The sequence below is a fragment of the Actinoplanes sp. NPDC051861 genome, assembly GCF_040681145.1.
Taxonomy (GTDB): Bacteria; Actinomycetota; Actinomycetes; order Mycobacteriales; family Micromonosporaceae; genus Actinoplanes.
The window spans coordinates 340,686-398,356 of record NZ_JBFAYE010000005.1 but is presented as its reverse complement, the minus strand read 5'-3'; the positions used below and the strand labels follow the sequence as shown (position 1 = coordinate 398,356).

Genomic DNA, 57,671 nt, shown 5'->3' with positions numbered 1-57,671 from the left:
CCCCTCGGTGAGCCGTCGTGGTTGCATCGAGGCCCACCGTTGAGGAGAAGCCCGTGAGATTCCTTCGGTTCTGTGTGGCCGTCACCCTTCTCGTCCTGGTCGTGCCGGGCCAGGCGCATGCCGTCCCGTCACCGTGGCCGGCCGTGTCCGTCTGCACGGAGGTCTCCAGACTCGGCGGCAGCGTTCAGCAGAGTTCTGTGAGGGACAACTACACCGTCCACGGCTATGTCCGTGCCTGTCCGGGCGCCGACGATCCGCTGGCCCGCTGGGGCGTCGCGCGGTACGAGACCGGCGGACGAGGCTGGGTCACCAGGCCTCACTCCTACGCCACGTCCCCATTCCTCTACCGGCGGGGGTGGGCCGTCGCCGGCACCTGGGCCGTGTGCGTGGTCAACAACGTGCAGCCGACCGAGGCCGACCCGCTCCTGCACACCGCGAACCGGGTCGCCTGTGTCGGCCCCGACCCCACCGGCGGTAACCCGCCGCCCGGGCCTGTGCTGAGCACACCCCTCACTGCGCTCCCGGTCGACGATCCCCGCTTCGAGGGCGCCTTGCTGAACTGGGAGTCGGCGCAGGCGCACCCCGCTTGTGGCAGTTGCGTCTGACAGGCCATAGCGTGGTGTCAACATCGATGAAGGTGGGTCCCCTGCCATGAGCGATGCAGACGCCGCCGACGAATGGCTCGACTCGTGGGCGGCCCGGGCGAACGCACAGGCCGCCCGGGCCGCCGACCTGTCCCGCCGGGTCTCCACCCTGACCTCCTCAGCGGAGTCTCTGGACGGCGCGATCCGCGTGACCGTCGGTTCCGCCGGCCAGATCCAGACCCTGGACCTCGACGACCGCATCCACGACCTGGCCGCCCCCGACCTGGCCCAGGAGATCCTCGCCGCGATGCGCGAGGCTCAGGCCGGGTTGGCCGCCAAGGTCGCCACGGAGGTACGCGACACCGTAGGCACCGACTCCGAGACCGGCCGCGCCGTGATCGCGTCCTTCACGACCCGCTTCCCCTCCGAGGACGAGTCGCCGATGTGACCGTCGCGGAGGACGTGGCCAGGATCAGCAGCGGCATCCACGACAACAGCTGGGTGGACGCCACGCTCAGCGGTGTCGGCGGCAGCCTCGACGCCCTGGCTGTGGTTGTCGACCCGCTGGGCTCTCTGTCGGCGTGGGGGACGGGTTGGCTGATCGAACATGTCCAGCCTTTGAGGGATGCTCTGGACTGGCTGGCGGGCGATCCGGCCGAGATCACCACCCACGCGGCGACGTGGCAGAACGTGTCGGCGTCCATCGTGGACAGCCACCGGCGGTTGGCTGCGGCCGTCCGTTCCCAGACCGCCGCCTGGGAAGGTGCCGCCGCTTCCGCGTACCGAAACCACGCGGCGGCCCAGCTGTCCGCCCTGGAAGCGGTCGGGACGGCTACCCGGGCCGTCTCCTACGCCGTGGAGGGCGCGGGTCTGCTGGTGTCCCTGTCCGCGAGTTGGTTCGCGACCTGATCGCACAGTTCGTGGCCACGCTTGCCGTCCGGCTGCCGCAGTGGCTGGCCGCGGAGGGTTTGACGCTTGGCCTGGCCACCCCGGTCGTGGCGAGCCAGGTAGCCACCCTGGTGACGAGGTGGGTCGCGCGAATTCAGCATTTCCTCCGGGGACTGCTGACCAGCCTCCGCAACCTGAACACCAGGGTCACCGACCTGACCCACCTGCTCGACGAGCTGAAACTCTTGCTGACCCGTTCAACCAGGACCAACCCGGCTGCCACACTCTTCTCCAGGTCAGGGGCGCTGTCGAATCGTGAGGTCCTCGATCAGGGCATCGGCCTTCCACGCACAGCGGAGACCGTGCGGCACTACGCGGATTTGGCCGGTGTCGACTTCCGTGGCTCTCCGGTCGAGGTCGTCGAGGCCGCAGACGACATCGCCTATCTAGACTTTCAAGGCGCGGTGGCCCGAACGGACTCGTTCGGTGTCCAGTTGGGCCCGGCCGCCTTCCAGGACGAGGAGACGCTGGTGCGGACGCTCGGGCACGAGAGCGTTCACGTTCGCCAGCATGAGGATGGACGGGTCACGACCATGACCGGACCGCTGGAGGACGAGGCATACGCGGCCGAGGACAGCTTCGTCGCGACGTGGAGGAGGAACCGCGCATGACCAGACTCACCGTCGAGCGGGTGCACCGGCTGTCCAGCCGACCTTGGATCCTCGTCACCGGCACGCTGGAGGGCGACGCGCTGAGCATCGGCGACGAACTGACCGTGGCGCACGGGATCCGCGCCGTCGTCCGGTCCATCGAGCTGCACACGGCCTCCGCGAAAACCACCGTCGCCGTCGACGCCGACCTGGCCGACGCGGTCCGCGAAGGAGCGGTGCTGACGAGGATCTGACGTCGAAGGCCGACGAATAGCCAACGATCAAATGGTTCTTGCCCGCCGATCACCCGAACCGTAATCTTCAGATTACATCGAGCTACTTCGAAGCGAGTGGCGTCGATTGGTGGTTCTGAGTACGGGGGATTTTATGCTTTGGCGCGCCCGGCGGGTGCCGATTTCGGCTGCCCTGATCACGTCCTGTCTCTTCTCGTCGTTGCTGGTGGGGATCGCGCCGGAGGCGCAGGCCTCGCCGCCGGATGCCGTTCTCGAGTTGACGGCGGAGCAGAAGGCCTCCAAGCAGGCCCGGGAGACCGGCAAGGCGGTGCCGGTGCCGTCGCTGCTGACGGAGAACACCGAGGTGGTGGCGAACCCGGACGGTAGCTTCACCGCCGAGGTTCACTCGGGCCCCGCTCGGTTCCGGGACGAGGGCGGTGACTGGGCCGAGGTCGACCTGAACCTGGAGCGGCGGCCGGACGGGAGCGTGGCGCCCAAGGCTCATCCGCGGGGGCTGGTCATGTCGGGGCGGGCCGGTGACGGTGAGCATGATCTGGCGCGGGTGTCGTCCGGGGCGGAGGGGATGACGCTCGGCTGGAGCGGGAAGTTGCCGGAGCCTGAGTTGCACGAGACGACCGCGACGTACCGGGAGGTGCGGCCGGGGATCGACCTGGTGGTCGACGCGACGCGGACCGGGTTCGAGCAGTTTCTGATCGTCAAGAACCGTGGCGCGGCGGCACAGGTGAAGAGCATCGCGTTGCCGTGGCGGACCGAGGGGATCACGCCGGTTCCGGCCGTGGGTGGTGGGCTGCGGCTGCGGGGCAAGGACGGCCGTTACGTGGGAAGTGTGCCCGCGCCGGTGATGTGGGACGCGACGGTGGGGGAGAAGTCCGGGGAGCATCTGCGCCGGGCGCCCGTGCCGATGGCGGTGCCGGCCGGGGCGCGCACGCTCAAGCTGCAGCCGGAGCTCGACTTCTTCAACGATCCGGCCACCAGGTATCCGGTGACGATCGATCCGGGGGCGACGCTCAAGCCGGGTTTCGACACGTTCGTGCAGAACAACATCTCCTCCGACCAGTCCGCGTCGAAGGAGCTGAAGATCGGCTCGGTGGTCGAGGGCGGTTCGTTCCGGGCCCGGTCGTTCCTGCGGTGGCCGGTCGCGGTGGTCGCCGGCAAGCGGGTCACCGCCGCGACGATGTCGCTCTGGAACAAGCACTCCTGGAACTGCGACGCGCGGGAGTGGCAGGTGTGGATCACCGGTCCGGTCGGCACGTCGACGAACTGGGCGAACCAGCCGGCCTGGCGTGATGAGTATCCGGTGGTCAAGTCGACGATGACCAAGGGATATGCGGGCTGTACCGAAGGGTATGTGGCCGCGAACGTTCAGCCGATCATGGCCAAGTCGGCGGAGGTGGGTTTCCACACGCTGACCCTCGGCCTTCGGACTCCTTCGGCGGAGGAGGCCAATCCGAACTCGAACAACTGGAAGAAGTTCCACTCCACCGAGGCGGCCAAGGACCCGTTCATCTCGATCACCTACAACAACAAGCCGCTGGCGCCGACGGACCTGGCGATCGGCGGCAAGAAGTGCGGCAGCGGCGATCCGGCCGCGTACGTCTCCACATCGTCGGGTTATCCGACGGCGCAGGCCAAGGCCACCGACCCGGACGGTACCGAACGCACTCTGACGATGCAGTTCTTCATCGCGAAGGCGGGTGCGGCGATCCCCTCGGCCTACACCATGGCGGCGACCGCGAAGTCAGGAGCTTACGCGTCGAAGGTCGTGCAGAACATCACGCTGGTCGAGAACCAGAAGTACACGATGTATGTGCGCGCGTCGGACGGGCTCGACAACTCGCCCATGTCGGTTGCCTGCAGCTTCACGATCGACAGCACCATTCCGGCCAAGCCGCCTACGGTGACGTCGACCGACTATCCGCTGTGCGTGGCGGTCCTCTGTGATGCCACCGGTGGCGTGGGGGTGTCGGGCCGGTTCACCTTCGGCGCGAACGGCATTGCTGACATCCGCGGTTACGAGTACTGGCTGGACGGCGGCGCTCGCATGAGCGTGACGAACAGCGTGCTCGGCGGGTCGGTCACGGTCGACGTCACGCCGTCGTGGCCACAGCACCTCGCCCAGTTGTCCGGTTACAAGATCGGCGGAAAGCGGGTGCTGCACGTCGTCAGCGTCGACCAGGCCGGCCGGAGGAGCGACGATTTCAGGGCCGGGACGGGCAACGACGCCTCGGGTGGGTACGAGTTCACCGTCGCCTCCGCGCCCGACCCGGTGTCCCGGTGGAAGCTCGACGAGCCGACCGGCAGCACGGTGGCGGCCGACGCGGTCGGCAACCGCAACCCGCTCACCCTGTCCGGCGCGGTGAGCTCGACAGACGGAAACGGTGACGGAGGCACGGGTCTTGCCTTCGCGAGCCCCGGATCGGCGTCGGGCCAACTGGCGGTGCCGCTGACCGGTAACCGAACCACCGTGGCGACCGCACGGCTGTCCTCGTCCAGCACGGCCGAGTCCACGATCGTCCTGCACGGCAACTACTCCAGTCCGACCAGAGTGGACGAGCTCTACTTCGACGGGGCAACGCAGAAGGTCTGTTACCGGGTCCTGACCGGTACGACGTCCATGACGCAGCGGAAGGCGTGCTCGGCGCAGACCGTCCGGCCCGGTGTCTGGATCCGGGTGGGCGGTTCGTTCGACACGATGCTGCAGACGGCAACCGTCTACGTCAACGGGGTAGGCACCTCCACCAGCACGGCCACTGCTTTCCCGGACGCGCCGATCGGTCTCGGCAATCTCACCGTCGTCGGTGAGAACCTCCTCTCGGTCGACGACGTGAGCGTCTGGAACCGTGTGCTGGCACCCGAGGAGGTCGCGGCACAGTCGGTGACCGAAGCCGGAAACTGGGACTTCGATTTCGGTGACACCACGGACGGCACGACCCACCCGAACCGCCATGACCTGACCGTGTACGCGCCGGACGAGCCCGAGGGGCTGTGGAGCGACTTCGGGCACAACGACGGCGACTTCGGTTCGGTCGACCTCGACGGCTTCACAGCGCTGTCGACCGACGGCCCGGTCCTGCGGACCGCCGAGTCGTTCTCGGTGTCGGCCTGGGTCAACGTCAGCAAGGTGCCTGACTGGAACTGGGCCGCGGTCTCCCAGGACGGTGTGTACCAGTCGAACTTCTCGCTCGGCGTGAACTTCACCGGCGGCGCGCCGCATTGGGGGATGTTCCTCCAGATGGCGGACAGCAACACCAACGACGCCATCCATCCCGCCTACCTGAGCACGCCGATCGTCGAGGACGAGGTGGGCGCCTGGACCCATCTGGTCGCGGTATACGACACGGCCAAGCAGCGGATGACGCTGTACGTCAACGGGGTGGAGGGCGCCTCACAGCCCTTCACCGGCAGGTGGAACTCGACAGGTCCGTTCAACATCGGCCGTGCCCGGTACGCCCCGCCCGGCGGCGCCTCGCACACCACCGACTTCTTCTCCGGCAACGTCGACGAGGTCCGGGCCTACGCCGGTGCCCTCACCCCCGAACTGGTCAAGCGGCTCTACCAGACTCAGGACGGCAACCTGTGACGAACTCTGTCAGGCGGCGTCTCGCGGCCGCTTTCACCGGACTTCTCGCCGCCGGCTTCCTGCAGGCCACGCCGGCCGCCGCCGATCCGGCCGAGGAAAAGCGCCTCAAGCCCCACGCCGGAGTGTCGATCGGCGGCCGGGCGGTGAAGGACAAGCCGGTCAGGATTCCGGCGATGCCGACCTCGACGCCTGAGGCACCGCAGTGGCCGGCCCCGGGTGCCGCCGCCGCGAGTGCGGCCTCGGTGCGCGCCACCGACGGCAAGGCACGCCGTCTGCCGGTCGAGGTATTGGACCGGGCCGCCGCGGCGAGGGCGCACCGGGACGTGGTGGTTCGGGTGCGGCCGGAGGCGGCTGGATCTGTCGATGTCCGGGTCGATTACAGCGGCTTCGCTGACGCGTACGGTGCGGATTGGTCGGATCGCCTTCGTCTGGTGTCCCTTCCCGATTGCGCTCTGACCACGCCCGACGCTGCGGCTTGCGCGGCTACCCCGCTCGTGTCCAGCAATGACGGCACGGCGGTGTCGGCGGCGGTTCCCGTGACCGCTCAGGGCGCCGTGGTGGCGTTGGAGGCGGGTTCGTCGGGTGGTTCGGGTGATTTCGGTGCGACCGCGTTGTCGCCGTCGGGTACCTGGAACGGCGGCGGTAACAGTGGTGCGTTCACGTGGGCGTACCCGATGTCGGTGCCGCCGTCGCTGGGCGGGCCGGCGCCGAGTCTGTCGCTGAACTATTCGTCGCAGGCGGTGGACGGTCGGACGGCGGCGACGAACAATCAGCCGTCGTGGGTGGGTGAGGGCTTCTCCTACGAGCCGGGGTTCATCGAGCGGCGGTATGCGTCGTGTGCTGATGACAACGACGATGATGACCGGCCGGGGAACAACAGTGTCGATTCGGGTGATCAGTGCTGGGCGACGGACAACGCGACGTTGTCGCTGAACGGGATCGCGGCCGGTGAGCTGATCTACAACGCCACGGAGAAGCGGTGGCACGTCCGCAGTGACGACGGTGTGCGTATCGAGCGGCTCTACGGTGCGACCAACGGTGACAAGGGTCCGTCGGGTGAGAACGCGGGTGCTTCCGGTGAGCACTGGGTGGTCACGGCGACCAACGGGACGAAGTACTACTTCGGGCTGAACCGGTTGCCGGGGTGGACGGCGAACGCGGCGGAGACGAAGTCGGTGTTCACGGTGCCGGTGGCCGGCAACCAGAGCGGTGAGCCGTGCAGGCAGTCCGGGTTCAAGGATTCGTTCTGCGACCAGGGGTGGCGCTGGAATCTGGACTGGGTGGTCGACACCAACGGCAACGCGATGTCGTACTGGTACTCGCCGGAGAAGAACAAGTACGCGAAGTACGGTGCCAACTCCGACGTTCTGGAGTATGTGCGGGCCGGCAACGTCACTGAGATCAAGTACGGTCAGCGCTCGTCGAGTGCGTATACGACAGCGCCGATGGGTGTGGCCTTCGGCACGGCCGAACGGTGTCTGAGTTCCTGCGGGGTCAACGGGAACTGGAAGGACACGCCGTTGGATCAGGAGTGCACCGGTTCGACGTGTACGCAGTACGGACCGACGTTCTGGAGCAAGCGGCGGCTGGCCACGATCACGACGCAGATCGCGAACGGCACCACGCCGCGCAACGTCGACCAGTGGACGCTGACGCACTCGTGGCCGGACCCGACCGATGGCACCCGCGCGGGTATGTGGCTGTCCTCGATCGGCCACAAGGGCTGGGACGCGGCCGGTGCGGAGACCTCGGTCCCGAATGTGCGTCTCATCGGCAAGGCGATGGACAACCGGGTCGACACGACGCTGAGCAACGGCCTGCAGCCGATGCGCTGGTTCCGGTTGAAGACGATCTACACAGAGACCGGCGGGATGATCGACGTCGAGTACAAGGCGCCCGATTGCACGGCTGGTTCGACGCCGTCGCCGTGGAACAACACGAAACGGTGTTTCCCGGTGCGGTGGGCGCCGCCGGACCTCGGTCAGGCGCCGGGGACGGAGATCACCGACTGGTTCCACAAGTATGTGGTCGAGAGTGTGACCGAGAGCGACATGACCAGCCCGGCCGAGGGTCATCCGCTGCATACCCGGACGACCTACTCCTATGACAAGCCGGCGTGGCGGTTCGCTGACGACGACGGCATCACCAAGGACAAGTACCGGACGTGGTCGCAGTGGCGCGGTTACGAGGTGGTCAGTGTCGTCAAGGGTGACGACGGTGACCGGACCAGGGTCGACACCCGTTACTTCCGGGGCATGAACCTCGACAAGTCCAGCCCGCAGGACACCGTCGGGTCACGCCGGGTCACGGTGACGGACTCGCAGAACAGGGCGACGATCGACGACGCCGACGAGTTGAGCGGCTTCGTGCGGGAGACCGTCGTCTACAACGGGCCCGGTGGCGCGGCGGTCAGCGGCACGATCTCCGACCCGTACATCTCAAGCCCGACCGCCTCGCGCAAGCTGCCCTCCGACATCTGGACCGTCGCAGCCCGGCATGTCGACACGTCGGGTGTGTGGAATTGGACGGCACTCGACAACGGCCGGGGTCAGACGTGGACGCACAGCACCACCGAGTTCGACAAGTACGGGATGCCCACCGCCGTCACGGATCACGGCAACACGGCCAAGACCGGTGACGAGAAGTGTGTGCTGACCGATTACACCCGCAACGAGGGCGCGGCGTGGCTGATCTCGTTCCCGTCGCAGGTGCGCACGTTCGCGCTGACCTGTGCGGAGGCGCGTAAGAGCGGCCGGGTGATCTCCGCGGCCGAGGTGATCGGCGCGACGCGGACCAGTTTCGACGGGCAGGCCTATGGCGCGGCGCCGACGAAGGGTGCGACGACCCGGACCGAGTCGCTGGAGAAATGGGAGAACAACGCGCCGGTCTTTTACACGACGGCCATCAATGAGTTCGACGACTACGGCCGGCCGCATTTTTCCTGGAACGCGCTGAATCACAAGACCGAGACGACCTACACCCATAATGCGTACGGGCAGATCGTGCGCGTCGACGTGAAGAACCCGCTGAATTGGGGGTCGTACACCACGCTCGACCCGGCGACCGGCGCCAACACCCTGTCCAGTGATCAGAACGGCCGTAGGACCGAATCCCTCTACGACGGGCTCGGTCGTCTGATCAGCGTCTGGAAGCCGGGCCGGACCAGGGCCGCGAACGACGTTCCGCACCTGCACTACGAGTACTCGCTGAACACGAACAGGGCGAGCGTGGTCAAGGCCGAGGTCCTCAACGCCGCCGGCAAGCTCTCCACCAGCTACACCTTCTACGACTCGCTGCTGCGCCCGGTGCAGACGCAGAACCAGTCGTCGACTGTCGGGATGCTGGTCACCGACAGCTACTACGACACCGCCGGGCGGCCGAAGCACACCTACGGCCCGTACTGGGAGTCCGGCACGGGTGTGTCCGCCACGCGCTGGCAGCCGCCCATGCCCGCCGGCCGCGACAACGTCGAGTCCTGGACCAGGGTCCTCTACGACGGGACCGGCCGGGAGACGAACAAGATCTTGTTCCACAAGCTGGCCGAGAAGTGGCGTGCCACGACGGTCTATCACGGTGACTACGTCGATACCTATCCGCCGCAGGGCGGCACGGTCGAGTCCAAGCATGTGGATCCGCTGGGCCGCACCACCGAGATCCGGCAGTACCACAGCCGCGACATCGGCGGCGGCTTCGACTCGACCAAGTACGGCTACAACGCCAAGGGCCAGCTGGAGACTGTCACCAACCCGGCGGGCACCAAGTGGACGTACGGATACGACATCCAGGGCCGGCAGAACTACACCAAGGACCCGGACAAGGGCGAGACCACCACGACGTACGACAAGCTCGGCCGTACCGAGACGGCCAAGGACGGCCGCGGGCAAGTCCTGGCCTACCGGTACGACGACCTCGGCCGGACCACGGGTCTCTACAACGACTCGCTCACCGGGACGAAGCTCGCCGACTGGACGTACGACACGCTGACCGGCGGGCTCGGCGTCCTGGCATCGAGCAGCCGGTACGTCGGCACTGACGCATACACCACCGCCACCACGCTGCTGGACGCCAAGACCGGTCTGCCCACCCGGTCCACGGTCACCATTCCCGCCTCGGAGACGGGGCTGGCCGGCACGTACACGTACAACGCCCGCTACGCACCTGACGGAACGCCGTCGGTAACCCAGATGGCGGCGATCGGCGGCACCGGCGGACTGGGCGCCGAGACGCTGACCAGCGGATTCAGTGACCTCGGCGCGGTCACCACGCTGAGCACGACGAACGGCGGCACGCTCGTCCCCGCGGTCACCTTCACCGAGTTCGGTGAACCCGCCTCGGTGTGGTTCGGCAACAACGGCGGCAAGGCGCTGCAGATCACCAACGACTACGAGCCGGGCACCCGCCGGCTGGCCGCCTCCGAGGCGTTCCGCGAGGTGTCTCCGGGGGTCGTCTCCTGGAAGGAGTACAGGTACAACCACGCCGGTGAGATCGAGCGGACCGCGGAACTCGCGCCCCTCGCCGGCATCGAGACGCAGTGCTGGCGCGAGGACTATCTGCAGCGCCTGACCGACGCCTGGACACCCAGCGACGGCAACTGTGACACCGGCCCCTCGTTGTCCGCCCTGGCCGACACCACCTCCGCCCCGGCGCCCTATTGGACCTCGTGGTCTTTCAATACGGCCGGCAACCGGGCCCAGCAGACAGAGCACAAAACCACTTCAGGGGTACGGACAACCGACTACACCTATCCCACAGCGTCCGCGGCTCACCCGCACTTCGTCACCGGCACCACCGTCACGACCGGCACGAACAGCGTCACCTCCGGGTACCAGTCCGACGCGGCCGGCAACACCATCTCCCGTCCGACCGCCGCCAACGGTCAGCAGACGCTCAACTGGAACAGCGAGGGCCGCCTCGCCACCGCCACCGACTCCTCCGGCACCTCCAGCTACATCTACGACGCCGACGGCAACCGCCTGATCGCCAAGGACTCCACCGGCAAGACGCTCTACCTGCCGGGCCAAGAGGTTCGCGTCGACAACAACGGCACGGTGCAGTCCTGCACCCGCTACTACACCTACGGCGGCAAGACCGTCGCCCAGCGCACCACCAAGGGCCTGACCTGGCTGGTCAGCGACACCCAGAACACCGCCTCGATCAGCGTCGACGCGGTCACCCAGCAGGCCACCGTTCGGCACCTCACCGCGTACGGCGAGAACCGCGACGGCCCCAGCATCTGGATCAACGACAAGGGCTTCCTCGGCAAGACCCTCGACAAGACCGGCCTGACCCACATCGGCGCCCGCGAGTACGACACCAAACTCGGCCGCTTCGTCTCCGTCGACCCGCTGATGGATCTCACCGATCCACAGATGATGCTCGGCTACGCCTACGCCAACAACTCACCCGTCAGCTCCAGCGACCCCACCGGCAAAGCCGTCGACACCGGCACCGGCAACGGCGACGGCACCACCTTCAACCCCGACAACGGCAACTGCCTCTCCGGCTGCGTCAACGACACCGACAGTGACGTCGACCTGCCCGGCAACAACCAGCCGCCGCCGGGCAACCCGCCCAACAACGGCGGCGGCGGAAGCAACAGCTCCGGCGGCGGTGGAGCCAAGGCCGCCGGCGACAACCAGCAGAAGAAGTGCTCCGACAGCTGGTGGTGCCGCACCAAGAGCTGGGTCTCCGACCACAAGGCCGACATCGCCGGCTTCGCAGCAGGCGTGGTCGTCGGCGGTGCCTGCACCATCGCAGTCGGCTGGACCGGCGTGGGCGCCGTAGCCTGCGGAGCCGCCGCCGGTGCTGTCAGCTCCATCACCCACGACCTGGTCGAAGGCGGCCACAGCGCGGCTGAGATGGCCGGCAACGCGATCGTCGGCGGAGTCTTCGGTGGTGTGTTCGGCGGCGCCATGTTCGTCGGCGGCAAGATCCTCGGTGCCGGCGTCCGCAGCATCGTGAGCCGAGTGGGCGCCAGCCGAGCCGCCGGCACTGCCAACCGAGCCGCTGGCACCGCGAACACCGCCGCCACCAACACGGAACGCGACGCCGCCACAGAGACAGTCGAACAGGTGACGGCACGCGCAGAACTCGTCGTCAGTGAGACAACCAAGAAGGCACGTCCCGAAGCGAGCTTGCTCCCTGATTCGGCAGCCTTCGCGAAGGTAAGGGAAGCTGCTCGAGGTTACAAAGCGGATGGTGGAATCCTAATTCTGGGGGAGGCGTCGTCGTCCGGCGCTCTCAGAGCGGGAAGTATTTCTCTCACTCCGAGAGCTGCTGCTGAGACGATCAGAAATGTGCCCGGATACAGACCTGGTTGCTCTGTCTTCATCATGAGTTGCCGGCTCAGTGACGACTATGTGGAAAAGCTTGCCGACGAACTGGGCGGGCCCGTTTACAACCCGGCGGGATTCTCCTGAGCGCGGTGGAGGAGGAGCCAGGCATCGGCTGGGAAGAAGCGTTTGGCTGTGTTCCACTGGAAGTTCGAGTAGAAGGGGCGGGCCTCCTCCGCCTCCAGCAACCGCGGATCGGTCACGCGGTGGTCCGTGCCCTTCCAGCGCAGTGTGCAGCCGCCCGCGGCCAGCACGTTCTGGACCCAGTTCGTGCGGGTGCCCCACGGCAGGTTGACGATGAAGCCGTCGGGGGTGGCTACCACCGCGATCGGGACCGTCAGGTCCCGGCCGGTGCGGCGGCCCCGGTGGTGGACCAGGCCCCAGAAGGGAATCCAGCGCTTCCCGGCGAGGGCGCGGGCGATCCTGTCGGTGACGCGGGCGAGTCGAGATGTCGTCGCAGTCGGCATGCTCTGATCGTCCGCCCGTGGGAGGGCTTGGCGCTTCCCGAGGATCCGTCAGGGCTGTTGGCGGAATTCCGTCAGGGCGTGGGCCACCGCGTCGGTTCGGCCGCGGGCGCCGATCTTGCGGTAGAGGTTGGCGAGGTGGCGTTCGACCGTGTGGACGGCTATGCCCAGGCGGCGGGCTATCTCGGGGTTGGAGTCGCCGGTGGCCAGCAGGCGGAGCACGTCCTGTTCCCGGGGAGTCAGGGCGGGACGGGTGGGGGACCGATGCGCCTTGCCGCCGGTGACGAAGCCTGTGACCAGGCTCAGGTCGGTGTCGGGGTCGGTGAGGAACAGGGTCGGTGTTGCGCCGGGCAGGGCCATGAACTCGGCGTTCGGCAGGGCGGCGGCCAGGCGCTGCGACGCCTCGATCGGGATCTGCTCGGAGCTCTGGCGGTGCAGGACCAGCGTGGGTGCCTGGACGGCCGCGACCTCGGCCGTCACGTCGATGTGGCGGGCGGCGTCGAACCAGGCCTTGGCGACGGGGGCGCTGGTGGCGGTGCGGAAGGCCTCGGCGGTCGCGCGGCTCGACGACGCTGAGTCCCAGCCGAGCCAGGCGGTGGCGGCGGCGTCGGCGAAGAGGTTCCAGTCCTGGTCGACGAGGGAGAGCAGGGCCTGGGTCTGTGCCGGGCGCATGGCCTCGGCGAGTCTTGGTGTGCCGCCGAACAGGACGAGCCGGTCGACCCGGGTGGGGTTGCGGGCGGCGAAGGCCAGGGCGGTCGGGACCGAGTGGTAGTACCCGAGGAGGGAGGCGCGGGAGATTCCGGCGTCGGACAGGACCGCCCGCAGATCGCGCAGGTGGGCGTCGAGGCCCAGGTCGCCCAGGTCGATGCGGCGGTCGGAGGCGCCGGTTCCCCGACCGTCGTAGAGGACGACGGTCAGGTTGCGGGCCAGTCCCAGGTAGGCGTTGCGCAGCGCGGGGATGCGCCACTGTGCCGCGATGTTGCTCAGCGACGGCATCCAGACCAGCACCGGGCCCTGCCCGAACACCTGATAGCCGATGGTCACCCCGTCATCGGCCCGGGCGAAGCGCACGTCTGGCACCACGGGTGAAGCCTACGAGGCCTGGGCACGGTAGTGGGACGGCGGCACCCCGTACCGATCCTGGAAAGCTTTTCGCATCGACTCCGTCGAGCCGAAGCCGCAGCGCCGGGCCACCGCGGCCATCGGCAACACGGTGCTGGTCAGAAGATGTGCCGCGGCTTCCGTCCGGGCCCGGCGCACGAACTGTGCCGGTGTCTGATGCACATAGGTGAGGAACAGCCGGGCGAGATGCCGCTCGCTGACACCCACCCGCCGGGCCAGGTCGCCGCTTGTCAGATCCCCGCTGAGGTTGCCGGTGATGTGGTCGGTGACGCGCCGGACCACGAAGTCGTCGCTGCCACGCCGGGCCAGGAACATGCTGACCTGCGCCTGGCCGCCCGGTCGTTGCAGGTAGGCGACCGTGCCGAGGGCCACGCCGCGCGCCACCGTGGGCCCGTGGTCCTCCTCGATGAAGGCCAGCGTGAGATCGAGCGCGCTCGTCACCCCGCCCGAGGTGCTGACGTCGCCGTCGCGGATGTAGATCGGCTCGGGGTCGACCAGCACGTCCGGATAGCGTTCGGCGAAGCGCCGCGCGTACATCCAGTGGGTGGTGGCGCGCCGGTCGGCGAGCAGGCCGGCTTCGGCCAGGACGGTTGCGCCGGTGCAGACGGCGGCCACCCTGCGTGCGAGCGGCGCGAGGCGGCGGACATGGCTTATGAGGTACGGGTTCCCGGCCGCTTTCTCGTGTCCGAGCCCACCGGTGACGAGCAGGGTGTCGATCGGCTCGTTGATCCGTTCGAGCACCGCCTGGGCCTCCAGACGCAGTCCCGAGTCGCACTCCAGCGGCTGCTGTCCCAGGGTCGCGAGGACCGTCCGGTACGGCGGGCCGGCGCTGATCCGGTTCGCGATGTGCAGCGCGGAGGTGACACAGGCGATGTCGAGCAGTTCCGCCCCGTCGTACCCGACGATCACAAAGATCACGCGAACGGCTCCAGGCGTACCGTGACCTGTCCCGTCGTGGCCAGGCACGTCTTGCCGTCCGGGGTGGTCAGCGTGCTGACCCGCAGGTTCGGCAGGGTGACCACCACCGTCGCGTCGTCGAGCGGGATCCGGAAGTCGGGTATCCGGGTGATCGGCTGCGGCGGCATCTTCGCCACCTGTCCCTCGGTGGCCGCCGCGATGACCGGCGCCAGCGTGTTGACCACGATCCGGATGACGTTGTCCAGGAACGCCGGCACGCCCTTGAAGTCGAAGGCGAACGTCACCGACTCGATCATGTCGAGTTTGAGCATCACCTCGTTGGCCGCGTTCACCGAGGCCGTGACGCGTACGGTCGGGTGCGCCGTGGCCGTGCCGTCGAAGGACCAGCCCACCGGTTTGGCCCACAGGTGCAGGTCGACGTCGATGCGGGCGGTGCCCCGCAACCGGCCGTTCTCCCCGGGTAGCACGTCGAGGGAGAAGTCCGAGAACCGGGCCGTGTACTCGGCGTTGACCGTGACGTCGACCGGTAGCAAGCGGATCTGGGTACGCCAGTCCCCGCTGACCGGGTAGGCGGCCGCCACGTTGTCGAGCAGCCGGTTGAGCAGCGGCGCGCGGACCGCGACGAACAGCGGCGGCCACTTCCCGGCCAGTTTCGCCGGATCGGGCTGTGCCGGGTGCAGCGCGGTGGTGGCGAGCAGCCGGCCCTCGCCGGTGGCCACCACCGGAGGCGCCACCTGCAGGGTGCCGAGCCCGAGCGGCGGGATGCGCAGCGGCTTGAGGAAGGTCTGTTCGAGGAGGCGGGTCAGTTCCGGCACCACACCGCGGTTGACGACCTGGGTCAGCACCGGGTTGCCCGGTATCTCGATGCGGGCGGTGACCAGGTCGGCGGTGAGCACGCCGCCGGACTCGACGATCATCTGCAGGCCGGCGTGCAGGGACGCGTCGAACCGGGTCGGGTCGCCGTCGGTGAAGTGGAACGTCAGGTCGACCCGGGGCACGAGCAGCTCGAAGGAGGCCCGGGAGGCGGTCGTGGCGGCCTGTTCCGCCTGCGCCTGGTCGCCACCGGTTATCTCGCCGAGCAGGGCGCGCTGCCATTCGCGTACCTCGGCGGAGGGGGCGAGGGTGACCTGCGGAGCGGTGGCCAGGTCGTAGTCGATCCGGGTGACCGACAGCGCGGGCAGCGCGATCGGCAGGCTGCCGGTGAGCAGCAGGTCGTGGGTGGCCTCGTACACCGAACGGATCACCTCGTTGAGGGCCGTCTCGTCGATGCCGAACACCGCGTCGTAATTCGCCATGGTTCCACCGTGGATGCCGGGAGCGGACAACGGAAGGGGCCCGGCGTGTCGGTAAGCCGGTATTCCCGATCTGCGGCCGGACGTGCCACTACCTCCGAAACAACGAATGGTGAACAACGATCTTCGTGGCGGAGAACGACAGGCTTCAAGATCACGTCTACATTCACGTGGCGCGGGCAACACGGCCGCGCCCGAACAGAGGAGCCCCCCGCATGGCGAAGAAGGCGAAGAAGGTCAAGGAAGAGGCCGTGGTCGAGGTCGTCGAGGCCCCGGCGCCCGAGCCGGTGGTCGTCGAGGAGCCGAAGGCCAAGAAGGTGAAGAAGGACAAGGACGCCAAGGAGGCCAAGGCCACCGGCCCCAAGTCCAAGAAGGACAAGAAGAAGAAGTAGTGACTCCCGGAGCTGTTCACGACTCCGTCGTGAACAGCTCGCACGTCATGTTGTAGTACCGGTCGGTCTGCCCCAGGTGGCGCATGCCCAGGCGGCGGCAGACCGCCTGCGAGGCCGCGTTCTCCGGGTACGTGACGGCGTAAACCGTGGAGACGCCCGCGCGCGCCGCGTACGCGAGGACCGCCGTGGCCGCCTCCGTGGCGTACCCGTTGCCCCAGGCGTCCGGGTGCAGATGCCAGCCCACCTCGGTCTCGTCCGCGGTTTGCAGCGGTTCGCCGGACGCCATCAGCTTGACCAGGAAGACGGTGCCGAGCAGGCGCCCGCTGCGGCGGTCCTGTACCGCCCAGACCGCGTGCACGTCGTCCTGCCGGGAACGCCACCGCTCCAGCCGGGTCAATGCCTCGCTCCGATCGTGCAGCGCCTGTGGGCGCGCGCCGAGAAAGCGGACGACCTCGTCGCGGGAGTACATGTCCAGGACGAAGTCGGCGTCCTTGTCCTCCCACTCGCGCAGCAGGAGGCGTGGAGAGATCAGTGACCGCATCGCGGCAGCGTAACCGCAGAAGCAGCAACCGGTCACGGGTTGCGACGTTGGAACGTGCGTGAGCCCGGAACAGCTGCTGAGCGGCATGGACTACGGTCGGCACGTGCCTGAAGAGCCAGCCCAGTCGCTCGTCGATCCCGCCGGATCCGATGATGCCGCCGAAATCGCGCCCGCGGAGGCGGATTCCGGCAGATTCCTCGTGCGGCTGGACAACTTCACCGGCCCGTTCGACCTGCTCCTCCAGCTGATCGGCAAGCACAAGCTGGACGTCACCGAGGTGGCGCTGCACCAGGTGACCGACGACTTCATCGCGTACATCCGGGGCATGGGCGACGACTGGGACCTGGGCGAGGCGAGCGAGTTCCTGCTGGTCGCGGCGACCCTGCTGGACCTCAAGGCGGCCCGTCTGCTGCCGGCGGCCGAGGTGGAGGACGAGGAGGACCTCGCTCTTCTGGAGGCGCGCGACCTGCTGTTTGCCCGGCTTCTGCAGTACAAGGCGTTCAAGGAGGCTGCCGCGCACATCGCGGAACTCGAGGCCACCGGGGCGCGTCGCTGGCCGCGGATGGTCACTCTTGAGCAGAGGTACGCGGACGCGCTCCCCGAACTGGTCCTGGGCGTCGGCCCGGAACGCATGCTGAAGATGGCGCTCAAGCAGTTCCTGCCCAAGCCCGGCCCGCCTCAGGTGTCGATCGCGCACATCCACCAGGTCCGCGTGAGTGTCCGCGAGCACGCCGCGCTGCTGCGGGACCGCCTGCGCCGGGCCGGGTCCGCGACGTTCAGCCTGCTGGTCGCCGACTGTGACAACACCCTGGAGGTGGTGGCGCGGTTCCTGGCGCTGCTGGAGCTCTACCGCGAGGGCCTGGTCGACTTCGAGCAGCCGGTGTCGCTGGACGAGCTGATCGTGCGGTGGATCGGCGGCGACGACTCCGGCGGCGAGCTGGACATCGACGACTACGAGGGCACCCGGCCCGATCCGGAGGCCGAGGAGCCCGGGGCCGATGATGCGCAAGAGGACACCGGTTCGGACGAAACCGCCGGGACCGAGCTTGACGGCGACCCCGCCGATGGTGATCTTGGCGAGGACGACGACGAGACGCCGAACGGTCCGGCGGTCCTGAAGGAGACATCGTGAGCAGCGAGGACGAGCGCCCCGAATCCCTGGCCGCGCAGGCCGCGGCGTGGGTGCCGCCGTGGGAGCGCAGGCGCGAGCCCGACCGTGAGTACCAGGATGCCGCCGAGCCGCCCGACCTGGAGTACGAGGAGCCTGAACCGGAAGAGGAACCGGAGGAGGCGCCGGTCGAGGAAGAACCGGATGAACCGGTAGAACAGGAACAGGAAGAAGAGCCGGAGGAAGAGCGGGAGGAAGAGCCGGAGCCAGAGGCGCCGGTGTCCAACCCGGTACCGGTTCAGGCCCGCGGCACCCGGGACGACCTCGGATCGGACATCGAGGGCTCCTCCCGTACCCCCGAAATTCTGACCGACGACAGTGAGCTGGCCGCGGCGCTTGAGTCGATCATGCTGGTTGTTGATGAGCCCGTCGCCGAGCTGCAGCTGGCGCAGGTGCTGGAGCAGCCGGTGGAGCGGGTGGCACGCGCGCTGGAGGACATCTCGGCGCGGTACACCGCGGCGGGACACGGCATCGACCTGCGGCGCGTGGCGGGTGGCTGGCGTCTCTACACCCGGCCGGAATACGCGGCTTACGTCGAGCGGTTCGTGCTGGACGGGCAGTCGGTGCGGCTGACCCAGGCCGCCCTGGAGACACTCTCCGTGGTCGCCTACAAGCAGCCGGTGACCCGTTCGCGCATCTCGGCCATCCGCGGTGTGAACTGTGACGGTGTGATGCGTACGCTGGTCACTCGCGGCCTGATCGAGGAGTGCGGCACCGAGCCGGAGACCGGGGCTTATCTGTACCGGACCACGGTCCTGTTCCTGGAGAAGCTCGGCCTCAACTCGGTCGATCAGCTGCCGCCGCTCGCCCCGTTCCTGCCCGACGATGTGGAAGAAGTACTCGATGCCTCAGGCTGACACCGCCGAACGCCTCCAGAAAGTCCTGGCGGCGGCCGGTGTTGGATCCCGGCGCGCCTGCGAAGACCTGATCTTCCGGCGGCGCGTCACCGTCAACGGCCGCGTCGCCAAACTCGGCGACAAGGTCGACCCCGCCACGGCGGAGATCCACGTCGACGGGCAGCGGGTGATCACCAACACCAAGCTGGTCTACGTCGCGCTGAACAAGCCGCGCGGCGTCGTCTCCAGCCTCGACGACGAGAAGGGCCGCACGGAACTGGCCGACTTCCTCGGTGCCAACTTCGAGCAGCGGCTGTTCCACGTGGGCCGGCTCGACGCCGACTCGGAGGGGCTGCTGCTGTTCACCAACGACGGCGGCCTGGCGCACAAGCTGATGCACCCGTCGTTCGGCGTCTCCAAGACATACCTGGCCGAGGTGGTCGGGCCGCTGCCGCGCAGCGTGGGCCGCGCCCTGCAGTCGGGTGTCGAACTGGAGGACGGCCCGGCGAAGGTGGACAGCTTCCGCCTGGTCGACGCGATCGGCAAGACCGCACAGGTGGAGATCACCCTGCACGAGGGCCGCAAGCACATCGTGCGCCGGATGATGGACGCCGTCGGCCACCCGGTCACCCGCCTGATCCGCACAGCCGTCGGCCCGATCCGCCTCGGCGACCTGCGCCCGGGCGGCTTCCGCCACCTCTCGAGCGCCGAGATCGCCGCCCTCTTCAAAGTCGTCGGCGACTAGCGGTCAGGTGCGCCGGCTGATTCGTTTCTCCAGCGAGCCGTGGTCAGCAGATTGGTTCTTTCGATGGGTGGAAGGCCGTCGTCCAGGCCGCGAAGGCGCTGGTAGACGTCTCGCATTCGAGCCTTGTCCGGTATGTGTGGTGTTCCGGCGGCCTTCTCCAGGACGGTCAGGGTGCTCGCCAGCCTGACCGATCCGATGGTGCTGTCAACCTCGCGCATGCGGATCAGCCGCCGGATCTCGCTGGTCGCCGTGCGTGCGCCGGGCCCGTCGTCGATCAGGACGATGACTTCGGCGCCAGCTTCCGCGGCCACCACGGCGTGGGCGATGACCATCGTTTCGCCCAGGTCCTTGGAGCGTTTGAGGCACGCGGCCATCGGTTGCAGGGTGAGGCGGTGGACGACCCGGGCCAACTCAGGTGTGTGGTCGTCCGGCAGGATGCGGATCCAGTCCGGTGTCAGCCTCTTCCAGACGGTTGCCGCCGGCCGAAACCGCCGGTCTTGATCCGCTTTGCGGAGCACCTCTGTCTCCACAGCCGCCGGTGCGCTGAGCGGACCAAGCATGGCTATGAGGAGCCGTTCCTGGTGGATCGACAGGAAGTTCAGGCCTGGCCCAGCATCGATGATGGGTCGTTGCGTCATCGCGCATTCGGCTCCGTTGCCGTCTCGTGGGCGTCGTCTGTGCCGTTGAGCGCATCGTCCAGGGCGTTCAGATCGAGTTGTACGTCTGGGAGCTCGCCCGGATCGGTCCAGGAGACCGGGTGCTGGGCGGGGAAGATGCCGGCCTCGCGTAGTTCTTTAACGGCGTTGTCCGGGGTGATGCCTCGCAAGGTTGCGATCGTCTGGGCGGAGACCACGCCCTCGGCATAGCCCTGGATGGCCCGGGCGAGCAACCGCTGCGGCGCGCGTCGCTGGTCCGAGTCGGTTTGCAGCGCCTGATACTGGTCGCTCCATCCGAACCGGACGGCGAGTTGAGGCGCGGTGACGGACATCCAGTCGCGCTTGGTGTCGGGGTCGATGCACCCCGCCTGCTCGAGAGCGATCGCGGCGATCTGTGGTGAGACCAGGAAGCGCTGCACGACGGCCGACAGCGTTGCCAGGTTGACCTCGGGGGCCTCGACGAGGAACGCCTTCAGCCCTTCGACGGGAAGCAGGAGGTGCCGGGCGAAGACGTTGGCGCGGCTCTCGACCGGTGTGGATGCGCTCCAGTCGCAGGTGTCGTTGTCTGCCCAGTCGCCGAAGACGACGTGGGCGAGCTCGTGAGCCAGGGTGCTGCGTTGCCGCATCGGATGGCGGGTCCGCGCGACACCGATGAAAACGGTGTCGCGCTGCGGATCCCGCATCGTCAAACCGTGCTCATCAGGTCCTGCGTCGAGGACGGCCACGTCGATGCCGGCTGACTGCTCGATCACGGCAACCAGGTCGCCCAGCGGCTGCAGCCCCAAACGGTGGTCGTGCCGGAACCGCTCGGCGGCGGCACACCCTTCAACTTCGGCGTTCACGGGTGTCACCGCCGCCAGATCGTGGCCGGGATGGCCTGCTCGTCCAGGTAGTCGTCAAGTTCGAGAAAGTGCAGCAGAGCCTCACGCATGTCTTGCATGTCGGAGCCGTTGGTTGCTCGGGCTGCGCACTGGACCCGGTCGGCGACCGTGCTGGTCCCGGTGAGCTGTGCCACGGTGAAGCCCGTTGCCCATGAGATGGCCACGATTTCAGGGAGCTTGGCCACTCGGTCGCCGGAGATGATCCGCGACAGGGTGGGCTGAGAGATGCCGGTAGCGTCGGCAAGCGCGCGCTGACTGAGCCCTGCGGTTGCCCGAGCTCTCTCTATCAGTGACCCGATGTTGACGCTGGTCATGATTGCCGCCCCGAATCTGAATCATGATCTTTTCTTCTGATTCAGTCTACGTGATCCTTTGCCGCTGTGCCATTTCTGGCTGCGCGGTCCGGTCAACTTTGTAGCGTCAGCGGCGGCTCAGTACGAGCGGTCCGGTAGGGCTGCTGCGGCGCTGGTCCTGTCGAAGACCACGATCTCGGAGGCTACGCGTTTGGGTATCTTGCCGCCGTGGAAGAGGTCGATCACGGCGCGCATCAGGAGTTGGCCGATGATCGGGCTGCACTCGACGACGTAGGTCAGCCGGCCGTCGATCAGTGCTCGCAGGCCCGCCTTCGTGGCGTCCACGGTGACGATCTTCGGGGTGCGTCCCGGTTCGTGGCCGGCGTCCTCCAGGACGGCGGCCGCGCCGAGGCCCATCTCGTCGTTGTGCGCGAACACGGCGTCGATGTCGCGGTTGCGGCGCAGCAGCTTGCGCATCGCCTTCTCGCCGCTGGCCTTGGTCCAGTCGCCCTGCTCGCGGTCGACGACCTTGAGCCGGTTGCCGGCGCCGACCGTGTCGGCGAAGCCCTCGGCCCGCTGTTTGGCCGGGGTGGAACCGGCAGCGCCGAGGATCTCGACGACGCTGACCGGCCGGTTCGTCCCCGAGTACTCGGTCGACAGGTAGAGCGCGGCCTGATTGCCCTCGGCGACGAAGTCCGCGCCGATCGAACTGACGTAGAGCGCCGGGTCGGCGGTTTCGATGAGCCGGTCGGTGAGAACCACCGGAATACCCGCGTCGCGGGCCCTGCGGAGAACGTCGTCCCAGCCGGCCTCGACCACCGGTGAGAAGGCGATCACATTGACCCTCGCGTCGATGAACGACTGGATCGCGGCAATCTGCCGTTCCTGACTTCCCTCGGCGTTGTCGAACCTGAGGTCGATGCGGTGGTATTCCGCGGCTTTCTGAATCGAGCGGGTGTTGGCGAGGCGCCAGCCGCTCTCGGACCCGACCTGCGAGAAGCCGAGAATCAACGGCCCCGTTGGCGCGTCCTGGAGACTGCGCCCGTCGTCGTCACCGGAACACCCGGAGACGGTGGAAAAGAAACCTGCGGCGCCCATGATCATCAATGAGCGCCTGTGCATTGTCGGACCCCCCATGGGTTGTGAACGATAACAATGCGGTGATCTTCCAGCAACATGGCGATCTATTTTGGGCATTCTCGCCAAGGCTGCTTTGGTCGGTGATGGCGGGATTTAAAGCGAAAACGGGGATAACGATGCTCCCGTTTCCGAAAATGATTCTGATTAGTCGGCCGGGTCCGGGAGGAAGTCGGCCACCATCGTGATCAGGGCGCGGGCGGCGGCACCCGGTGTGCGGTCGGCGGGAACGGCGAGCGACAGCGGCCATCGCAGGTCGGCGCCGGTGACCGGTAGGGTGACCACGCCCTCGGTGTGCTCCGGCGTGAGGATGAAGCGGGGGAGCAGGGCGATGCCGAGCCCGTGCCGGACGTGGGCGACGCCGGTGGCGATGTCGGCGATCTCGATCGTGACGTGTCGCGGGACAGAGGCGGCCGTGAAGGCGCGGTCGGTGACGGCGCGGTTGCCGTATCCGGCGGGCGAGTCGATGAAGTCCATCCCGGCGAGGTCGCCGATGGCGACACGTTCCCGGCCGGCGAGCGGGTGACCGGCCGGGACGACGAGGTCCATCACCGAGGTGGTCAGGGGCAGCATGCGTACGCCTGCCGGCCGACCGCCGGGCAGCGAGACGAACGCCAGGTCGAGCCGGTGCTCGAGGATCGCCTCGATCAGGCCGAGCGACCCGGACGGTGCGGCGATGGTGCGCAGCAGCACACCCGGGTGCCGCCGGTGGAACTCGCCGAGCAGCGCGGGCAGGTCGACCACCCGGATCGAGGTGAGCGTGCCGATCCGCAGGGTGCCGCGCAGTCCGCCGCGCACCTCGGCGACCGCCTCGCGGGCGTCCCGTGCCGCGTCCAGGGCGATGTGGGCGCGGGGCAGCAGGGCGGTGCCGGCGTCGGTGAGAAGAACCCGCTTCGCGTTGCGGTCGAGCAGGACCGTGCCGAGTTCGCGTTCCAGGGCCTTGATGGCGGCGGAGACCGCGGACTGGACGACGTGCAGGCGGCCCGCGGCGCGGGTGAAGCTCTGCTCCTCGGCGACCGCGACGAAGTATTCGAGCTGGCGCAGTTCCACACCTGTGATTATCAACAACGCAGATGGGACCGAGCTCCAAGTTTCGTTGTCGTTGATGATGCGGCGGCCGACAGTGGCCGCATGACCGCCGTTCTCAAAGCGAAGCCCGGATTCTGGGCGATCGCGTTCGCGTTCCTCGTCGCCATGGCGTTCTCCACGGTGCCGACCCCGCTCTACCCGCTCTACATGGCGCGTGACGGCTTCTCCACGTTCACCGTCACGGTCGTCTTCGCGGTCTACGCCGCCGGCGTGGTGGTCAGCCTGCTGCTGGCCGGGCACGTGTCGGACCGGATCGGCCGCAAGCGGATCCTGGTCCCGGCGCTGGCCCTCGAACTCGTCGCGGCGCTGCTGTTCCTGAGCAGCACGTCGCTGCCGGTCCTGCTGACCGCCCGGTTCCTCACCGGCCTCGGCGTCGGCATGATCACCGCGACCGCGACGGCGTACCTGCAGGAGCTGCACACCCTGCACCGGCCGGGCGCGTCACGGCAGCGGTTCGAGGTGGTCTCGACGGCGGCCAACAGCGGCGGACTCGGACTGGGCACGCTGGTGGCCGGGTTCCTCGCGCAATTCGTGGAGGCGCCACTGCGTACGCCGTACGCTATCTTTGTCCTCCTCCTGAGCGTGAGCCTCCTCGCCGTGGTCCGCACCCCGGAGACCGTGCCGCCGCAGGCGGGAACCTACCGCTGGCGGCCGCAGCGGATCGGGATGCACGGAGATCGCGTCACCTACCTGGCCGCCGCAGCCGGTGCCTTCGCCTCGTTCGCCGTGTTCGGCGTCTTCACCTCGCTGGCGCCGGGCTTCGTCGCCGGCACCCTGCACCACCCGTCGCGTCTCCTGGCCGGCGCCGTGGTTTTCGCCGTCTTCGGCAGCGCCGCGGTCGCGCAGACCCTGACCGGCCGGCTCGGCGCCACCGCACGGACCAGGCTCGGCCTGCTCGCCCAGACCGGCGGCATCCTTGTTCCTGGTCGCCGGCATGCACACGGCGAACCTGACGGCGTTCCTGATCGGCGGGGTGGCCGCGGGTGTGGGCGCCGGTGTGCTGTTCAAGGCGGCGCTCGGATCGGTGGCGGCGAGTGCGGCACCCGCGCAACGCGGCGCGGCGCTGGCGGGCCTGTTCCTGATCGCCTACCTCGGCCTCGGTGTGCCGGCGATCGGCCTCGGAGTGGCCACCCACGTGCTGCCCGCGGCCGAGGTGATGACGTGGTTCGCGGCCGTGCTGATCCTGCTGCTGGCGGCGGTCGCCCTGCTGTCGCGAATGGTCAGTCGCGGTAACCGTGAGCTGCCAGGACGGCCGACAGCCGGGAGTCCCACGCACCCTGGTCCGCATCACGCCAGCGATGTCCCGACGCGCACTGCCAGTTCGGCGCCTGCCCGGGTGTGACGCAGCCGCCCAGCGCCAGGTCACCGTCCTCGGCCGCCTGCCGCGCCTCGGGCACCGGCAGGCCGAAGAGCAGCGGCACGCCGGGGAGACCGCACTCGGGACAGGAAGGGATCATGTCGCCAACCTACCCACGGTCCTTCCGGCTAACCGGTCGCGCCGATAGCTTTGGACGGCATGACGGACGAGTGGCTTCCGGCGCTGGCGCGCTACGCGGAACGTTTCCATGCCGAGATCGGTGCGGGTCATCACGTGGCCTCACCGCTCGGCGCGTGGCTGCTGCTGGCGCTGACCGCGTCCGCCGCCCCACCGTCGGAGGGCCTCGCCGACGCGCTCGGTGTCGAGCCGGCCCGCGCGGCCGAGATCGCCACCGAGCTCCTGGAGAACCCGCATCCCATGATCGCCGCCGCCTCCGCGGTCTGGTTCGGGCCGGGTCTCGACCCGCGGCACCTCACCGACTGGCGGGCGACGCTGCCGTCCACCACCGAGTTCGGCCCGCTGCCCGACCTCGCCGGCGCGGACCGGTGGGCGCGCGAGCACACGTTCGGAATGATCGACAAGTTCCCGATCGAGCCCACCCGGGACATCCTGCTGATGCTCGCCAGCGCCCTCGCCACGCGGTTCAGGTGGGACGTCCCGTTCGACGTGGTGCCCGCCGAGGCGCTCGGTGGCCCCTGGGCGGCACGGCTGCAGCGGGTGCTCCGGGTCCCGGAGGAGGGCTACCACCTGGCGTACGTGGCGACGTCCCGGCACGCCGGTCAGGTGATCGTGCACTCCGCGCCGGCCAGCGACGACTCCGGTGCGCAGGTGCGGGTGGTGTCGGTGGCGGCGGCGCCGGACGTGCCGCCGGAGAGGGTGATCGCGGCAGCCCACGAGATCGCCATGAGGGGGTACGAGGCAGTCTCCCTCTGGGACCTGCCGCTCGGTGACGGGCCGCTGTGGACGATCCGTGAGGAGATGGGTGTCGCGTACGGCACCGAGGCGGTCAGCGCGGTGCTGCCGTCCTGGTCGGCCACCAGCGAACACGACCTGTCGCGGCCGGGACTGGGCTTCGACGCCGCGACGGGGACGCTCGAGGGGCTGATCGGCCCGGGCCTGCAGTCCGAGGCGAAGCAGATTGCTACCGCGCGGTTCGACCGGTACGGGTTCGAGGCGGCCGCGGTCACCGCGTTCATGGTCACGACGTCGGCTCCGATGGAGCGGATGTTGCGGGTGGCGGAGCTGCGGTTCGCTCACCCGTACGCGGTGGTGGCCGTCGCGAACTACGCCGGCCCGTGGGACGGTGTGCCGGTCTTCTCGGCGTGGGTCACGAATCCCGAGGAGTCGGCGGAGTGAGCTCCGTGATCAGGATGCGCCCGCCCTCGAAGACACCGCCGTCGACGGCGATGACGCGGTCCCCGGCGTACCGGTGGGCCGCTGTCGCCGGCACCCGGAAGTGCGTCATCAGCGTGCTGTGCCCGTGCACCAGCGTGCCGCCGCCGTACGTGGCGAGCATCTTCTCCGCCGCGCCCGGTGCGGACAGCCCGCCCCGGCTGGTCAGCTTTCCCCAGAAATACAGGAAGTCGGTCGCGTCGAGATCGGTGAGATGCCGGCCGACCATCGCGTTGACCTCGGCGACGGAGTCACCGAACTCCAGGTACGCGGTGGTGTCGGAGTGCATCAGCAGGTGATCGCCGACCAGCGCCATGGCGGGCAGCCCGTGCAGCCACGCGATGTGGTCGCCGGTGAGCCGGTGCAGGTCGCCCGCCTGACCGCCCCAGCGCAGCCAGGCGCCCTCGTAACTCTCCCAGCCCGGCACGGCCTCGGTGCCGAACCGGTGCACCGCCAGCAGCAGCGCCTCGTGGTTGCCTAGCAGCGCACCCACCTGGCCGCCGGTCCGCGGCGCCTGTGCGGCGAGCCGGCGGATGTCGTCGAGGACACCGATGCCGTCGGGACCGCGGTCGACGTAGTCGCCCAACAGCCACAGCCGGGCGTCGCCACCCGACCAGTTCCCGGCCGCGTCGGCGAGCCCGGCGTCACGGAGGGCGTCGCGGAACTCGCTGCGGAAGCCGTGGATGTCACTGGCGGCGAAGAGGGGTGGCACGGCGCGCACTATAGCGCCACCAGCGGCGCGGCGAGAGCCTCGTCGATCCGGGCGGCGGGCGCGGGGCGGGCGAAGTAGTAGCCCTGCGCGTACCGATAGCCCAGATCGTGCAGGCGGGTGGCCTGCTCACGGGTCTCCACGCCCTCGGCTACGGCGCGCAGGCCCAGGGTGCCGGCGATGGTGCTCAGCGAGGTGGCGATCGCCTCCTGCTCGGCGGTGCCGTTCAGGTCGTCGATGAACGACTTGTCGACCTTCAGGGTGGTCACCGGGCAGGTGCGCAGCAGGGTCAGGGAGCTGTGGCCCGTACCGAAGTCGTCCAGAGCCACGCCGACGCCGAGGTCACGAAGCTGACGTACGGTGGTCAGCCCCGCACCGCCGGCGAAGACCGCGGTCTCGGTGATCTCGATGGTGATCCGGTCGGGTGCCAGCCCGTGCCGCCGCAGGGCGCCGGCGACCAGACCGGGCAGGTCCGGGTCGAGCAGCTGCCGTGCCGAGACGTTGATGTTGACGCGGGGACCGCCGGCACCGTGCCGGCGCTGCCAGGTCGCGGCGTCGGCGCAGGCGGTGTCGAGGATCCAGGCACCCAGATCGATGATCAGCCCGCTGTGCTCGGCGACCGGGATGAACTCGGCCGGCGGTACCACCGATCCGTCCGCGGGATGCCAGCGGACCAGCGCCTCGACACCGGTGATGGCGCCGCCGGGCAGCTCCACGATCGGCTGGTACAGCAGCCGGAACTCGCCGCGGTCCAGGCCGAGGCGCAGCGCGGCGGCCAGCTCCGCGTGGTGCTGGGCGGTGGCGTCGAGGTCGGCGGTGTGCTCCCGGTGCCGGTTGGTGCCGGTGGCCTTGGCGGCCTGCAGCGCCACCTCGGCGCGGCGCAGCAGCTCCGTGGAGGCGCTCGCGTCGCCGGTGGCGACGCCGACGGTGACGGTGACCAGCAGGTCGTGCCCGTCGACGCGCAGCGGGCCGCGGAACGCCTGCAGGAGCGCCTCCGCCACGGCCGGCTCCTCGCCGGGCAGCAGAACGCCGAACTCGTCACCGAGCAGGCGGGCGACGACCGCGCCGGCACCGGCGGTCACGGCGACCCGGTCCGCGGCGGCGCGCAGCAGTGCGTCGCCGGCCTCGTCGCCGAGCCGGTCGTTGAGCGCGGCGAACCCGTCCAGGTCGCAGACGGCCACCGTGGTGGCGCCGGTGTGGCGGGCCAGCTTCGCGGTGAACAGCCGCCGGTTGGGCAGGCCGGTGAGGTCGTCGTGGTTCGCCTGCGTGTCGAGCCGGTCGAGCAGGACCCTGTTGTCCGAGAGCGCCGCGATCTGGCGGACCATGACGAGCAGGGTGAGCACCACCGAGCCGCCGGCCAGGTTGGGCGGAAGGTGCCCGAGTTGCACGGTCACCGCGGTCAGCAGGACGGCGGTGACCGCGACGGCCGCGTACGGCACCGGGCTCACCTGCCGCCAGATGCCCAGGTGGCCCGGCTGCCGGCCGCCCCACACCGGCCGGGCCGGAGCGGGTGCCAGGTTGGCCCGGGTCTGCAGGCCCGCGGCGAGTGCGAAGAACAGGCTCGCGGCGGGCAGGGTGACCACTGTCGGGTTGAGGTAGTCGCGGCTCTCCAGCAGGGGCGTCACCGCCCAGGACAGCGGGGAGAGCAGGCCGATCGGCATCAGTGCCCAGAGCGAGGTGCGGTGCACGGCGCCGCTGCGGGTCACCCCGACCTTGATGACGCCGACGACGGCGGCGCAGGCCGCGGCGAGCACGACCACCAGCATCACGGCCTCGACGTTGCCGTGCGTGGTGGGCGCCGACGTGATCCACATGAAGTGCGTGATGATGACGGCGGCGGCGACTGTGACCACCGCGATGTCGAGGCACATCGCGACGGTGGCGCGCCAGCTGCGGCGCGGGCGCGGCAACCGGACGAGGGCGACGATCGCGACGACCACCGCGGTCAGGTAGCAGGCGGCGGTGACCGGCCGCATCTCGGCGTGCGGGCCGGTCGCCAGGGTCTCGGCGGTCTGCCCGATCGTGCCGGCGAGCAGCCAGCCGGTGGTGAAGGTGAGACGGCGCCAGAAGTCGCGGGCCGGTCCGGTCGCGGTGCGGGCGGCGATCAGGCCGCTGACCGTGGCGGTCGCGGCGGCGCCGATCGTGGAGGGCCAGAGCAGCCACGGCGCCGCGCCCAGCGCCCGGGCGTTGAGACCGATGACGGCACCGGTCACGAACCAGAATCCGGACATGATGAGAACCAGCGCAGCCCCGTAGGCTGCTTGGCGCGTTGGCTTCACCATGCTCCGAGTGATCGGTCCCGGCGGAGCCGACCTGAGCATTTCACGGTGTGCCGAGCAGCTTCTTCTGCACCTTTCCCATGGCGTTGCGGGGCAGTTCCGGCACCAGGCGCACGATCCGGGGCCGTTTGTGGACGGCGAGGCGTTCGGCCACGAACGCGATCAGTTCGTCCGGGGTGACCGGTCCGGCGACGACGTACGCGGTGATCTGCTCGCCGAGGTCTGGGTGGGCGGTGCCGATCACGGCGGCCTCGCGTACGGCGGGGTGCAGCAGCAGGGCGTCCTCGACCTCGCCGGCGCCGACCCGGTATCCGCCGGTCTTGATCAGGTCGGTGGAGGCGCGGCCGACGATGCGGTGCCAGCCGTCGGGCCCGATCGTGGCGACGTCGCCGGTGGGGAACCAGCCGTCGTCGAGGACGGGCGGGCGGATGCCGCCGGCGCCGTCGAGGTAGCCGTCGAGAAGCGTGGGGCCGCGCAGCTGGAGATGGCCGATCGTGGTGCCGTCGGCGGGCAGGACGGCGCCGGACTCGTCGACGAGGCGGGTGGTGATGCCGGGCAGGGGCAGCCCGACGTGACCGGGGCGGCGTTCACCGTCGGCGCGGGCGCTCACGGTGATCAGGGTTTCGGTCATGCCGTAGCGCTCGACGGGGGCCTGGCCGGTCAGCTCGGCGAGTGCCTCGAAGACCGGCACGGGCAGCGGGGCGCTGCCGGAGACGAGCAGGCGGGCGGAGGCCAGGGCGCGGGCGGCGCCCGGTGCGGCGGCGATCCGGGACCAGACGGTGGGCACGCCGAAATAGAGGGTGCCGGCTGCTTTTGCGTACGCCTCCGGCGCCGGACGCCCGGTGTGCACCAGCCGTGATCCCAGCCGCAGCGGGCCGAGCACGCCGAGGACGAGCCCGTGCACGTGGAAGAGCGGCAGGCCGTGCACGAGCGTGTCGTCGGCGGTCCAGTCCCAGGCGGCCGCGAGGGCGTCGAGGTCGGCGGCGATGGCGGCCCGGGAGATGACGACGCCTTTCGGCGGTCCCGTGGTTCCGCTGGTGTAGAGCACGAGCGCCGCGTCCGTCCCCGGCGACGTACCCGATATTTTGCTTTTATCGGTTATGGGCAGGAGGGTGGCCCTGGAGTCCCGCAGGATGTGCTCGCGTTCGAGCTCGCCGGCGTCGGGCGGAATCGGGACCACGGGCACACCCGCGAGCAGCGCCCCCGTGATCGCCACGATCGTCGCCGCGGTCGGCGTCGCGTCCACCGCCACGATCGGCGCCCCGGCGATCTCCGCGGCGACTCGCGAGGCCCGCTCGAGCAACTCGTGCCGGGACATCGCCCCGTCAGCCGTGACGACCGCGTCCGCGAGATCGTCGTCCTGGTGCAACGCGGCCAGCAAGGTCATTCCGGGATCCTTTCACCCGCTGGAGGAGTTGCGCCGCTCACGGGCGGCGGCACCAGGGTGATCACCCGATTGCCGTGCGTGATCAGCGCTGTTTAGCGTCGCTTCCGTGTCCGATGACCGCAGCACCGACCGGGCCCGGTGGCGGGACCTGCGCCGGCTCACCCGGGGCTACCGCCGGTGGATCGGCGTGTCGGCCTGCCTGAGCCTGCTCGGCTCGGCGCTGGCCCTCGCGCAGCCGCTGCTGGCCGGCCGTGCGGTCGACGAGGCGGCGGGCGGCCGGGTGCCGTGGACGGTCTGCGCGGTGCTGGCCGCGCTGTTCGTGGCGCAGGCGTTCACGCTGGCGCTGGCCCGGTACGTGCAGGCCCGCACCGGGGAGACGATGACCCGGGACCTGCGGCGTACGGTCACCGGCCACCTGCTGAGGGTACGGCTGTCAGTGCTGGACCGGGTCCGCGTCGGCGATGTGATCGCGCGAGCCTGCGGCGACACGACAGTGGTGAAGATGCTGGTGGCCCAGAGCCTCGGCACCGGGATCGCCGGTGTGGCGGGCCTGGTCGCCGTGGTGGCCGTGCTGGGCTGGCTGGACCGCTGGCTGCTAACCCTCGTCGTCGTGCTGTTCGGGGTCGCGGTCGGCGGCCTGCTCCTGGTCGTGCGCCGGTTACGCCGGGCGTCCCGCACCGCGCAGGCGGCCGAGGGCACGCTGCTCGCCGACCTGGAGCGGGTGCTGGGCGGCATCCGCACGGTGCGGGCCTGCCGCGCCGAACCGGTGGAACACGCCCGGCTGACCCGGGCGGCGGGTCGCGCGTACCGGGCCAACCTGCGGATGGCCCGCCTCGTCGCGCTGAGCGGGCCGACCAACGACCTGGCGGTCAGCGGGGCGTTCCTGGCGGTGCTGCTGGTCGGCGCCGGCCGGGTGGCGACGGGGGAGACCAGCCTGGGGCGGCTGGTGGCGTTCACGCTGGCCATGACGTACCTGGCGGCTCCCATCTACGAGATCTTCCAGGCGGTGAGCGCGGTGCAGCAGGGCTCCGGGGCCCTGCACCGGATCAACGAGGTGCTGGCGCTGCCGGTGGAGCGGGACTCCGCGGTGGCGGTGGTCCCGATGCGCGGCGAGCCGCCGGTGCTGGAGTTCCGCGACGTCTGGTTCGGGTACGACCCGGGACGCCCCGTACTGCGCGGCCTGCGCCTCACGGTGCCGGACCGGAGTGTGGTCGCGCTGGTCGGGCCGTCGGGAGCCGGGAAGTCGACGGTGTTCGCGCTGGCCGAACGCTTCTACGAGCCGGACCGCGGCAGCGTCCTGCTGCGCGGGCGGTACCTGCCGTACGACTGGCACCGCGCCGCCGTCGGCCTGGTCGAGCAGGACTGCCCGCTGCTGGCCGGCACGCTCCGCGAGAACCTGCTGTACGGCTCGGGCCCGGTCGAGGACGGCGAGGTGGCCCGGATCCTCACGATCACTGGGCTGACCTCGGTGGTGGAGTCGCTGCCGTACGGGCTGGACACCCCGGTCGGCGAGCGCGGCGACCGGCTATCCGGCGGCCAGCGGCAGCGGGTCGCGATCGCCCGCTGCCTGCTCGCCCGCCCGCAGCTGATCCTGCTCGACGAGCCGACCGCACACCTGGACCCGGACAGCGAACAGGCCCTGGCGGCGGCACTGCGCGATGTGGCGAAGGTGTGCGCGCTGGTCGTGATCGCCCACCGCTTCTCAACGGTCCGCTCCGCCGACCGCGTCCTCGTGGTGGACGGCGGCGTGGTGGCGGCCGAGGGCACCCACGACGAGCTGATGGGGTCGAACCCGTACTACCGTCGCCTCGCCGGTGCGGGCGTCTCCGGGTCGGTCAGAGACCCGGGACGCCCGGATGCGCCGGACTGCACGACGTGGACGAATGGCGAGGTCACGCTCTGGCGCCAGAGTTGATGGGAGACCACCTCGGGATCGTCGAGCGACGGCTGTGACTACCCCGAGAACCGCCGGCTGCGAGCCATCTCCCGATAGGCCGACAGGGCGGCGGCGTCGGTGTCGAAGCGGAAGTTGTTCGTGGTGCCGTCCTGGATGTCGGTGTCGAACCAGACCACGGCGCCGACCGACGGGGTGCGATCGACCCATTTGCACAGCTTCTTGATGTAGCCGGCCTTGTCCGACACCGCTGCGGTCTCGGAGAGGATCACCGGCTTTCTATTTCCGTAGAGGTCGATGACACGGCTGAACAACGTGGACGGCGACTCGCCGAAGAAGTTGTAGCCGGACACTCCCACCCAGTCCACATACGAATCCCCCGGATAGTATTTCGCGATCCGGTTCGCGGGCGTGTCCGGCGACGAGTTCCAGTTCGGGCTCCACACCCACGCGACATTGTCGGCGCCCACGTCGCCGAAGACGCGGTGGATCCGCCGATAGGCTTTCACGTACAGTTCCGGCGAGCCGCCCCACTCGAACCAGTCGCCGTTCATCTCCCAGGCCCAGCGGAGCAGAATCGGGCGCCGCATCCCTTTCAGTTTCCGGGCCACCGACCGGATCAGGCCGTCCGCCGATCCGCCGGTGATCGCGGCGAGCGGCGCGCCGTGCCAGGAGACCATGAGGATGCTGCTTTTCGCGACCTCCGGCTCCGAGGTGGGCACGAAACCGTCCCACGGATAGAACCGGTGCACTATTCGCTGTTCCCGCCCCAGCTGTTTCCGCCGCAGCGCCAGGCTCTGTGTCAGCGATTTTCCGCCGAGCGCTGAATAGGACCCGAGCATCGCCCTGCCTGGCGTGAAAGGCACCGGCCCGCCGCGCACGACAACCGGCGCGGAACTCGTGCTCGGCGCCGCAGTCGCACGAGGCGTTTCAACTTCAGGAGAGAAAGAGGGCGGCGGCGCATCGGGTGCACACGCCGCCACCAGCCCCAACGCTCCCACAGACAGCACATACCGGCGCGACAGCCGACCGAGTTCCACACGTACCCCCGTCGACAGCCCGGCAAGATCCACGATCATCCTGCCCGCGGCCGGCACCGCACCGTCTCCACCGAAAGCCGGAAGCCGGTAAACCGCTCTACCGGCCCCACCTCATCCGATCATCCGAAAGAACTGCCGTGCCGGTGGCCCCCGGCAGCATTTCCTGATGACCTTGAAAAGCCCGGCGTAGGTTTCTTGCTCATGGGACGGGAACCCGCCCCGGAAAACAATTCCGGAACCATCACGGGGGTTGAGTCATCATGCAGATCCGTAAAATCACGGCGACGCTGGGAACCGCGTTCATTCTCGGTACGGCCGGCCTCACTCAGGCCGTGACCATGTCGCCCGCCGCAGCCGAACCGGCCGGCACCGTGCAGTCCAGCGGATACAAGGACTGGCAGAAGGGCTACAACGACGGCTACAAGGCGGGCTGGGCGGCAGGCAAGGACTGCGAGACGAAGTCGTACAACTCGCTGCGCAGCCTCACGAGCCATGAGAAGGACTACATGAAGGGATACGACCTGGGATTCGCCAAGGGCTTCAAGAAGGCCACCTGGTGGTACTGCTGATCCCAGGTCAGTCTGAAACAGAGGGCGACCGGAGTCGCCCTCTGTTCCGCTCTATTCTCCGTACAGTTCGCCGATCTCCCCCGCGTACCGTTCCTGAATGATCCGCCGGCGCAGCTTGAGCGTCGGGGTCAGCTCGCCGCTCTCCGGTGTCCAGCCCGAGCCCAGGATCCGGTATGTCTTGATCTGTTCCGGACGGGCCAGCTTGGCGTTGGCGGCCTCGACCGCCGCGCCGATCTCCGCGGTCACCGCGGGGTCGGCGGCCAGCTCCGCCACCGTGGCGGCGGCGACTCCCCGGCTCCGGGCCCAGACCGGTGCGGCCTCCTCGTCCAGCACGATCAGCGCCGTGACGTACGGGCGGCGGTCGCCGATCGCCACCGCCTGTGCGATCAGCGGGTGCGCCCGCAGCAGGTTCTCGATCTGCGCGGGTGAGATGTTCTTCCCGCTGGAGTTGATGATCAGTTCCTTCTTGCGGTCGGTGATGGTCAGGAACCCGTCGGCGTCGAGGGTGCCCACGTCGCCGGTGGCCAGCCAGCCGTCCGCGTCGGTGACCGGGTCGATCCCGCCGTCCGCGCGCAGGTACCCGGCGCAGACCAGCGGCCCGCGCACCAGGATCTCGCCGTCCTCGCCGAGCCGCAGTTCCATACCGGGGTTGACCCGCCCGACCGAGCCGGTACGGAAGTGCTCCGGCGTGTTGATCGTGCAGGTGCCGGTGGTCTCGGTCATGCCCCACACCTCGAGCACGTCGACACCGAGGCTCGCCAGGTAAAGCAGCACGTCCACCGGGATCGGCGCGGCACCGCTGCTCGGCCAGACCAGGTTGTCCAGGCCGAGCCGGGCCCGCAGCGGCCGCAGCACCTGCGCGTCGATCGCCGCCCGCCGAGCCGCCAGATCCTCCGGGACCTCCTGCTCCGCGCCGCGCAGCCGGTAGACCTCCAGCGCGACAGCGCGGGCCGCGTCGATCGCGGCGCGCACCGGCGGGTCGACCGTGGCCAGTTGGCCCTGTACACCGGCGACCATCTTCTCCCAGATCCGCGGTACGCCGAAGAACGCGATCGGCCGGATCCGGACCAGCCCGGCGAGCAGCTGCGTGGGGTCGGGGCAGATCGTGACGTGCCCGGCCCGGTAGATCGGGTTGTAGATGCCCAGCATCCGCTCGGCGATGTGCGCGAGCGGCAGGTACGCCAGCGAGTCCGCGTGGTCGGGCGTCTCCACGGTCTGTTCCAGGATCACCGACTGGTAGATCACGTTGTGGTGGGTGAGCACCACGCCCTTCGGGTCGCCGGTGGTGCCGGAGGTGTAGAGCAGCGTGACCGGCTGCTCGGGGCGCACCTCGCGCCAGGTCTTCTCGAAAGCCGCCGAATCGGCCTCGGCGCCGGCGATCAGCTGCCGCAGCGACTGGTCGCCCTCGCTGTCGACGATCACCACGTGCCGCAGGCCCGGCAGCTCGGCGAGGATCGGTTTCCACCGGTCGTAGGACGCGTCGTTCTCCAGCACCAGGATCTCGGCGGCGCTGTGTGCGGCCACGTACTGCAACTGGCTGTCGGAGAGCGTCGCGTAGACGGTGGACGGGACCGCGCCGAGGTGGACGGCGGCGAGGTCGACGAGCCAGTGCTCGGGACGGCTGGACATCATGATCAGCAGACGGTCACCGGAGCGCAGGCCCAGATCGGCGAGACCGCGGGACAGGACGGCGACCTCATCGCGCAGTTCGCGCCAGGTTCGCGTGCCGTCCTGACCGAGAACGCTCAGGGCGGGCAGGTCGCCGTACTCGGTGGCGTTGCGGTGCAGCAGTGCGGGAACGGTCAGGCCGCGGGCGGTGTCCGCGCACCGCCGGGCGAGGTCGGAGTCCATGATCTACCCCTTCGCAGGAGTGTGACGTGAGGCACACGGGTATCCGGCGCGACTGTAAACGCCGATTAACTTCCTGGGAAGGGCACACAGGCCGAAGATCCGCCTGCTGGTGAATTTGGCTTAACTTTTCAGGACGGTGAGCGCGAGTCGCACCAGGTGGCGGTCCATCCCGGTGCGCCGGTCGAACCGCACCCACCGGCTCAGATCGGTCACCAGGTTGAGCGCGGCGTGCACCAGGACGCGCGCCTCGGCGGCGGGCACTTCCGGGCGCAGCCGGACGAGCAGCCGCACCCACTCCTCCACGTGCAGGCGCTGGACCTTGCGCAACTCGTGCCGGTCGGTGCTGGGCAGGTTGTTGTTCTCGGCCAGGTAGACCGAGACCAGCGCACTGCGCTCGAACGTCAGGTCGACGTAGGAATCGGCCATCCGGCGCAGCGCGTCCTCGTCGTCCCGGGCGCCCTGCAGCGCGGTCGCGGTCACCTCGGCGACCCGCTCGGACGCGCGGTAGAAGGCGGCGGCCAGGATGTCGGCCTTGCCGGGGAAGTACCGATAAACACTGGACGCGTTGATGCCCGCCGCTCGGCCGATCTCCTCGACACCGACAGCGTGGTACCCGTACCGATGAAAAAGCCTGACCGCCTCGGCCAGAAGGATCTCGCGGCGCGCGCCCACCCGCAAAGCCGGCTCGTCCCCCTGATCATCCGGCGCCGGAGGCAGGGGCGTGGGTGGCTCATCGCGCAGCACCGCCCGCGCGATGCGATGCAGCGCGGCCTCGGCGCGACCTTTTGCGATCACCGCGCGGTGAGTGCCGAGACTGCCGAAAACGCTGAGTGCGGCGCGGACCAGAGCGGCGGCGTCCAGGTCCGTGAGCTCCGGGCGCACACCCATGAGGGGTACGGCCAAACGGTGCACCAGCGTGACGACGTCCGCCCGGAACTCGTCCCGGTGGTCCTCCTCCAGGTAGCGCCACTCCCACTGATAGAGGCCCGCGACCCGGCGGCCCTCGACCGAGAGACGCGACAGCACACCGAGCAGCGTCTCCAATTCGGCCGGCCCCTCGGTCGCGGCCAGAACGGTTTCGGACATCTGGCGGGTGGCGTGCACGAGCATCGCGTACTTGTTCGGAAAGTGCCGGTAGATCGCCGGCCCGCTGATGCCCACCGCGGTGGCGATCTCGTCGAGGCTCACCCCGTGATAACCGCGCTCGCAGAACAGCTCCGCGGCGGCCAGCGCGAGCTGCGCCTTGCGGTCCTTCGGCCGTTTCCGGGCCGCGCTCGGCGCCGGATCGCCGGCCTCGGTCACGTGCACGCCGGACAGCCTAACCGTGATCTGGAGTTCGCTGCACATCAAGTCACATAACCTTGACACCTAGCGGAAACATCGGCAAAAGTTAGCCGCAATTCGCACCCGAGGGAGTAGGCGATGACAACCGAGGCGTTCATCTACGACGCTGTGCGCACCCCGCGCGGACGCGGCAAAAAGACCGGCTCGCTCTACGGGGTGAAGCCCATCTCGCTGGTCGTCGGACTCATCGACGAGCTGCGCCGCCGCTTCCCCGGCGTGGACCCGGCCGACATCGAGGACGTCGTGCTCGGCGTCGTCTCCCCGCTCGGCGACCAGGGATCGGTCATCGCCAAGACCGCCGCGGTCGCCGCCGGCCTGCCCTACGAGGTGGCCGGCGTTCAGCTCAACCGCTTCTGCGGCTCCGGCCTGGAGGCGGTCAACGTCGCCGCGCAGAAGATCCGCTCCGGGTGGGAGGACCTGGTCCTGGCCGGCGGCGTCGAGTCGATGTCGCGGGTGCCGATGGGCTCCGACGGCGGCGCCTGGGCGCTCGACCCGGAGACCAACCTCAAGACCGACTTCATCCCGCAGGGCATCAGCGCCGACCTGATCGCCACGATGGACGGCTTCAGCCGCACCGACGTCGACACGTTCGCCCTCGGCTCGCAGCAGAAAGCCGCGAAGGCCTGGCAGAACGGCTATTTCGAGAAGTCCGTGGTGCCGGTCCGCGACCGCAACGGCCTGCTCATCCTCGACCGCGACGAGCACATCCGGCCGGACTCGACGGTGGCGGGGCTGGGTGCGCTGCCCGCCTCCTTCGCCATGATCGGCGAGGCGGGCGGGTTCGACGCCGTGGCGCTGCAGAAGTACCACTGGGTCGAGAGGATCAACCACGTCCACTCGGCGGGCAACTCGTCCGGCATCGTGGACGGCGCGGCTCTCGTACTCATCGGCTCGGAGGCCGCCGGGCAGCGTGCCGGCATCGCCCCGCGCGCCCGGATCGTCTCGGCGGCGCTCAGCGGCGCCGACCCGACGATCATGCTCACCGGTCCCGCGCCGGCGTCCCGCAAGGCCCTCGCCAAGGCCGGCCTCACCGTGGACGACCTGGACCTCGTCGAGATCAACGAGGCGTTCGCCGCGGTGGTCCTGCACTACATCGACGACATGAAGCTCGACCCGGAGATCGTGAACGTCAACGGCGGCGCGATCGCCATGGGCCACCCGCTCGGCGCCACCGGCGCCATGATCCTCGGCACCCTCGTCGACGAGCTGGAGCGGCGCGGCGGGCGGTACGGCCTGGCCACGCTCTGCATCGGCGGCGGCATGGGCATCGCCACCATCGTCGAACGGCTCTGAGGGGATTTTGATGACCGAGACCATTCGCTGGGACCGCGGTGACGACGGCATCGTCGTGCTCACCCTCGACGACCCGTCCCGCGGCGCCAACACCATGAACGACGCGTACGTGCGCAGCATGGGCGAGACCGTCGACCGCCTCGAGGCCGAGCGCGACAGCATCACCGGCGTGATCATCACGTCCGCCAAGAAGTCCTGGTTCGCCGGCGGCGACCTGGACCAGCTCGGCTCGGTGCCGCCGGAAGGCGCCGCCGGCGTGTTCGAGGTCTCCACGCACGTCAAGGGCCAGCTGCGCCGTCTGGAGACGCTCGGCAGGCCGGTGGTCGCCGCGCTCAACGGCTCCGCCCTGGGCGGCGGCCTGGAACTGGCGCTGGCCTGCCACCGCCGGATCGCGCTGAACAACCCGCGGCTCGAGGTCGGCCTGCCCGAGGTCACCCTCGGCCTGCTGCCCGCCGGCGGCGGCGTGGTGCGCACGGTCCGCCTGCTCGGCCTGATGACCGCGCTCATGCAGGTGCTGCTCAAGGGCACCCGGCACCGCGCGCCGGCCGCCAAGGAGATCGGCCTGATCGACGAGCTGGTCGACACTCCCGAGCAGCTGCTGACCGCCGCCCGCGAGTGGATCAAGGCGAATCCGGCCGCCCAGCAGCCGTGGGACGTGAAGGGCTACAAGATCCCCGGTGGCAGCCCGTCCACCCCGGCGCTCGCGGCCAACCTGCCCGCCTTCCCGGCCAACCTGCGCAAGCAGCTCAAGGGCGCGCCCTACCCGGCGCCGCGCAACATCCTGTCGGCCGCGGTCGAGGGCGCCCAGGTCGACGTCGACACCGCCTTCGTGATCGAGACTCGGTACTTCATCGAGCTGGTCACCGGCCAGGTCACCAAGAACATGGTCAAGGCGTTCTTCTTCGATCTGAACGCGGTGAACAACCGGCAGATCGGCGACGTGCCGCCGGTGCGCAAGGTCGCGGTGCTCGGCGCCGGCATGATGGGGGCGGCTATCGCGTACGTGTGCGCGCGCTCCGGGCTCGACGTGGTGCTGCGTGACGTGTCCCTGGAGGGTGCCAAGCGCGGTAAGGCGTACTCCGAGAAGATCGTCGCGAAGGACTCCGGGCGCGGCCGGATCACGCCGGAGAAGGGCCAGGAGCTGCTCGACCGGATCACGGCGACCGACCAGGTGGCCGACCTGGCCGGCGCGGACGTGGTGATCGAGGCGGTCTTCGAGGACCCGGCCCTCAAGCACAAGGTCTTCGCCGAGATCGAGGGCATCGTCGCGCCGGACGCGCTGCTCTGCTCCAACACCTCGACGCTGCCGATCACGCTGCTCGCCGACGGTGTGCGCCGGCAGGCCGACTTCATCGGCCTGCACTTCTTTTCACCGGTCGACAAGATGCCCCTGGTCGAGGTCATCAAGGGCGAGAAGACCGGTGACGAGGCGCTGCGCCGTGCACTGGGCGTGGTGCAGCGGCTGCGCAAGACGCCGATCGTGGTCAACGACAGCCGCGGCTTCTTCACCAGCCGGGTGATCGGGACCTTCACCAACGAGGGCATCTCGATGCTGGCCGAGGGTGTGCCGCCGGCCAGCATCGAGCAGGCCAGCAGCCAGGCCGGATACCCGGCACCGGTGCTGCAGCTGATGGACGAGCTGACACTCACCCTGCCCCGCAAGATCCGCAAGGAGTACCGGGCCGCCGCGGAGGCCGCGGGCGTCCCGTGGGAGTCGCATCCGGCCGACGAGGTCATCGACCGGATGGTCGACGAGTTCGGCCGGCCGGGCCGCTCCGGCGGTGCGGGCTTCTACGAGTACGCCGACGGCAAGCGCGCCGGGCTGTGGCCGGGCCTGTCGGCCTTCGCCAAGCCGGACGTCCAGGTGCCGTTCGAGGACCTCAAGGAGCGGATGCTCTTCATCGAGGCGATCGAGACCGTCAAGTGCCTCGACGAGGGTGTGCTGCTCTCGGTGCCGGAGGCGAACATCGGCTCGATTCTCGGCATCGGCTACCCGGGCTGGACCGGTGGCGTTCTGCAATACGTCAACCAGTACGAGGGCGGGCTTCCCGGCTTCATCGCCCGCGCCCGTGAGCTGGCCGAACGCTACGGCGACCGGTTCAACCCGCCGCCACTGCTGATCGCCAAGTCGCAAGCCGGAGAGGTGTTCGCCTGACGGACGTCACCTCCCGGTCACCCCATGGTCGGCTACCGCCGGGTTACGGTAGTTGATCATGAGCATGGAACACGAGTTACCCGGCGGCCGGACGGGTGGTGCGGTTCGCGTCGAGCGGACCGTACGCCGTCCGGCCGGACCGTGGACCCCGGCGGTTCAGGCGCTGCTGCAGCACCTGGCCGACGCCGGTTTCGACGGTGCACCGGCCACGCTCGGCGTCGACGACCGGGGCCGGGACACCCAGTCCCTGCTGCCCGGTGAGGCACTCGGCGCCGACCTGCCCTGGCCGAGCTGGGTGCACAGCGACGAGACCCTGTGGCAGGTCGCACAGTGGCTGCGCGAGTACCACGCCGCCGTCGCCGACTTCGTCCCGCCGGACGGCGCGGTCTGGCGCAAGGGCGGCACCTGGGAACCCGGCCTGATCATCGGCCACAACGACGCCGCACCGTGCAATGTGGTCCGTTCCGGCGGCCGGATCACCGGCTTCTTCGGCTGGGAGTTCGCCGGGCCGGTCACCCGCGAGGCCGACATCGCCTTCGCCGCCTTCGCCTGGGTGCCGCTGTCCGCCCGGCACGTCGCCGAGGCCGAGGGCTTCAGCGCCTTCGCCGACCGGCCCCGGCGCCTGCGCCTGTTTCTTGACGCGTACGGCTGGCGCGGACCCGGCCGGCAGATCGTCCGCGAGGTCCGCGACCGCATCAGCGCCTCGATCCACGACATCCGCCGCCTCGCCGGCGCCGGCGACCCGGGCTGCGCCGAACTGGCCGCCGCCGGCTACGACAAGGACCTGGCGGCCGCGGTGCAGGAACTCGCCGACTTCCCCCGGTAAGGACTCGGCAAGCGCCCGGCAAGCGCGGGCCGCCACCCTCGGGGCATGAATCAGATCTCCGAACTCGGCACGATCCTCGGCGTCTGGGCGCACCCGGACGACGAGGCCTACCTCACGGGCGGCCTGATGGCGCTGGCCCGCGACGCCGGCTCCCGGGTGGTGTGCGTGACCGCCACCCGCGGTGAACTCGGTGGCGACCCGGCCCAGCGCACCGCGGAACTGCGGAACTGCCTGGACGTGCTCGGTGTCACCGAGCACCACTGGCTCGGATACCGCGACGGCGAATGCGGCCGGGTGCCGCCCTCCGGCGCGGTCGCCCGGCTCTGCGACCTCATCGACGAGATCCGCCCGGACACGGTGGTGAGCTTCGGCCCGGACGGCAACACCGGCCACCCCGACCACCAGGCCGTCGGCCGCTGGACCACCGCCGCGGTCGAGCACGCCGCACCCGCGCACACCCGGCTGCTGCAGTCCGCCGTCACCGACACCTGGGCCGAGCAGTGGCGCCCGGTCAACGACCGCTTCGACGTGTTCGCACCCGGCTACCCGGTCACCCACCCGTCCTCCGGCCTGGCCCTGCACCTCGCCCTCGACCCGGCAACCGTCGAACGCAAGGTGCGCGCGCTGGCCGCCCAGCACACCCAGACCGCCGTCCTGATCGAGGCGATGGGCCTGGACGAGTACGCCGCGTGGGTCACCGACGAGGCCTTCACCGAACAGCGGAGTGACCTCAGTGGACCGTTCCCCCTAACCTGTGAACACTGCTGGTGGGACTTCGAACACGCACGGTGGCAGTGCGGGGGACGCGGGGGTGCATGACTCGGACACGCGTGTGGTTGCTGATCGCCGCCGCGGTCATGGTGGCCGCCGCGCTCGGCGGGGCGATGGCCGTCTTCTCCCCCGGCGTGGTGCTCGCCTCGATCGGCGGCGTCGCGGGGGCAGCCCTGGTGGCCTACCTGAGCCAGGACGGCCCCAAGCAGTTGCAGGCGGCCCTGACCCGCCGCCGCGAACAGCGCGAGGAACTCACGACCGAGCCACTCAGCTGGAGCAGCCGGATCAAGGACCTGGACTACGTCGTGCTGACCGAGCCCGACGGCCGGACCGTCGACGTCCCGGCCAGCGGGCACACCGTCCAGGTCGTGGTCACCGGTCAGGCCGCCGCACCCGTGCTGATCACCGGTATGCGTGCCGAGGTGGTCGGCCGCCACGACAGCGACGGCGATCTGGCGCCGCAGATGGGATCGCTTCCGGTGCGCCCGTTCCGCGTGGATCTCGACGGGCACCCCGCGGTCCGCCCGGCCGGGGACACCGACTTCCCCTACCGGGTGGAGCGGGACGAGACCGAGGTCTTCGACCTGGCGGTGCACACCGGCACGGGTGACGTGCGGTGGTTCCTCTGGCTGGACTGGTCCACTCGCGGCCGCACCGGCTCGCTGCGGGTCGACGCCGGTGGGCTCCCGTTCCGGACCGTCGCCCGGGACCAGGTCGCCGGCTGATGGGACTTCTCGACCGGTTCTTCCGCCGCGAAGCCGTGCCGCCCCGCGAAACCGTGCCGCCCCGTCCGATCGCGCAGTCCTCCCAGGTCACCGCTCACCTCGAGCAGCGTCCGCAGCGGACGATCCCGGTACAGGGCCGTCCGGACAGCGCACCGTATCGAGCCGAACTCGCCGTTCACAGTCACATGGCCCTGGTCGTCTCGCCGGGCGACGACGTCGGTCCCGAAGGCCGCTGGATTCCCGCCACCGGGCACAACGTCATCCTCACCATCACCGCTCCCGCGAGCGGACCGGCGTCCCTTCGGTCGGTCGCCGCCACGCCGCTGTCGAACGACCGCTTCTCCCGCTTGCCGACGATGTACCTGAGCCCGTCGCCATACCGGGAGGCACTGATCGCCTACGAGCCGTTTCGAGCGCCCGCGGAGCGATCGGCCGCCGCATACCGGCCACTCGCGCAGCCGGACGTGGTGGTCCTTCTCGACGCCGACCCGCCGGCCGCCACCTGGGTACGGGCCGGACCGCTGTCGTTCGTCGTCGCCGCCGGCAAGACCGGCATCCTGGTCGTCGCCCCGGTCACCGGCACCCCGACCTGGCGGCGGTGGCGACTGACCTGCGAGATCAGCCACGCCGGCCGGGTCGACACCTGGTACTGGGATCTCGACGTCACCGCGCTCTCGTCGAGCGATCCGGTTGAGGGCCGCCCTCGATCCATGCCGGTTCACGAGCTCTATCCGGACCACTGGGACCCGGCGGTGACCGCGAACCGGGCGCTGCTCCTGCGGCGGCAGGGCCGCTTGGACGAGGCCGAACGGGTGCTGCGCGACGACCTCGGCGCCGAGTCCGCCGAGCCCCGGTTCCTCCGCCGGCTGAGGTACGCAGAGTTCCTGCTCAACGACCGTCAGGACACGCCGCGGGGGATGGACGCGCTGCGTGACGCGGTCGACGACGACACCATTCCGGCGTCCTCCCTGGACCAGGCGGTCGGCAACCTCGGTCCGCACATCGAGGCGCTCACCGAGGACGGCGAACTCGGCAACGCGGTACGCGCCGCCACGGTCCGGGTCGCCGCGCTCCGTAAGCTCCACGCGCTGGACCCGGCGCGGCGGGCGGAGTTCGACGAGGCCCTGGAGCACCTGGTTTTCCTCACCAACCTGACCGGGGACTGGCAGACCGGGCGGGACGCGATGGCGGAACTGGTGGATCTGCGGGCGAGTTGAGCGGGTTGCCCAGGTGTCCGACGGTTCGGCGCCTGAGCTGCACCTGAACCGATCTCACCCGCTCTCCCGGAAGGTCGATGAAAAGGGTGTGACGATTCTGACCCGTATGCGTCTCGGCGTGCGCCTGGCTGTGGCCTTCGCCGTCGTTGTCGGACTTTTGCTGGTGATGATGGCCGTGGCGCTGGCGACCTCGTCGCGACAGCAGTCGGCGGCCGGGCACATGGAGCGAGCGCAGAAGCTCGTCGCCGCGGTGAAGGACGCGAAGTTCTCCGCCGCCGACTTCAACGGCTGGCAGACGGCGTACGCCTTCGACGCCTTGCGCGGGGTCAAGGACGCCGCTCAGGACACCGGCTCGTCGCGTGCGGCCTTCCTGGCGTCGGTGGAGACGTTCCGGGCGCGTACCGAGGCGGCCACCGGGCTGACCGGCACCGCGGCGATCCAGCAGGACCTGGGGCAGATCACCACGGTGCTCGACGAGTTCATGACGGTCGACCAGCAGATCGCCCAGCTTTACGGGGCCGGCTCCGACAAGGCGGCCAACGCGCTCGTCCTCGGCAAGGAGATCGAGCTGTTCCACAGCATCAGTGAGCTGCTGGACCGGGTGGCGACCGCGGCCGACGCCGAGTTCGCCGCGGCGCAGCGTGACGCCGCCGCCGCACACGACTCCGGCTCCCGCCTGGTGTGGGGCGTGGGCATCGGCGCGTCCGTGCTCGCCGTGCTGCTGGCCGTGATGGTCACCGTCTCGGTGACCCGGCCGGTCGAGAAGGTACGCCGGCGGCTCGCGCTGCTGGCCGACGGCGACCTGTCGACGCCGGTCGAGGTGACCGGCCGCGACGAGGTGGCGGCGATGGCCGGTGCGCTGGTCCGCAGCCTGGACTCGCTCGGCGGCGTGATGCGCACGATCGACGAGTCGTCGGCCTCGCTGGCCGCCGCGGCCGAGCAGATGTCGGCCACCTCCACCCAGATCGCCGCCTCCGCGGAGGAGTCCGCCGTGCAGGCGCAGGCCGTTGCCAACGCGGCGAACCAGGTGTCCACCAACGTGCAGACCGTCTCCGCGGGCAGCGAGGAGATGGGTGCCTCGATCCGCGAGATCGCGCACTCCACCAGCGAGGCCGCCGCCGTCGCCGGCTCGGCCGTGCAGGCCGCCCAGGCCGCCAACGAGACCGTCGCCTCGCTCGGCGAGTCGTCCCGGGAGATCAGCGAGGTGGTGAAGGTGATCACCGCGATCGCCGAGCAGACCAACCTGCTGGCGCTGAACGCGACCATCGAGGCGGCCCGCGCCGGTGAGATGGGCAAGGGCTTCGCGGTGGTGGCCGGTGAGGTGAAGGACCTGGCCGAGGAGACGGCGCGGGCGACCGCCGACATCATCCGCCGGGTCGACGCGATCCAGAGCGGCACGAGCAGCGCGGTGGCGGCCATCGGGGAGATCGCCACGGTCATCGGCAAGGTCAGCGATTACCAGACCACGATCGCCTCGGCGGTCGAGGAGCAGACTGCCACGACCGCCGAGATGAACCGCAGCGTCTCCGACACGGCGATGAGCGCCGAGGAGATCGCGACCAACGTGGCCACCGTCGCGCTGGCCGCCCAGCAGACCACCGAGGGCGTCACCCAGGCGCAGCAGGCGACCGCGGAGCTGGCCAGCATGTCGGCCAACCTCCGGACGCTGGTCTCACACTTCCGTTACTGAACCCAGATACGCACGCGACTGCCGCCGGACCGGAGGGAAGCCACTGGGCCGGCGGCATAGTCGTGCCCGGGTTCCTTGCGCGTGCCGGTCAGGTCGACGTCGAGGACGGCCGGGCTGCCGTCGCGCTCCTCGAAGTCGGCGTCGGCGATGCGTACCCTCTCCAGATCCTGACCGGTGATCAGGCCGACCCGGACCTGGTCGAACGCCTCGGGCAGGTCGGACACCAGGTAGACCCCGTCGTCCCCGGTCACGACGGACGCGCTGCCGGCGTCGAGGACGAGCGGGCCGGTCTCGCCGCTGAACGGCTTCGCGCCGGCCGCGTACACGTTGCCGCGCGCGTACACCGCCTGCTTGACGTGCAGGAAGCGCTGGTGGTCGCCGGGCGGCTGCTCGGCCAGGCGCGCGAGATAGTCCTCGAACGACGCCGGGTGGCCGTCGTAGGCGGCCGTGCCGGCGAAGGCCGGCGCGACACCCTCCGCCTCGCGTGCGTACGCGACAGCAGGGTCCCCACCGACGAACACATTGCCGACCCACCGGTCGTCACCGCCCCAGATCACGGCATAGCCCGCCACCTGGGTGCTGTGCGGGCGGTGGTACGGCGTGGCCCGGTCCATGACCGGCTCGACGCGCACCGTGCCGAGCACGAGGTTGTTGACGAACGCCCCGCCCTGGCTGAACGACTCGAACGAGGCCGGCGAGCCGAGGACGTTGTGCTCCACCAGGTACGGCCCGTGGCTGACCTCGATGAACAGGTCGCGGCTGTTGCTGTGGAAGACGTTGCGGGACACCCGCGTGCCCTGTGTCTGCCAGTCCAGCCACGTGCCCAGCGAGCAGTCGTGGATGTGGTTGTGCCGGATCTCGACATCGACGGCCGCGTGCAGTTTGATGCCGCCGATCTCGTACCCGTAGAACTCGCGCTTGAGCGCGATGTTGTAGATGTGGTTGTCCTCGATCGTCGAGAAGACGCAGCCGAGGTGACCGACGATGCCGTTCTGCCCGCAGTCGTGGATGGTGTTGCGGCGGATGATGTGCGACCCGATGTGCTCTTTGTCCCAGCCGATCTGCCGGGCCGAGAAGACCGACTCGAGCTGGTACTGGTAGCCGGGCTTGTCGCCGCGCTGCGAGGCGTAGTTGTGGCCGGTCGACGCCTCCTTGCCGATCGAGATGGCCGAGCATTTCGCGTCGTGGATGTGGTTGTCCTCGATGATCCAGCCCTTGGCCCAGTTCGGGCCGATCAGTCCGGGCTGGTCGGCGGTCGGCGGCGTCCACGGGCAGGCGGCCTGCGCCAGCTCGAAACCGCGCACGGTGATGTAGTCCAGGTGCGGCTGGAGGGGGTAGAAGACCGAGCGGCGTACGTTGATCTCGACGAGCTCGGTGTTGGGGTCGGCTCCCTGGAAGTTCGCCCAGATCGTGGTCTCGCTGTTGCCGACCTCGGCGTACCAGACATGCCGGGTTTGTCCGACGTTGACGACCGGGACCGTGACGCCGGTCCAGTTGTCGATCACCTCAGTTCGTTCCGCAGCCTGTCCGACCTCGTCACGGCTGGACACCTCGTAGAAGCTCAGGCCGTTGAGATAGACATCACCCAGGTGCTTATGAGCCGATTTTTCGGGATAAACGATCCAGTCGCCGGTGACCTCCTCGGCGAACGGGTTGAAGTCGCCGAACAGCGCGTTCGGCACGCTCACCCGCCAGACCGTCCCGCCCTCGGAGGTCCAGCCGGTGACCCGCTCCGACCCCTTGATCACGACGTGCTCACCCTCGGCGGCCGTGTACGTGATCCGCCGCGTGTCGCTGAGCCCGCCGCGCCGCGGGACCACCCACTCCCGGTACTCCCCGGCGTGCACGACCACGGTGTCCCCGGCACGGGCCAGCGCCGCCGCCTGGTTGATCGTGCGCAACGGCCGGCTCTCCGAACCGTCGCCGTCGTCGGATCCGGTGGTAGCCACGTGCAACAGCGATGTCATGTCCTGCGGCCCTCTCTGCGCGGGTTGGTCCTGCCGCCCCCAGTATTCAAGGTCAGATGGCTTGCCCGGAGATGAACGGGAGCCATCCCGCGTACCAGCCGGAGAGCAGGGCGAGCGTGCCGAGGACGATGGCCAGGTCGCGGTTCGGCGCCCGGGCCAGGGCGATGGCCGGCACCAGGAGCACGGTGAAGGCGGGCAGCAGATGGCGGCCCATCATCGAGATGTGGGCGTGCGAGCCGGCCGCCAGGACCAGCGTCGCGGCGGCGTACACCGTCAGCTGCCACGGCGCCCGGAAGACCATCAGCAGGAGCAGCATGATGAAGCCGCCGAGGATCAGCACGGACAGGATGCGGATCGGTTTGTTGGCGTTGTCGTCGCCGACGCCGATCATGATGTCGGCCACCGTCTGCCACGTCGACGCGCCGTAGTCCCACCAGGCGCTGAAGTTGTCACGATGGATCCCGAAATAGCGGGATACGCCACCCAGGCGGGCTGACGCGAACGCGATATAGGCGAGCAGGCCCGCCGGGGCGAGAAACATCGCAGCGTACGGGCGCCAGCCGCCCCGCCGGGTCACGGCGGCGATGAGCGCCGCCAGACCGACGGTGCCGATCAGCGCGGCGGCGTTGGGTCTGCTCAGGCCGCTCACTCCGGCGAGCAGGCCGGCCAGCACCCAGCGCTCCTTGAGCACCGCCCACAGCGCCCACGCCGCCAGCGCGGTGAACAGCGACTCGGTGTAGGCGCCGTTCTGTGTCAGGGCCGCGGGTGCGACCGCCCACAGCCCGGCGAGCAGGACACCGGTGCGGTGGTCGCGGACGTGCCGGCCGACGGCGTAGATGCCCCAGGCCGCCGCGATGGCGGAGAGGAAGGAGACGATCAGGCAGGCCGTGACGGGGGAGATGAACGGCAGGTACGTCAGCGGCCGGGCCAGCCAGGGGTAGAGCGGGAAGAACATCAGGCGCAGCTCGTACGGCACACCGTCGGCGTCGACCGCACCCACCGGGCCGCCCAGGCCGCTGCCGGCGACCTTCACGTACCACCGCGCGTCCCAGGACACGAGCGCGTCCATCATGGACGTGAAGCTGCGCCAGATGTGGTTGACCGAGCCGTCGGGATAGATCTGCCGGCCCGGTGCTCTCGCCTGGGCGTGCGCCGCGAGCACGTACATGACCTCGAGGCTGATCATGCGCAGCAGCAGGTAGAGCCCGATGGCGGGGGCCGCTGCCCGTAGACCCGTCAGAGCTTTCGGGGCGGTAACCACAGCTTCTTTGTCGAGGACTTCCGGGAGCGCTCCCACTGGCTCAGATTAATAGACAGAAGTCACTGTGCGCTATCTCTCTACGACTTACGGCCGACCGCCGTCCACACGTTGATGTCGGAGCGGTCGGGGATCTCGGCGCCCGGCTCCGGCCGCCACTCGCTGGCCGGGACCACACCGGGATCGATCAGCTCGAGACCGTCGAAGAGTTCGGTGAACTCGTCCTTGCCGCGGGTCCAGACGTCGGACTTACCCTGCGCGATCAGCTGCTGATACAGCGCCTGCTGCTCGGGGGTCCCGAAGTCCGACGTCGCGTGCGTGGCGACCAGGTAGCTGCCCGGCGGCAGCGCGTCGAGCAGGCGGGTCACGATCGGCTTGGCCGCGCCGTCGCCGTGGATGAAGTGCAGGACGGCGATCAGCATGAGGCCGACCGGCTCGCCCAGGTCGAGCGTGTCGTGCAGCGCCGCGTGGCCGAGGATCGCCTCGGGGTCGTTGAGGTCGGCCTCGATGTACGCCGTGCGCCCCTCGGGGCTGCTGTTGAGCAGGGCCCGGGCGTGCGTCATGACGAGCGGGTCGTTGTCCACGTACACGATCCGGCTCTCCGGCGCGTGGCGCTGCGCCACCTCGTGCGTGTTGTCGGCGGTCGGCAGGCCGGTGCCGATGTCGAGGAACTGCCGGATCCCGGCCTGTTCGGCGAGGAAGCGGGTGGCGCGCTGCAGCAGTGCGCGGTTGGCCAGCGCGCCGAGCCGCACCTTCGGGAAGTGCCGCTGCAGCTCATCGCCCGAGGCGCGGTCGGCGGCGAAGTTGTCCTTGCCGCCGAGCCAGTAGTTGTAACGCCGGGCGGGATGTGCCTGGGTCGGATCGATGCCACGGGTGACAGCGCTGGTCTCGTCCACATGAGAAAGATACCGTCAGCGGCACGCTTTGTTGATCACCCGGCCGGACATTGACGTTGTTTGATGGAAAGTTTACTGTCCGGCGCATGAGGTCGAGGGCGTCCATTCTGATCCTGCTGTTGACCATCGGTCTCGGTGCGGCCGTCGCCTCCCCGGCGGCCGCGGCGCCCGGTGACTTCGTGACCGGTTTCGAGGCCGGTGAACCGCAGCCGACCTGGCAGAACACGGTCGAGTCCAGTTCCGGGGTCGGCGGCTACTGCTGCGGGCTGACCGGGATGGAGAGCGGCGTCCGTGCCGAGCGCGGGCACACCGGGACGTCGGCGCTGATGTACTCCGGCAACGACACGAGCACGACGTCGTCGTACTCGTACAATCGGATCTTTGATGTTGATCTTGCAGTGACGGCGACGAGTGCGCTGTCCTACTGGATCTACCCGCAGTCGGGCGGGCACCTCGACGTCGCGGTCGACCTGATCTTCACGGACGGCAGCACGCTGCGGGAGTCCGGCGCGGTCGACCAGAACGGCGTGCGGATGCACCCGGCGTTCCAGGGCAGCGGGTCGGTGCTCGGCTTCGACCGGTGGAACTACGTGACGTCGGCGATCGGTGACCATGTCGCCGGAAGGACGATCGACCGGATCCTGATCGGTTACGACCAGCCGGCCAACACCGGGACGTTCCGCGGGTACCTCGACGACCTGGCGGTCACCACGACCGCGCCGCCGGCACGCCTGTCCGATCTCGTCGACACCCGCCGCGGCTCGAACTCGGAGCCCGGCTACTCGCGCGGCAACACGTTCCCGGGCACCACGGTCCCGAACGGCTTCAACTTCTGGACGCCGATCACGAACGGTAACAGCGACAGCTGGCTCTATCAGTACAGCGCTACCACTGTGCAGGGCTTCGGCGTGAGCCATCAGCCCAGTCCGTGGATCGGTGACTACAGCCAGTTGCAGGTCATGCCGATGACGGGTGCGGTGAAGACGACGCCGGACGCGCGGAGGTCGACGTTCAGCCACGGCAACGAGGTGGCTCGGGCGCACTACTACAGGACGCGGCTCGACACGTACGGCATCACGGCGGAGATGACGCCGACTGATCACGCCGGCGTGATGCGATTCGGCTTCCCGGCCACCTCGGAGGCGGTGATCGTCTTCGACACGATCGATAGCGTGGCGGGGTCGATAACGGTCAATCAGGCGGCCCGCACGATCACCGGATACCTCAATCACAAGGGGCCGAGGCTGTACTTCTCGGCGACGGTCGACAAGGCGATCACGGCGACCGGCAACGTCAGCGGGCAGGGCACGACCAGCTGGATCCGGTTCGCGACGGCCGCGAACGAGCAGGTCACGCTCCGGATGGCGACCTCATACCTGAGCGTGGCTCAAGCGAGTGCGAATCTCGCGCAAGAGGTGGGTTCCAAGAGCTTCGATACGGTACGGGAGGAGGCTGCCGCTTTGTGGGACACCACCCTGGGCAGGGTGGCCATCGAGGGCGCATCCACTGATCGTCTGGTCACGTTCTACTCCAACATGTACCGGGCGTTCATGTACCCGAACAACATGTCCGAGGACGTGGGCGGTGTGCGGAAGTACTTCAGCCCGTACGACAACCAGGTGCACGACGGGCAGATGTACGTGAACAACGGCTTCTGGGACACGGCCCGTGCGGTGTGGCCGTTGTACACGCTGCTCACGCCGACGCGGACCGGGGAGATGCTGGACGGGTTCGTGAACGCGTACAAGTACGGCGGCTGGACGCCACGATGGTCGGGGCCGGGCTACATCGACATCATGGTGGGCACGAACCAGGACCTCGCGTTCGCGGACGCGTACGTCAAGGGGGTGCGCAACTTCGACTACCGGGCCGCGTACGCCTCGATGGTCAAGAACGCCTCGGTGTACTCGAACTCCGGCTCCCGCGGACGCAAGGGCCTTGAGGTGTCGACGTTCAAGCGGTACGTGCCGACGGACGTCCGTGGTGAGTCGGCGTCGTGGACCCTGGAGGACGCGAACAACAACTTCGGGATCGCCCAGCTCGGCCGGGCGCTCGGGTTCACCGAGGACGCCGCGTACTTCGAGAACCGGGCACTCGACTACGCCAACCTGTGGTCGCCGTCGGTCGGGTTCTTCCGGGGGAAGCAGAGCAACGGCTCCTGGCGTACGTCTGACGCGTCTTTCCGCCCCCAGGAGTGGGGATACGAGTTCACCGAGGGCGCGCCCTGGCACTACGCGACACCGGCACCGCAGGACCCGCAGGGCATGGCCAACCTGTACGGCGGCCGCGCCCAGCTCTCCGCGAAGATCGACTCAGTCTTCGCCGCCTCCCGCGACTACCTGCCCGGCAGCTACGGCGGCGTCATCCACGAGATGCGCGAGGCCTACGACACGAACATGGGCCAGTACGCCCACCCCAACGAGCCGATCCACCACATGCTCTACATGTACAACTACGCCGGCACCCCGTCGAAGACCCAGAACCGTGTCCGCGACGTCCTCACCAAGCTGTACGGCTCAGGCGCGGGCAACGGCGGCGGCTACCTCGGCGACGAGGACAACGGCCAGATGTCCGCCTGGTACGTCTTCAGTGCCCTGGGCTTCTACCCGGCCCGCATGGGCAGCACCGACTACACGATCGGCGCACCCCTGCACCCGAAGGCGACCATCAACCTGGAGAACGGCCGCGCGTTCACCGTCGAGGCCCCCGGCGTCAGCGACACGAACCGCTACATCCAGAGCGCGACCCTGAACGGCGTCGCGTACACGAAGAACTACCTCACCCACGCCGACCTGCTGGCCGGCGGCACCCTGCGCTTCACGATGGGCCCCTCACCGTCGTCCTGGGGCTCGGCCACCACCGACGTCCCGCCCTCGATCACCTCAGGCACCACGGCACCGCGCCCTCTCGTCGACCGCGCCACCGGCGGCACGATCGTGGCCAGCGGCGAGAACGCCCCCAACGAGACAGCCGCCAAACTCGTGGACGACACCTCACTGACCAAGTGGCTGGCCTTCCAGAACACCGCCACCCTCGAATACCGCCTCCCCGCCGCCGCCACGGTCCGCCAATACACCCTCACCTCAGGCGACGACGCCCCCGAACGCGACCCACGCAGCTGGACACTTCAGGGCTCCTCGGACGGCGTCACCTGGACCACACTGGACACCCGCACCAACCTCGACTTCTCCGACCGCCGCCAGACCCGAGCCTTCACCATCCCCAACACCACCTCCTACCCCCGCTACCGCCTCCAGCTGACCACCAACCACGGCGCCGCCCAAACCCAACTGGCGGAATGGGAGCTCCTTGGCTGAACCGCCTCGTCAACGTCTCCAGGTGACCACCAACCACGGCGCCGCCCAAACCCAACCGGCGGAATGGGAGCTCCTCGGCTGAACACCGACCCCGCCACTGCCTCCAGGCAACCACCAGCCAGCCGAGTGGGAGCTCCTCGGCTGAAACCGATCGGGCGATGACACCACACCGCCGTCTCGTGTGGAATGTCGATCATGTGGGCGACGGTGGAACAGGCCAGCTGGGTGGCCGCCATCGTCGCCCTGATCACGTCTGTCTTCTTCTACCGAGCCTCGAACCGCGCCACTCTCGCCCAACAGCGTCGCATCGAACTGCTCCTGCGCGTCATCGCCCAGAACACCGGCGACCAGGCAACCATCGACGCCATGCTCGCCGAAGCCGCCGACTCGGAGAAGGCGGCCTCCCAGTGGCGCCTGCAGGCAACGAGATGGGCCCGCGCCACGCTCGGAGCCCTGATCGCCCCGGTGCTCATCGGAGCCTACGTAGCTTCCGCCCTGATGTTCGCCACCACCGAAGTACACGGCTTCGAGCCAACCACCGGCGCCAAACCAATCGTGGAACACGTCCGCTGCACCGGCTGGCTCGACTGCTCCCGCCGCCGCGCCACCAGCTTCATCTGGCACACCGACACCACAGTCCGAACCATCGAAGCCGAACTGACCGCCGACCGCCGCGAGGACTTCCACACCTTCACCGCAACAGTCCTGGTCAAACCCCACGACAACTGCAAAGCCGGCTTCCGCTGGACGATCAGCGTCGCCGGCACCCCCGCAGCCTCCGGCGAAGGCGACGCAAAAATCGACACCCCAGTCAAAACAACCACCGCCAGCATCCAGCTCTCAGCCTCCCGCCTCGACACCAACCCTTGCGAAGCCGACCTGGTACTCCAAAGACCCGTCCTCGACCACGACACCTTTTAGACACTCTTCCGGGCCGCGCTCTGGGACCGGCCGCCGCCGTCCAAGACTCTGGCCATCCGGGCCATGACCGGTGGCCGCCGCCGGCCGCACGTCCTGTCGCGCTCTGGGACCGACTGCCGCTGTTCAAACCCTGGCCATCCGGGCCACGATCGGTGGCCGCCGCCGGCCGCACGTCCTGAGCTACCGGCCGACGTGCCCGAGTTCGACCCGAGACCGGCACCTGCGCCCGGCGCCCGGCGCCCGGCGCCCGGCGCACTGAGTGTTTCGCTGCAACGCGGAACATCACTGCGGTTCTGCCGACCGTGAGTTTCCGCATCCACGTTGTTTCCGGGCTTGGGCCGGACGCGGGGCCGTGGTGGATCTTGCGGGTGTCGGCGAGTGGGTGCCGGTCGTGCCGATCGCCCGCGACACACGGCGGCTACGCCGGCGGCGCCGGCCGGGCTGCTCGCCCGCCCCGTCCCGCGCGCTGCCTCGGCTCGCTTGCCCAACCCGGCTCCCCGCCCGACGCGTTCCTAACCCGCAAGATTCGGCTCCTCGCCCGACGTCGTTCCTCGCCCGGCCAGGCCGCTCGCCCCAGTCCCGCCCGCGCCCGGCTCCTCGCGGGGCTGGGTTGCTCGCGGGGGCTGGGTTGCTGGCGGGGGCTGGGTTGCTGGCGGGGGCTGGGTTGCTCGCGTGGGCCGGGTTGCTCGCGTGGGCTCGGGCTGCTCGCCTGGGTTGGGCTGCTCGCGTGGGCTCGGGCGGCCGGTGGCTGGTGCTGCGGCCGGGGGCGGAGTCTTACAGCAGGCCCAGGCCGCGGCGGCCGATTTCGTTCAGGTCGGTGATCTGGAAACGGTTCGGCCAGTTTGTCTCGTAGTGCTCGGCGGGGAAGTCGCTCGGGCTCTCGCCCTTCTTGAACGCGTCGCGCACCTTCGCCGCATACGCCTCGTTGCGGGGGCACCAGGGGGCGGCCGGGATGTACATGACGTTGCCCCAGCCCTTCTGCGCCTCGACCGGGGCCACGCTGTGGATCATGTCGCAGTGCCACCAGACGGAGTCGCCGGCTCGCACGTTCGGGATGCCGGTCAGGGCCTCCATGAGCGGAGCATGCCACTTGTGGCCGGCGGGGAAGACCTGGTTGACGGTTACACCGCACATGTCGTCGTCGGGGACGTCGGGTAGCAGAGGACGCAGCATGAGATAGGCCATCGCCTCGGGGATCGGGACGGTGTGCAGGACGCCCTGGTCGTGGTCCATGTCGGACAGGGCGGTCCAGCCCTGGAACGTGCGGAACGCCGAGCACATGGTGGAGCCCGGATATTGCGGGCCGGATGTGCGGTGAGCGGCGTCCCACGGGTCGTAGTCCTCGACGCTGCCGTCGAACAGGTGCCGGAAGGCCTGCTGGTAGGCCTGGGTCATCCACAGGTCGAGCGTGCCGGGGTCGAGGTGCGTGCCGAGGCCCGCTGAGTCGGCGCCCTCGGGGCGGCGGCGGATCCGGTCGGGGTAGAGCGAGTCACGGTCCGGGTCGAACCACCGCACGCCGCCGGACTCGTGCTTCCACTGGCTGTTGAGGAAGGCCTGCACGGCGGCCATCCGCTCGCTCTGCCGCGCCTGCATCTGGGCCGGTGACCAGTAGATCGGGTAGATCTCGGGCTTCGACCCGACGCTGCCGAAGAAGTCGTCGCCGGGCCCGCGGTAGTCCTCGAAGAAGTTGTTGCTCTCGACATAGTCAACGATGCCGGCGTCCCAACCCAGGGCCTGGTCGCGCTCGAAGTGCCCGCGCACGACAAGACAGCCGCGGCGGCGCAGCAGGGCGACCTGCTCGGCGGAGACGGTGCCGTTGGCGATGTCCGCGTAGTCGATGACCGGCCACACCGACTCCCCGCGACGGCGGGCGGCGGTGATGTCGTCGACCGCGTCCTGGACGCGCTGCTCGACGACGGCGAACACCTCCTCGACTGTCCGGCCCGACGCGGCGATGCGCTCCCGCAACGCGGCCTTGATCTCGCGGGTGGCGGCGCGGAGGTCGGCGGGAGTCTCCTCCCAGTGCGGCAGCTCGGTGGTGGTCGACATGTCGGCACCTTTCAAGTCAGGTCGGCTTACTTGAAAAATCATACGGTGGGGCTTCCTTCTAGGCAAGAGCCTTGACTAGAATGGCGGGCATGGAATCCGCCAAGCCGTCGCAGGACATGCTCAGGTCACTGACCGACGAGCACGTCCTGCGCGCGCTGATGCTGCACCGCCGCCTCACCCGGGCCGAGCTGGCCACGGAGATCGGCATCTCCAAGCCGACCGCCGGCGAGAGCGTCCGCCGGCTGACCGAGCGCGGGCTGGTCGCCGACACCGGTGAGCGCACGCAGGGCGGGCGGGGCCGGGGCCGCGTGGGTTCCTATTACGCGCTGGATCCCGGCGTCGGCGTCGCGCTCGCGGTCACCATCGCCCCGGACGGGGTGGTGGCGGAGGGTCTGAGCGTCTACGGCGAAATCGTGGCCCGGTCGACCCGGCCGATCGACCGGCCGGCCCGTCCGGCCCAGGTCTCCGAGGCTCTGACCTCCGCGGTCACCGACGTGCTCGAGCGCGCGCGGGTCCCGTTCCCGCCGCACGGCCTGATCACCGGGCAGCCGGCCCGCCTGGCGGTCGTCGGCGCCGCCGACCCGGTGGACCGCGCCACCGGCCGCCTGGTCCAGCTGCCCGACGCGCCGTTCCTGGTGGGCGAGCTCGACCCGCCCGCCATCCTCGCCCCGCTGGTCGACGGCCCGGTCGTCGTCGACAACGACGTCAACTGGGCGGCCCTGGCCGAGCGTGACCGTGCCGGAGACGCGGCGCCGAGGGATTTCGCCTACCTCTACCTGGACGAGGGCCTGGGCTGCGCGATCGTCAACGACGGCGAGATCCGCCGCGGCGGCGCGGGCCTGACCGGCGAGATCGCCCATCTGCTCACCGCCGGCCCCGACGGCCGGGCGGTCCGCTTCATCGAACTGTTCGGCGCCCTTGGCCTGCGCCGCTCAGGCTCCACCGCGATCGACGTCGCCCGCCTCTTGACCGCCAGGGATG

Annotated in this window: 46 protein-coding genes; 25 read left to right on the top strand and 21 right to left on the bottom strand. The window is 69.5% G+C overall.

Annotation, left to right across the window (positions count from 1 at the left end):
• The first annotated feature begins 53 nt into the window (after positions 1-53).
• From AB0M02_RS18555 to AB0M02_RS18525, 7 genes are all read left to right on the top strand, one after another.
• Positions 54-605 (top strand): hypothetical protein, encoded by a 552-nt coding sequence (locus tag AB0M02_RS18555; protein ID WP_364228235.1) that lies wholly within the window; start codon positions 54-56, stop codon positions 603-605.
• A gap of 46 nt (positions 606-651) precedes the next feature.
• Positions 652-1,032, top strand: a complete 381-nt coding sequence (locus AB0M02_RS18550; RefSeq protein ID WP_364228233.1) for a YbaB/EbfC family nucleoid-associated protein — start codon at positions 652-654, stop codon at positions 1,030-1,032.
• Positions 1,029-1,493, top strand: coding sequence for a hypothetical protein (locus tag AB0M02_RS18545; protein ID WP_364228231.1), 465 nt, complete (start codon positions 1,029-1,031; stop codon positions 1,491-1,493). The genes AB0M02_RS18550 and AB0M02_RS18545 overlap by 4 nt, the downstream gene beginning before the upstream one ends.
• Positions 1,478-2,143, top strand: a complete 666-nt coding sequence (locus AB0M02_RS18540; RefSeq protein ID WP_364228230.1) for a hypothetical protein — start codon at positions 1,478-1,480, stop codon at positions 2,141-2,143. The genes AB0M02_RS18545 and AB0M02_RS18540 overlap by 16 nt, the downstream gene beginning before the upstream one ends.
• On the top strand, positions 2,140-2,376 hold the full coding sequence (locus tag AB0M02_RS18535) for a hypothetical protein (RefSeq protein ID WP_364228228.1): 237 nt from the start codon (positions 2,140-2,142) through the stop codon (positions 2,374-2,376). Before AB0M02_RS18540 ends, AB0M02_RS18535 begins: the two co-directional genes overlap by 4 nt.
• A 133-nt stretch (positions 2,377-2,509) precedes the next feature.
• The gene (locus AB0M02_RS18530) at positions 2,510-5,956 is read left to right on the top strand and encodes a LamG-like jellyroll fold domain-containing protein (RefSeq protein ID WP_364228226.1); all 3,447 of its coding nucleotides are present in this window, start codon (positions 2,510-2,512) and stop codon (positions 5,954-5,956) included.
• The gene (locus AB0M02_RS18525) at positions 5,953-12,375 is read left to right on the top strand and encodes an RHS repeat-associated core domain-containing protein (RefSeq protein ID WP_364228225.1); all 6,423 of its coding nucleotides are present in this window, start codon (positions 5,953-5,955) and stop codon (positions 12,373-12,375) included. Before AB0M02_RS18530 ends, AB0M02_RS18525 begins: the two co-directional genes overlap by 4 nt.
• On the opposite strand, the gene AB0M02_RS18520 is transcribed toward AB0M02_RS18525, so the two are convergent.
• Genes AB0M02_RS18520 through AB0M02_RS18505 form a run of 4 tightly spaced genes read right to left on the bottom strand, consistent with a single transcriptional unit; the run spans position 12,351 to position 16,087 of the window.
• Entirely contained in the window at positions 12,351-12,755 is a 405-nt protein-coding gene (locus AB0M02_RS18520) for a nitroreductase family deazaflavin-dependent oxidoreductase (RefSeq protein WP_364228223.1), read from the bottom strand. The genes AB0M02_RS18525 and AB0M02_RS18520 overlap by 25 nt on opposite strands.
• Positions 12,756-12,803: 48 nt before the next feature.
• Positions 12,804-13,835 (bottom strand): alpha/beta fold hydrolase, encoded by a 1,032-nt coding sequence (locus AB0M02_RS18515; RefSeq protein ID WP_364228221.1) that lies wholly within the window; start codon positions 13,833-13,835, stop codon positions 12,804-12,806.
• A 9-nt stretch (positions 13,836-13,844) separates the two neighbouring features.
• Complete coding sequence (locus AB0M02_RS18510; RefSeq protein ID WP_364228219.1) at positions 13,845-14,792, bottom strand: GlxA family transcriptional regulator; 948 nt, start codon at positions 14,790-14,792, stop codon at positions 13,845-13,847.
• Positions 14,789-16,087, bottom strand: coding sequence for a hypothetical protein (locus AB0M02_RS18505; protein ID WP_364228217.1), 1,299 nt, complete (start codon positions 16,085-16,087; stop codon positions 14,789-14,791). The genes AB0M02_RS18510 and AB0M02_RS18505 overlap by 4 nt, the downstream gene beginning before the upstream one ends.
• Positions 16,088-16,299: 212 nt before the next feature.
• Here AB0M02_RS18505 and AB0M02_RS18500 point away from each other — a divergent pair, with 212 nt between their 5' ends.
• Positions 16,300-16,476, top strand: coding sequence for a hypothetical protein (locus AB0M02_RS18500; RefSeq protein ID WP_364228216.1), 177 nt, complete (start codon positions 16,300-16,302; stop codon positions 16,474-16,476).
• A gap of 16 nt (positions 16,477-16,492) precedes the next feature.
• On the opposite strand, the gene AB0M02_RS18495 is transcribed toward AB0M02_RS18500, so the two are convergent.
• Positions 16,493-17,017 carry a GNAT family N-acetyltransferase gene (locus AB0M02_RS18495; protein ID WP_364228215.1) on the bottom strand — a complete coding sequence of 175 codons (525 nt, stop codon included), beginning with the start codon at positions 17,015-17,017 and terminating at the stop codon, positions 16,493-16,495.
• Between the two features lie 85 nt (positions 17,018-17,102).
• Between AB0M02_RS18495 and AB0M02_RS18490 the strand changes: the two genes are divergently transcribed.
• Genes AB0M02_RS18490 through AB0M02_RS18480 form a run of 3 tightly spaced genes read left to right on the top strand, consistent with a single transcriptional unit; the run spans position 17,103 to position 19,766 of the window.
• Positions 17,103-18,149, top strand: a complete 1,047-nt coding sequence (locus AB0M02_RS18490) for a segregation/condensation protein A (RefSeq protein WP_364228289.1) — start codon at positions 17,103-17,105, stop codon at positions 18,147-18,149.
• The gene (gene scpB / locus AB0M02_RS18485) at positions 18,146-19,042 is read left to right on the top strand and encodes an SMC-Scp complex subunit ScpB (RefSeq protein ID WP_364228213.1); all 897 of its coding nucleotides are present in this window, start codon (positions 18,146-18,148) and stop codon (positions 19,040-19,042) included. The genes AB0M02_RS18490 and scpB overlap by 4 nt, the downstream gene beginning before the upstream one ends.
• Positions 19,011-19,766, top strand: coding sequence for a pseudouridine synthase (locus AB0M02_RS18480; protein WP_364228212.1), 756 nt, complete (start codon positions 19,011-19,013; stop codon positions 19,764-19,766). The genes scpB and AB0M02_RS18480 overlap by 32 nt, the downstream gene beginning before the upstream one ends.
• Here the strand turns inward: AB0M02_RS18480 and AB0M02_RS18475 are convergent.
• The 5 genes from AB0M02_RS18475 to AB0M02_RS18455 all read right to left on the bottom strand — a co-directional run bounded on the left by AB0M02_RS18475 (position 19,763) and on the right by AB0M02_RS18455 (position 23,783).
• Positions 19,763-20,404 carry a hypothetical protein gene (locus AB0M02_RS18475; protein WP_364228211.1) on the bottom strand — a complete coding sequence of 214 codons (642 nt, stop codon included), beginning with the start codon at positions 20,402-20,404 and terminating at the stop codon, positions 19,763-19,765. The two genes, AB0M02_RS18480 and AB0M02_RS18475, sit on opposite strands and share 4 nt — an antisense overlap.
• Entirely contained in the window at positions 20,401-21,264 is an 864-nt protein-coding gene (locus AB0M02_RS18470) for an ImmA/IrrE family metallo-endopeptidase (RefSeq protein ID WP_364228209.1), read from the bottom strand. The genes AB0M02_RS18475 and AB0M02_RS18470 overlap by 4 nt, the downstream gene beginning before the upstream one ends.
• Before the next feature lie 5 nt (positions 21,265-21,269).
• Positions 21,270-21,617, bottom strand: a complete 348-nt coding sequence (locus AB0M02_RS18465) for a helix-turn-helix transcriptional regulator (protein WP_364228207.1) — start codon at positions 21,615-21,617, stop codon at positions 21,270-21,272.
• A 117-nt stretch (positions 21,618-21,734) separates the two neighbouring features.
• Entirely contained in the window at positions 21,735-22,694 is a 960-nt protein-coding gene (locus AB0M02_RS18460) for an ABC transporter substrate-binding protein (protein ID WP_364228206.1), read from the bottom strand.
• A 186-nt stretch (positions 22,695-22,880) separates the two neighbouring features.
• A complete protein-coding gene (locus AB0M02_RS18455) occupies positions 22,881-23,783 on the bottom strand; it encodes a LysR family transcriptional regulator (protein WP_364228204.1) in 903 nt (300 codons plus the stop codon).
• Positions 23,784-23,864: 81 nt separating this feature from the next.
• Here AB0M02_RS18455 and AB0M02_RS18450 point away from each other — a divergent pair, with 81 nt between their 5' ends.
• On the top strand, positions 23,865-25,055 hold the full coding sequence (locus AB0M02_RS18450; RefSeq protein ID WP_364228202.1) for an MFS transporter: 1,191 nt from the start codon (positions 23,865-23,867) through the stop codon (positions 25,053-25,055).
• Here AB0M02_RS18450 and AB0M02_RS18445 read toward each other — a convergent pair.
• Complete coding sequence (locus AB0M02_RS18445; protein WP_364228200.1) at positions 25,043-25,279, bottom strand: hypothetical protein; 237 nt, start codon at positions 25,277-25,279, stop codon at positions 25,043-25,045. The genes AB0M02_RS18450 and AB0M02_RS18445 overlap by 13 nt on opposite strands.
• Before the next feature lie 59 nt (positions 25,280-25,338).
• On the opposite strand from AB0M02_RS18445, the gene AB0M02_RS18440 reads away from it, so the two are divergent.
• The gene (locus AB0M02_RS18440) at positions 25,339-26,496 is read left to right on the top strand and encodes a hypothetical protein (RefSeq protein ID WP_364228199.1); all 1,158 of its coding nucleotides are present in this window, start codon (positions 25,339-25,341) and stop codon (positions 26,494-26,496) included.
• Here the strand turns inward: AB0M02_RS18440 and AB0M02_RS18435 are convergent.
• The 3 genes from AB0M02_RS18435 to AB0M02_RS18425 all read right to left on the bottom strand — a co-directional run bounded on the left by AB0M02_RS18435 (position 26,468) and on the right by AB0M02_RS18425 (position 30,907).
• A complete protein-coding gene (locus tag AB0M02_RS18435; RefSeq protein WP_364228197.1) occupies positions 26,468-27,244 on the bottom strand; it encodes a metallophosphoesterase in 777 nt (258 codons plus the stop codon). The two genes, AB0M02_RS18440 and AB0M02_RS18435, sit on opposite strands and share 29 nt — an antisense overlap.
• A gap of 8 nt (positions 27,245-27,252) precedes the next feature.
• Positions 27,253-29,472, bottom strand: coding sequence for a bifunctional diguanylate cyclase/phosphodiesterase (locus AB0M02_RS18430; RefSeq protein ID WP_364228195.1), 2,220 nt, complete (start codon positions 29,470-29,472; stop codon positions 27,253-27,255).
• 91 nt (positions 29,473-29,563) lie between these two features.
• Positions 29,564-30,907, bottom strand: a complete 1,344-nt coding sequence (locus AB0M02_RS18425) for an AMP-binding protein (protein WP_364228193.1) — start codon at positions 30,905-30,907, stop codon at positions 29,564-29,566.
• A gap of 106 nt (positions 30,908-31,013) precedes the next feature.
• On the opposite strand from AB0M02_RS18425, the gene AB0M02_RS18420 reads away from it, so the two are divergent.
• Positions 31,014-32,822 (top strand): ABC transporter ATP-binding protein, encoded by a 1,809-nt coding sequence (locus AB0M02_RS18420; protein WP_364228191.1) that lies wholly within the window; start codon positions 31,014-31,016, stop codon positions 32,820-32,822.
• 38 nt (positions 32,823-32,860) lie between these two features.
• Here the strand turns inward: AB0M02_RS18420 and AB0M02_RS18415 are convergent, their stop codons facing one another.
• Positions 32,861-33,898 carry a glycosyl hydrolase gene (locus tag AB0M02_RS18415; protein WP_364228189.1) on the bottom strand — a complete coding sequence of 346 codons (1,038 nt, stop codon included), beginning with the start codon at positions 33,896-33,898 and terminating at the stop codon, positions 32,861-32,863.
• 203 nt (positions 33,899-34,101) lie between these two features.
• Between AB0M02_RS18415 and AB0M02_RS18410 the strand changes: the two genes are divergently transcribed.
• Positions 34,102-34,410 (top strand): hypothetical protein, encoded by a 309-nt coding sequence (locus AB0M02_RS18410; protein ID WP_364228187.1) that lies wholly within the window; start codon positions 34,102-34,104, stop codon positions 34,408-34,410.
• Positions 34,411-34,461: 51 nt separating this feature from the next.
• On the opposite strand, the gene AB0M02_RS18405 is transcribed toward AB0M02_RS18410, so the two are convergent.
• On the bottom strand, positions 34,462-36,261 hold the full coding sequence (locus AB0M02_RS18405; RefSeq protein WP_364228185.1) for an AMP-dependent synthetase/ligase: 1,800 nt from the start codon (positions 36,259-36,261) through the stop codon (positions 34,462-34,464).
• Positions 36,262-36,381: 120 nt separating this feature from the next.
• Positions 36,382-37,569, bottom strand: a complete 1,188-nt coding sequence (locus AB0M02_RS18400) for a TetR/AcrR family transcriptional regulator (RefSeq protein ID WP_364228184.1) — start codon at positions 37,567-37,569, stop codon at positions 36,382-36,384.
• Positions 37,570-37,683: 114 nt separating this feature from the next.
• Between AB0M02_RS18400 and AB0M02_RS18395 the strand changes: the two genes are divergently transcribed.
• The 7 genes from AB0M02_RS18395 to AB0M02_RS18365 all read left to right on the top strand — a co-directional run bounded on the left by AB0M02_RS18395 (position 37,684) and on the right by AB0M02_RS18365 (position 46,282).
• Positions 37,684-38,898, top strand: a complete 1,215-nt coding sequence (locus AB0M02_RS18395) for an acetyl-CoA C-acetyltransferase (RefSeq protein WP_364228182.1) — start codon at positions 37,684-37,686, stop codon at positions 38,896-38,898.
• 10 nt (positions 38,899-38,908) lie between these two features.
• Positions 38,909-41,053 carry a 3-hydroxyacyl-CoA dehydrogenase NAD-binding domain-containing protein gene (locus tag AB0M02_RS18390; RefSeq protein ID WP_364228181.1) on the top strand — a complete coding sequence of 715 codons (2,145 nt, stop codon included), beginning with the start codon at positions 38,909-38,911 and terminating at the stop codon, positions 41,051-41,053.
• Positions 41,054-41,111: 58 nt separating this feature from the next.
• On the top strand, positions 41,112-41,879 hold the full coding sequence (locus tag AB0M02_RS18385; protein ID WP_364228180.1) for a phosphotransferase: 768 nt from the start codon (positions 41,112-41,114) through the stop codon (positions 41,877-41,879).
• Between the two features lie 45 nt (positions 41,880-41,924).
• Entirely contained in the window at positions 41,925-42,698 is a 774-nt protein-coding gene (locus AB0M02_RS18380) for a PIG-L family deacetylase (protein ID WP_364228179.1), read from the top strand.
• On the top strand, positions 42,695-43,375 hold the full coding sequence (locus AB0M02_RS18375; protein WP_364228178.1) for a hypothetical protein: 681 nt from the start codon (positions 42,695-42,697) through the stop codon (positions 43,373-43,375). The genes AB0M02_RS18380 and AB0M02_RS18375 overlap by 4 nt, the downstream gene beginning before the upstream one ends.
• Positions 43,375-44,592, top strand: a complete 1,218-nt coding sequence (locus tag AB0M02_RS18370) for a hypothetical protein (protein ID WP_364228176.1) — start codon at positions 43,375-43,377, stop codon at positions 44,590-44,592. Before AB0M02_RS18375 ends, AB0M02_RS18370 begins: the two co-directional genes overlap by 1 nt.
• Before the next feature lie 88 nt (positions 44,593-44,680).
• Complete coding sequence (locus AB0M02_RS18365; protein WP_364228175.1) at positions 44,681-46,282, top strand: methyl-accepting chemotaxis protein; 1,602 nt, start codon at positions 44,681-44,683, stop codon at positions 46,280-46,282.
• Here AB0M02_RS18365 and AB0M02_RS18360 read toward each other — a convergent pair.
• The 3 genes from AB0M02_RS18360 to AB0M02_RS18350 form a co-directional block, all read right to left on the bottom strand.
• A complete protein-coding gene (locus AB0M02_RS18360; protein WP_364228173.1) occupies positions 46,276-48,249 on the bottom strand; it encodes a right-handed parallel beta-helix repeat-containing protein in 1,974 nt (657 codons plus the stop codon). The two genes, AB0M02_RS18365 and AB0M02_RS18360, sit on opposite strands and share 7 nt — an antisense overlap.
• A 52-nt stretch (positions 48,250-48,301) precedes the next feature.
• Entirely contained in the window at positions 48,302-49,510 is a 1,209-nt protein-coding gene (locus AB0M02_RS18355; RefSeq protein ID WP_364228171.1) for a glycosyltransferase family 39 protein, read from the bottom strand.
• A gap of 77 nt (positions 49,511-49,587) precedes the next feature.
• Complete coding sequence (locus tag AB0M02_RS18350) at positions 49,588-50,403, bottom strand: SAM-dependent methyltransferase (protein ID WP_364228170.1); 816 nt, start codon at positions 50,401-50,403, stop codon at positions 49,588-49,590.
• Between the two features lie 86 nt (positions 50,404-50,489).
• Here AB0M02_RS18350 and AB0M02_RS18345 point away from each other — a divergent pair, with 86 nt between their 5' ends.
• Positions 50,490-53,720 (top strand): GH92 family glycosyl hydrolase, encoded by a 3,231-nt coding sequence (locus AB0M02_RS18345; protein WP_364228168.1) that lies wholly within the window; start codon positions 50,490-50,492, stop codon positions 53,718-53,720.
• 195 nt (positions 53,721-53,915) lie between these two features.
• Positions 53,916-54,641, top strand: coding sequence for a hypothetical protein (locus AB0M02_RS18340; protein WP_364228167.1), 726 nt, complete (start codon positions 53,916-53,918; stop codon positions 54,639-54,641).
• Positions 54,642-55,415: 774 nt separating this feature from the next.
• Here the strand turns inward: AB0M02_RS18340 and AB0M02_RS18335 are convergent.
• On the bottom strand, positions 55,416-56,690 hold the full coding sequence (locus tag AB0M02_RS18335) for a DUF1479 domain-containing protein (protein ID WP_364228165.1): 1,275 nt from the start codon (positions 56,688-56,690) through the stop codon (positions 55,416-55,418).
• 89 nt (positions 56,691-56,779) lie between these two features.
• Here AB0M02_RS18335 and AB0M02_RS18330 point away from each other — a divergent pair.
• Positions 56,780-57,671, top strand: an 892-nt coding sequence (locus AB0M02_RS18330) for an ROK family transcriptional regulator (protein WP_364228164.1), incomplete at its 3' end; no start/stop codon positions are given.

Coding starts and splice junctions, on each gene's coding strand:
- AB0M02_RS18490 (WP_364228289.1), top strand. CDS start 17,103: ATGGACTACGGTCGGCACGTGCCTGAAGAGCCAGCCCAGTCGCTCGTC.
- AB0M02_RS18375 (WP_364228178.1), top strand. CDS start 42,695: ATGACTCGGACACGCGTGTGGTTGCTGATCGCCGCCGCGGTCATGGTG.
- AB0M02_RS18395 (WP_364228182.1), top strand. CDS start 37,684: ATGACAACCGAGGCGTTCATCTACGACGCTGTGCGCACCCCGCGCGGA.
- AB0M02_RS18500 (WP_364228216.1), top strand. CDS start 16,300: ATGGCGAAGAAGGCGAAGAAGGTCAAGGAAGAGGCCGTGGTCGAGGTC.
- AB0M02_RS18465 (WP_364228207.1), bottom strand. CDS start 21,617: ATGACCAGCGTCAACATCGGGTCACTGATAGAGAGAGCTCGGGCAACC.
- AB0M02_RS18360 (WP_364228173.1), bottom strand. CDS start 48,249: ATGACATCGCTGTTGCACGTGGCTACCACCGGATCCGACGACGGCGAC.
- AB0M02_RS18425 (WP_364228193.1), bottom strand. CDS start 30,907: ATGACCTTGCTGGCCGCGTTGCACCAGGACGACGATCTCGCGGACGCG.
- AB0M02_RS18530 (WP_364228226.1), top strand. CDS start 2,510: ATGCTTTGGCGCGCCCGGCGGGTGCCGATTTCGGCTGCCCTGATCACG.
- AB0M02_RS18520 (WP_364228223.1), bottom strand. CDS start 12,755: ATGCCGACTGCGACGACATCTCGACTCGCCCGCGTCACCGACAGGATC.
- AB0M02_RS18440 (WP_364228199.1), top strand. CDS start 25,339: ATGACGGACGAGTGGCTTCCGGCGCTGGCGCGCTACGCGGAACGTTTC.
- AB0M02_RS18475 (WP_364228211.1), bottom strand. CDS start 20,404: ATGACGCAACGACCCATCATCGATGCTGGGCCAGGCCTGAACTTCCTG.
- AB0M02_RS18335 (WP_364228165.1), bottom strand. CDS start 56,690: ATGTCGACCACCACCGAGCTGCCGCACTGGGAGGAGACTCCCGCCGAC.
- AB0M02_RS18445 (WP_364228200.1), bottom strand. CDS start 25,279: ATGATCCCTTCCTGTCCCGAGTGCGGTCTCCCCGGCGTGCCGCTGCTC.
- AB0M02_RS18340 (WP_364228167.1), top strand. CDS start 53,916: ATGTGGGCGACGGTGGAACAGGCCAGCTGGGTGGCCGCCATCGTCGCC.
- AB0M02_RS18370 (WP_364228176.1), top strand. CDS start 43,375: ATGGGACTTCTCGACCGGTTCTTCCGCCGCGAAGCCGTGCCGCCCCGC.
- AB0M02_RS18460 (WP_364228206.1), bottom strand. CDS start 22,694: ATGGGCGCCGCAGGTTTCTTTTCCACCGTCTCCGGGTGTTCCGGTGAC.
- AB0M02_RS18430 (WP_364228195.1), bottom strand. CDS start 29,472: ATGTCCGGATTCTGGTTCGTGACCGGTGCCGTCATCGGTCTCAACGCC.
- AB0M02_RS18345 (WP_364228168.1), top strand. CDS start 50,490: ATGAGGTCGAGGGCGTCCATTCTGATCCTGCTGTTGACCATCGGTCTC.
- AB0M02_RS18535 (WP_364228228.1), top strand. CDS start 2,140: ATGACCAGACTCACCGTCGAGCGGGTGCACCGGCTGTCCAGCCGACCT.
- AB0M02_RS18390 (WP_364228181.1), top strand. CDS start 38,909: ATGACCGAGACCATTCGCTGGGACCGCGGTGACGACGGCATCGTCGTG.
- AB0M02_RS18385 (WP_364228180.1), top strand. CDS start 41,112: ATGAGCATGGAACACGAGTTACCCGGCGGCCGGACGGGTGGTGCGGTT.
- AB0M02_RS18550 (WP_364228233.1), top strand. CDS start 652: ATGAGCGATGCAGACGCCGCCGACGAATGGCTCGACTCGTGGGCGGCC.
- AB0M02_RS18380 (WP_364228179.1), top strand. CDS start 41,925: ATGAATCAGATCTCCGAACTCGGCACGATCCTCGGCGTCTGGGCGCAC.
- AB0M02_RS18405 (WP_364228185.1), bottom strand. CDS start 36,261: ATGGACTCCGACCTCGCCCGGCGGTGCGCGGACACCGCCCGCGGCCTG.
- AB0M02_RS18450 (WP_364228202.1), top strand. CDS start 23,865: ATGACCGCCGTTCTCAAAGCGAAGCCCGGATTCTGGGCGATCGCGTTC.
- AB0M02_RS18410 (WP_364228187.1), top strand. CDS start 34,102: ATGCAGATCCGTAAAATCACGGCGACGCTGGGAACCGCGTTCATTCTC.
- AB0M02_RS18495 (WP_364228215.1), bottom strand. CDS start 17,017: ATGCGGTCACTGATCTCTCCACGCCTCCTGCTGCGCGAGTGGGAGGAC.
- AB0M02_RS18480 (WP_364228212.1), top strand. CDS start 19,011: ATGTGGAAGAAGTACTCGATGCCTCAGGCTGACACCGCCGAACGCCTC.
- AB0M02_RS18505 (WP_364228217.1), bottom strand. CDS start 16,087: ATGGCGAATTACGACGCGGTGTTCGGCATCGACGAGACGGCCCTCAAC.